Source organism: Coralloluteibacterium stylophorae, from assembly GCF_018122625.2.
GTDB classification, from domain to species: Bacteria; Pseudomonadota; Gammaproteobacteria; order Xanthomonadales; family Xanthomonadaceae; genus Coralloluteibacterium; species Coralloluteibacterium stylophorae.
In genome coordinates this window covers 57172-111987 of the sequence record NZ_JAGQFT020000006.1, presented here as the reverse complement: position 1 = coordinate 111987, position 54816 = coordinate 57172, and the positions used below count along the sequence as shown (strand labels likewise).

At 72.7% G+C, this 54816-nt stretch carries 54 protein-coding genes and 1 tRNA gene (2 of these 55 cut by a window edge); 20 read left to right on the top strand and 35 right to left on the bottom strand.

What is annotated here, in order from left to right; all coding sequences use genetic code 11:
- From KB893_RS10530 to KB893_RS10520, 3 genes are all read left to right on the top strand, one after another.
- On the top strand, positions 1-795 hold the 3' portion of the coding sequence (locus KB893_RS10530; protein WP_213173675.1) for a class III poly(R)-hydroxyalkanoic acid synthase subunit PhaC. The gene continues 309 nt to the left of window position 1, outside the view; only the last 795 of its 1104 coding nucleotides appear in the window; the start codon falls outside the window, past its left edge; it ends in the stop codon at positions 793-795.
- Entirely contained in the window at positions 792-1481 is a 690-nt protein-coding gene (locus KB893_RS10525; RefSeq protein ID WP_213173674.1) for an SGNH/GDSL hydrolase family protein, read from the top strand. The genes KB893_RS10530 and KB893_RS10525 overlap by 4 nt, the downstream gene beginning before the upstream one ends.
- Positions 1482-1570: 89 nt before the next feature.
- Complete coding sequence (locus KB893_RS10520; RefSeq protein ID WP_211927083.1) at positions 1571-1771, top strand: PspC domain-containing protein; 201 nt, start codon at positions 1571-1573, stop codon at positions 1769-1771.
- Positions 1772-1846: 75 nt separating this feature from the next.
- Here the strand turns inward: KB893_RS10520 and KB893_RS10515 are convergent, their stop codons facing one another.
- The 4 genes from KB893_RS10515 to KB893_RS10500 form a co-directional block, all read right to left on the bottom strand.
- Positions 1847-2338 carry a porin family protein gene (locus KB893_RS10515; RefSeq protein ID WP_213173673.1) on the bottom strand — a complete coding sequence of 164 codons (492 nt, stop codon included), beginning with the start codon at positions 2336-2338 and terminating at the stop codon, positions 1847-1849.
- A 57-nt stretch (positions 2339-2395) separates the two neighbouring features.
- A complete protein-coding gene (locus tag KB893_RS10510) occupies positions 2396-3922 on the bottom strand; it encodes an efflux transporter outer membrane subunit (RefSeq protein ID WP_211927085.1) in 1527 nt (508 codons plus the stop codon).
- 1 nt (position 3923) lies between these two features.
- A complete protein-coding gene (locus tag KB893_RS10505) occupies positions 3924-7223 on the bottom strand; it encodes an efflux RND transporter permease subunit (RefSeq protein ID WP_211927086.1) in 3300 nt (1099 codons plus the stop codon).
- A 73-nt stretch (positions 7224-7296) separates the two neighbouring features.
- Complete coding sequence (locus KB893_RS10500; protein WP_211927087.1) at positions 7297-8649, bottom strand: efflux RND transporter periplasmic adaptor subunit; 1353 nt, start codon at positions 8647-8649, stop codon at positions 7297-7299.
- 253 nt (positions 8650-8902) lie between these two features.
- Here KB893_RS10500 and KB893_RS18620 point away from each other — a divergent pair, with 253 nt between their 5' ends.
- Positions 8903-9580 (top strand): TetR family transcriptional regulator, encoded by a 678-nt coding sequence (locus KB893_RS18620; protein ID WP_211927088.1) that lies wholly within the window; start codon positions 8903-8905, stop codon positions 9578-9580.
- 49 nt (positions 9581-9629) lie between these two features.
- Positions 9630-9716: transfer RNA gene (locus tag KB893_RS10490), tRNA-Leu, on the top strand.
- A gap of 36 nt (positions 9717-9752) precedes the next feature.
- Here KB893_RS10490 and KB893_RS10485 read toward each other — a convergent pair.
- The 13 genes from KB893_RS10485 to KB893_RS10425 form a co-directional block, all read right to left on the bottom strand.
- Complete coding sequence (locus KB893_RS10485; protein WP_211927089.1) at positions 9753-10340, bottom strand: cysteine dioxygenase family protein; 588 nt, start codon at positions 10338-10340, stop codon at positions 9753-9755.
- 7 nt (positions 10341-10347) lie between these two features.
- Positions 10348-11496: a homoserine O-acetyltransferase MetX gene (gene metX / locus KB893_RS10480; RefSeq protein WP_211927090.1), complete on the bottom strand. Its 1149-nt coding sequence runs from the start codon at positions 11494-11496 to the stop codon at positions 10348-10350.
- Between the two features lie 137 nt (positions 11497-11633).
- On the bottom strand, positions 11634-12080 hold the full coding sequence (azu, locus tag KB893_RS10475; protein ID WP_211927091.1) for an azurin: 447 nt from the start codon (positions 12078-12080) through the stop codon (positions 11634-11636).
- A gap of 142 nt (positions 12081-12222) precedes the next feature.
- A complete protein-coding gene (locus KB893_RS10470) occupies positions 12223-13239 on the bottom strand; it encodes a tetratricopeptide repeat protein (RefSeq protein ID WP_211927092.1) in 1017 nt (338 codons plus the stop codon).
- Entirely contained in the window at positions 13239-13700 is a 462-nt protein-coding gene (locus KB893_RS10465) for a cytochrome c-type biogenesis protein (protein WP_213173672.1), read from the bottom strand. Before KB893_RS10465 ends, KB893_RS10470 begins: the two co-directional genes overlap by 1 nt.
- 2 nt (positions 13701-13702) lie before the next feature.
- Positions 13703-14251, bottom strand: coding sequence for a DsbE family thiol:disulfide interchange protein (locus KB893_RS10460; protein ID WP_213173671.1), 549 nt, complete (start codon positions 14249-14251; stop codon positions 13703-13705).
- Positions 14248-16254: a heme lyase CcmF/NrfE family subunit gene (locus tag KB893_RS10455; RefSeq protein WP_213173716.1), complete on the bottom strand. Its 2007-nt coding sequence runs from the start codon at positions 16252-16254 to the stop codon at positions 14248-14250. The genes KB893_RS10460 and KB893_RS10455 overlap by 4 nt, the downstream gene beginning before the upstream one ends.
- Before the next feature lies 1 nt (position 16255).
- Positions 16256-16708, bottom strand: a complete 453-nt coding sequence (gene ccmE / locus KB893_RS10450; RefSeq protein ID WP_211928162.1) for a cytochrome c maturation protein CcmE — start codon at positions 16706-16708, stop codon at positions 16256-16258.
- The gene (ccmD, locus tag KB893_RS10445) at positions 16705-16890 is read right to left on the bottom strand and encodes a heme exporter protein CcmD (protein ID WP_211928161.1); all 186 of its coding nucleotides are present in this window, start codon (positions 16888-16890) and stop codon (positions 16705-16707) included. Before ccmD ends, ccmE begins: the two co-directional genes overlap by 4 nt.
- On the bottom strand, positions 16887-17636 hold the full coding sequence (gene ccmC / locus KB893_RS10440) for a heme ABC transporter permease CcmC (RefSeq protein ID WP_213173670.1): 750 nt from the start codon (positions 17634-17636) through the stop codon (positions 16887-16889). The genes ccmD and ccmC overlap by 4 nt, the downstream gene beginning before the upstream one ends.
- 55 nt (positions 17637-17691) lie before the next feature.
- Positions 17692-18414: a heme exporter protein CcmB gene (gene ccmB, locus KB893_RS10435; RefSeq protein ID WP_246505582.1), complete on the bottom strand. Its 723-nt coding sequence runs from the start codon at positions 18412-18414 to the stop codon at positions 17692-17694.
- The gene (gene ccmA, locus KB893_RS10430; RefSeq protein WP_211926917.1) at positions 18407-19051 is read right to left on the bottom strand and encodes a heme ABC exporter ATP-binding protein CcmA; all 645 of its coding nucleotides are present in this window, start codon (positions 19049-19051) and stop codon (positions 18407-18409) included. The genes ccmB and ccmA overlap by 8 nt, the downstream gene beginning before the upstream one ends.
- A 79-nt stretch (positions 19052-19130) precedes the next feature.
- Positions 19131-19604: a DUF3293 domain-containing protein gene (locus KB893_RS10425; RefSeq protein ID WP_213173669.1), complete on the bottom strand. Its 474-nt coding sequence runs from the start codon at positions 19602-19604 to the stop codon at positions 19131-19133.
- Positions 19605-19712: 108 nt separating this feature from the next.
- On the opposite strand from KB893_RS10425, the gene KB893_RS10420 reads away from it, so the two are divergent.
- Both KB893_RS10420 and KB893_RS10415 read left to right on the top strand, forming a co-directional pair.
- Positions 19713-20873: a pyridoxal phosphate-dependent aminotransferase gene (locus KB893_RS10420; RefSeq protein WP_213173668.1), complete on the top strand. Its 1161-nt coding sequence runs from the start codon at positions 19713-19715 to the stop codon at positions 20871-20873.
- Positions 20874-21095: 222 nt separating this feature from the next.
- On the top strand, positions 21096-21899 hold the full coding sequence (locus KB893_RS10415; protein WP_211927668.1) for an amidohydrolase: 804 nt from the start codon (positions 21096-21098) through the stop codon (positions 21897-21899).
- Positions 21900-21922: 23 nt separating this feature from the next.
- Here the strand turns inward: KB893_RS10415 and KB893_RS10410 are convergent, their stop codons facing one another.
- Both KB893_RS10410 and KB893_RS10405 read right to left on the bottom strand, forming a co-directional pair.
- Positions 21923-22504, bottom strand: coding sequence for a cytochrome b (locus KB893_RS10410; protein WP_211927669.1), 582 nt, complete (start codon positions 22502-22504; stop codon positions 21923-21925).
- A gap of 116 nt (positions 22505-22620) precedes the next feature.
- A complete protein-coding gene (locus tag KB893_RS10405) occupies positions 22621-23004 on the bottom strand; it encodes a GNAT family N-acetyltransferase (RefSeq protein ID WP_211927670.1) in 384 nt (127 codons plus the stop codon).
- Between the two features lie 224 nt (positions 23005-23228).
- Here KB893_RS10405 and KB893_RS10400 point away from each other — a divergent pair, with 224 nt between their 5' ends.
- Both KB893_RS10400 and KB893_RS10395 read left to right on the top strand, forming a co-directional pair.
- Positions 23229-24164: a ketopantoate reductase family protein gene (locus KB893_RS10400; RefSeq protein ID WP_213173667.1), complete on the top strand. Its 936-nt coding sequence runs from the start codon at positions 23229-23231 to the stop codon at positions 24162-24164.
- Positions 24165-24237: 73 nt separating this feature from the next.
- The gene (locus KB893_RS10395; RefSeq protein ID WP_211927672.1) at positions 24238-25572 is read left to right on the top strand and encodes a sodium-dependent transporter; all 1335 of its coding nucleotides are present in this window, start codon (positions 24238-24240) and stop codon (positions 25570-25572) included.
- Positions 25573-25576: 4 nt separating this feature from the next.
- Here KB893_RS10395 and KB893_RS10390 read toward each other — a convergent pair whose 3' ends face one another.
- From KB893_RS10390 to KB893_RS10350, 9 genes are all read right to left on the bottom strand, one after another.
- Positions 25577-26311 carry an N-acetylmuramoyl-L-alanine amidase gene (locus KB893_RS10390; protein WP_211927673.1) on the bottom strand — a complete coding sequence of 245 codons (735 nt, stop codon included), beginning with the start codon at positions 26309-26311 and terminating at the stop codon, positions 25577-25579.
- Positions 26311-26487 carry a hypothetical protein gene (locus tag KB893_RS10385; RefSeq protein WP_211927674.1) on the bottom strand — a complete coding sequence of 59 codons (177 nt, stop codon included), beginning with the start codon at positions 26485-26487 and terminating at the stop codon, positions 26311-26313. Before KB893_RS10385 ends, KB893_RS10390 begins: the two co-directional genes overlap by 1 nt.
- 77 nt (positions 26488-26564) lie before the next feature.
- Positions 26565-27026, bottom strand: coding sequence for a metallophosphoesterase family protein (locus KB893_RS10380; protein ID WP_213173666.1), 462 nt, complete (start codon positions 27024-27026; stop codon positions 26565-26567).
- A gap of 8 nt (positions 27027-27034) precedes the next feature.
- Positions 27035-27643 carry a C40 family peptidase gene (locus tag KB893_RS10375; RefSeq protein ID WP_213173665.1) on the bottom strand — a complete coding sequence of 203 codons (609 nt, stop codon included), beginning with the start codon at positions 27641-27643 and terminating at the stop codon, positions 27035-27037.
- Positions 27644-27758: 115 nt separating this feature from the next.
- The gene (locus KB893_RS10370) at positions 27759-28631 is read right to left on the bottom strand and encodes a glycoside hydrolase family 16 protein (RefSeq protein WP_211926918.1); all 873 of its coding nucleotides are present in this window, start codon (positions 28629-28631) and stop codon (positions 27759-27761) included.
- Positions 28632-28970: 339 nt separating this feature from the next.
- Positions 28971-30515, bottom strand: coding sequence for a pseudouridine synthase (locus KB893_RS10365; RefSeq protein WP_211926919.1), 1545 nt, complete (start codon positions 30513-30515; stop codon positions 28971-28973).
- Positions 30512-31609: an SMC-Scp complex subunit ScpB gene (gene scpB, locus KB893_RS10360; RefSeq protein WP_211926920.1), complete on the bottom strand. Its 1098-nt coding sequence runs from the start codon at positions 31607-31609 to the stop codon at positions 30512-30514. Before scpB ends, KB893_RS10365 begins: the two co-directional genes overlap by 4 nt.
- A gap of 90 nt (positions 31610-31699) precedes the next feature.
- Positions 31700-32653: a segregation and condensation protein A gene (locus KB893_RS10355; protein WP_211926921.1), complete on the bottom strand. Its 954-nt coding sequence runs from the start codon at positions 32651-32653 to the stop codon at positions 31700-31702.
- A 78-nt stretch (positions 32654-32731) separates the two neighbouring features.
- The gene (locus KB893_RS10350) at positions 32732-33352 is read right to left on the bottom strand and encodes an L-threonylcarbamoyladenylate synthase (RefSeq protein ID WP_211926922.1); all 621 of its coding nucleotides are present in this window, start codon (positions 33350-33352) and stop codon (positions 32732-32734) included.
- A 243-nt stretch (positions 33353-33595) separates the two neighbouring features.
- Here KB893_RS10350 and KB893_RS10345 point away from each other — a divergent pair, with 243 nt between their 5' ends.
- From KB893_RS10345 to epmA, 6 genes are all read left to right on the top strand, one after another.
- Positions 33596-33895, top strand: coding sequence for a YciI family protein (locus KB893_RS10345; RefSeq protein ID WP_211926923.1), 300 nt, complete (start codon positions 33596-33598; stop codon positions 33893-33895).
- Positions 33892-34185, top strand: coding sequence for a BolA family protein (locus KB893_RS10340; protein WP_211926924.1), 294 nt, complete (start codon positions 33892-33894; stop codon positions 34183-34185). Before KB893_RS10345 ends, KB893_RS10340 begins: the two co-directional genes overlap by 4 nt.
- A 163-nt stretch (positions 34186-34348) precedes the next feature.
- Positions 34349-37849, top strand: coding sequence for a chromosome segregation protein SMC (smc, locus tag KB893_RS10335; protein ID WP_211926925.1), 3501 nt, complete (start codon positions 34349-34351; stop codon positions 37847-37849).
- A gap of 281 nt (positions 37850-38130) precedes the next feature.
- Positions 38131-38904, top strand: a complete 774-nt coding sequence (zipA, locus tag KB893_RS10330) for a cell division protein ZipA (protein WP_425491160.1) — start codon at positions 38131-38133, stop codon at positions 38902-38904.
- Positions 38905-39082: 178 nt separating this feature from the next.
- Positions 39083-41464 carry an NAD-dependent DNA ligase LigA gene (gene ligA, locus KB893_RS10325; RefSeq protein ID WP_213173664.1) on the top strand — a complete coding sequence of 794 codons (2382 nt, stop codon included), beginning with the start codon at positions 39083-39085 and terminating at the stop codon, positions 41462-41464.
- Positions 41461-42438 (top strand): EF-P lysine aminoacylase EpmA, encoded by a 978-nt coding sequence (gene epmA / locus KB893_RS10320; RefSeq protein WP_211927184.1) that lies wholly within the window; start codon positions 41461-41463, stop codon positions 42436-42438. The genes ligA and epmA overlap by 4 nt, the downstream gene beginning before the upstream one ends.
- Before the next feature lie 5 nt (positions 42439-42443).
- On the opposite strand, the gene KB893_RS10315 is transcribed toward epmA, so the two are convergent.
- Positions 42444-44156 (bottom strand): diguanylate cyclase, encoded by a 1713-nt coding sequence (locus tag KB893_RS10315; protein ID WP_211927183.1) that lies wholly within the window; start codon positions 44154-44156, stop codon positions 42444-42446.
- A 168-nt stretch (positions 44157-44324) separates the two neighbouring features.
- On the opposite strand from KB893_RS10315, the gene KB893_RS10310 reads away from it, so the two are divergent.
- From KB893_RS10310 to KB893_RS10300, 3 genes are all read left to right on the top strand, one after another.
- Complete coding sequence (locus KB893_RS10310; protein ID WP_211927182.1) at positions 44325-44852, top strand: DUF3011 domain-containing protein; 528 nt, start codon at positions 44325-44327, stop codon at positions 44850-44852.
- Between the two features lie 55 nt (positions 44853-44907).
- Positions 44908-45963: an S-methyl-5-thioribose-1-phosphate isomerase gene (gene mtnA, locus KB893_RS10305; protein ID WP_211927181.1), complete on the top strand. Its 1056-nt coding sequence runs from the start codon at positions 44908-44910 to the stop codon at positions 45961-45963.
- Between the two features lie 98 nt (positions 45964-46061).
- A complete protein-coding gene (locus KB893_RS10300; protein ID WP_211927180.1) occupies positions 46062-46994 on the top strand; it encodes an aspartyl/asparaginyl beta-hydroxylase domain-containing protein in 933 nt (310 codons plus the stop codon).
- Positions 46995-47251: 257 nt separating this feature from the next.
- On the opposite strand, the gene KB893_RS10295 is transcribed toward KB893_RS10300, so the two are convergent.
- From KB893_RS10295 to KB893_RS10270, 6 genes are all read right to left on the bottom strand, one after another.
- Positions 47252-48859, bottom strand: a complete 1608-nt coding sequence (locus KB893_RS10295; RefSeq protein ID WP_211927179.1) for a carboxyl transferase domain-containing protein — start codon at positions 48857-48859, stop codon at positions 47252-47254.
- Between the two features lie 81 nt (positions 48860-48940).
- Entirely contained in the window at positions 48941-49249 is a 309-nt protein-coding gene (locus KB893_RS10290) for a hypothetical protein (RefSeq protein WP_211927178.1), read from the bottom strand.
- 140 nt (positions 49250-49389) lie between these two features.
- Entirely contained in the window at positions 49390-49767 is a 378-nt protein-coding gene (locus KB893_RS10285) for a hypothetical protein (RefSeq protein WP_211927177.1), read from the bottom strand.
- Positions 49768-49870: 103 nt separating this feature from the next.
- Positions 49871-51043 (bottom strand): thiolase family protein, encoded by a 1173-nt coding sequence (locus KB893_RS10280; RefSeq protein ID WP_211927176.1) that lies wholly within the window; start codon positions 51041-51043, stop codon positions 49871-49873.
- A gap of 342 nt (positions 51044-51385) precedes the next feature.
- Positions 51386-52021: a response regulator gene (locus KB893_RS10275; RefSeq protein ID WP_211927175.1), complete on the bottom strand. Its 636-nt coding sequence runs from the start codon at positions 52019-52021 to the stop codon at positions 51386-51388.
- Positions 52018-52962, bottom strand: a complete 945-nt coding sequence (locus KB893_RS10270) for a sensor histidine kinase (RefSeq protein ID WP_213173663.1) — start codon at positions 52960-52962, stop codon at positions 52018-52020. The genes KB893_RS10275 and KB893_RS10270 overlap by 4 nt, the downstream gene beginning before the upstream one ends.
- Positions 52963-53418: 456 nt before the next feature.
- Here KB893_RS10270 and KB893_RS10265 point away from each other — a divergent pair, with 456 nt between their 5' ends.
- The gene (locus KB893_RS10265) at positions 53419-54156 is read left to right on the top strand and encodes a DUF2306 domain-containing protein (RefSeq protein ID WP_211928035.1); all 738 of its coding nucleotides are present in this window, start codon (positions 53419-53421) and stop codon (positions 54154-54156) included.
- A 92-nt stretch (positions 54157-54248) separates the two neighbouring features.
- Positions 54249-54816 carry the beginning of an autotransporter serine protease gene (locus KB893_RS10260; protein ID WP_246505581.1) on the top strand. It continues 2378 nt past the right edge of the window, so only the first 568 of its 2946 coding nucleotides appear in the window; the start codon lies at positions 54249-54251; the stop codon falls past the right edge of the window.

The following is a 54816-nucleotide window of genomic DNA, read 5'->3' as shown; positions in this document are numbered from 1 at the left end:
ATCGACTGGGGCTATCCCGACGGCAGCGACCGCTACCTCACCCTCGAGGACTACATCCAGGGCCACGTCGCCGACTGCGTCGAGCACCTGCGCCGCCGGCACGGCGTCGACGCGATCGACATGCTCGGGATCTGCCAGGGCGGCACCTTCGCGCTGTGCTACGCCGCGCTCAACCCCGGCCGGGTCCGCAACCTGGTCACGATGGTGACGCCGGTGGACTTCCACACCGAGGGCAACCTCCTCGCGCACTGGGCGCGCGGCATCGACATCGACCTCTTCGTCGACACCCTCGGCAACGTGCCCGCCGACCTGATGAACTGGACCTACCTGGCCCTCAAGCCGTGGCGGCTGATGGTGCACAAGTACGTGCAGATGACCGACATCCTCGACGACGTCACCGAGCTCGAGAACTTCCTGCGGATGGAGAAGTGGATCTTCGATTCGCCGGACCTCGCAGGCGAGGCGTTCCGCCAGTTCATCCGCGACTTCTACCAGCGCAACGGTCTGGTCGAGGCCAGTGTCGAGATCGGCGGCGAGGCGGTGGACCTCGCGCGCATCGACGTCCCGGTGCTCAACATCTATGCCGAGCACGATCACCTGGTCCCGCCGGCGTCCTCGCGCGCGCTCGGGCCGCTGCTCGGCACGCGCGACTACACGGAGTTCGCCTTCCGCAGCGGCCACATCGGCATCTACGTGTCCGGTCGCGCGCAGAAGGACGTGCCGCAGGCCATCCACGACTGGCTGCGCGCGCGCGATCCCGATTCCCGTTCCCCCCGAAAGGCCGCTTCCCGATGATACGACTGAGTTCCTGCCTGCTCCTGCTCGCCCCGTTCCTCGCCCACGCCCAGCAGCCCGTCGACCGCGGCCATGCGGAATGGGAGCCGGCGATCGCGGAGTTCGAGGCGGCGGACAGGCAGAATCCGCCGCCGCGCGACGCGGTGCTGTTCGTCGGCAGCTCGTCGATCGTGATGTGGAGGACGCTCGACAGCGACTTCCCCGGCGTCGCCACCATCAACCGCGGCTTCGGCGGCTCGGACCTCGACGACACGACCCACTTCGCCCGGCGCATCGTGCTGCCGTACCGGCCGCGCGCCATCGTCATGTACGCCGGCGACAACGACATCATGAACGGCGACAGCCCCGAGCAGCTGCGCGACGACTTCGTGGAGTTCGTGGAGACGGTGCGGTCGCGCTATCCGGACCTGCCGATCGCCTACATCGCGGTCAAGCCGAGCATCGCCCGGCGCGCGCTGATGGATGCGGGCGCCCGCGCCAATGCGCTGATCCATGACTGGGCCGCGGGACAGGACGACGTCGCCTTCCTCGACGTCTTCACGCCAATGCTCGACGCCCGGGGCGAGCCGCGGCCGGAACTGTTCCTCGACGACGGGCTGCACATGACGGCGCAGGGCTATGCGCTGTGGCGTCCCGTGGTGGACGCCTGGCTGCAGGGCGTCGGCGCGGACGCGCCGCAGGGCTGAAGTGCGGCTAAAGCGTCGGCGGCGCGCTTCACGCGCCGCCAGCGCGAGGCCCGCAACAGTGGCGGCCCGTCCTGCAGAGGGTGCACACGATGGCTTCCACCACGATCCACCGCGCGCGCAACGACCGCTGGATCGCCGGCGTGCTCGGCGGCATCGCGCACCGCTTCGGCTTCAGCTCCACTGCGTTGCGGATGATCTTCGTCCTGGTCTCGATCCTGTCGGCGGCGTTCCCGGGGATCCTGGTCTACCTGATCCTGTGGATGGTGCTCCCGGACGAGCCGGGCGCCTGATCCCGCGGTCCATGCATGTGAAAAGGCGGGCCTCAGCCCGCCTTTTCGTGTCGAACGAGGGCCTGGCGCGTCCGCTCAGAAGCGGAAGCCCGCCATCACCATGCTCTCGCCCTGGTTCGGGCTCTCGTAGCCGGCGTTGGATATGTGGCGCACGCTGAGCGTCAGCGCGCGCCAGCGCCAGCCCACCTGCGAGATGAACTGCGGGTCGCCTGACAGCGCATCGGTGTAGCCATGCTGCGCGGCGATGGCGAAGCCCAGGACCAGCCCGTTGTCGTGCTCGTAGCGCGCGCCGGCGCCGAACACGTCGACGTCCTCCTCGAGCTCCCAGTCGGTGTCGTCGACATCGCGGCCCTGCACGCGGTAATAGGCGATGTCGGCGCGCAGCGTGGCGTTGCCGATGCGGCGCAGCTCGGGCAGCCAGTGCGCGGAGAAGACCTCGGTGGTCTCGCCCTCGTGTTTCTTGGCGACGCCGCCGGCGATCTCGAACTGCTGTGCCTGCGCGGGCAGGGTGGCGGCCGACAGTCCAATCGCGAGGATGGCGGCGGCGAGGGAGCGGGGATGGGCCATGTCGTTGTCGGTTCTTCTTGCTGTGGTGGGACGCGGATCCTGCACGTCCGCGCCGGATCAGGGCGTGGACGGCTCGGGATCCGCCGCGGGTGCGGAGGCGACCTCGGCCGCCGTCGCCTCGTCGGCCGGCTGCCAGCCGCCGCCGAGGGCGCGGTACAGGTCGACCAGGCTGGTCAGGCGCAGCAGGCGGGTCTGCAGCTGCGCCTGCTGGGCGTTGTAGAGCGACCGCTGCGCATCGAGCAGCTGGATGCTGCTGTCGACGCCGGCCTCGTAGCGTAGCTGGCTGAGCTCGAAGCGTCGCTGCGACGCCTCGACCAGTGCGTTCTGCGCATCGAGTTCCTCGTCCAGGGTAGCGCGCGCGGCGAGGCCGTCGGCGACCTCTCGGAACGCGGTCTGGATGGTCTGCTCGTACTGGACCACGGCGATGTTCCGGCGCACCCAGGCCAGGTCGAGGCCGGCGAGGTTGCGGCCGGTGTCGAAGATCGGCAGCGTGATCTGGGGGGTGAAGCTCCAGCTCCGGGTGCCGCTGTCGAACAGGTTGTCGAGGTCGGTGCTGGTCGAGCCCAGGCTGCCGGTCAGGCTGATGGTGGGGAAGAACGCGGCGCGCGCGGCACCGATGCTCGCATTGGCCCCGCGCAGGGACTGTTCGGCGGCGAGGATGTCCGGGCGGCGCTCGATCAGGTCGGACGGCAGGCCGGCGGGAATGTCGGCCAGCAGTTCCTGCTCGCCGAGCGGCAGCGCCGGCGGCAGGTCTTCCTCGGGCAGCGGCTGGCCGACCAGGAGCACCAGCGTGTTGTGCGCCTGCGCGGCCTCGCGGCGTGCGGCGGCGAGGTCGGCGCGGGCGGTGGCGATCAGGGTCTGCGCCTCGCGCAGGTCGAGCTCGGAGCCGACGCCGGCGTCGAAGCGGAGCTGGGCCAGGCGGTAGCTCTCCTCCCAGGTCTCCTGCGAGGCCTCGACGATCGCCAGGCGCTCGTCGGCGGCGCGTTCGTTGAGGTAGGCGGTGGCGACCGAGGCGACCAGCGAGATCTGCGCGCTGCGGCGCGCCTCCACGGTCGACAGGTATTCGCGCAGCGCCGCATCGCGCAGGCTGCGCACGCGGCCGAACAGGTCGAGCTCGAACGCCGACAGGCCCAGGCCCACGGTGTACTGCTCGAACACGCCGCCGCCGGTCGCCGGCACGCCGGGGCTCACCGCGACGCCGCCCGGGATGCGCTGGCGCGTGCCCTGCGCGCTGAGGCCGAGGGTCGGGAACTGGTCGGCGCGCTGGATCTGGAACTGCGCGCGCGCGGCCTCGACGTTGAGCACCGCCAGCTGCAGGTCGCGGTTGTTGACCAGCGCCAGCTCGACCAGGCGCCCGAGCCGCGGGTCGCCCAGGAACTCGCGCCAGCCGATGTCGGGCGCCAGCCGGTCGGCGGCGCCGCCGACCGCGCCGGCGCCTTCCTCCAGCGTCTCGCCGGCGAAGGGGAAGGTGCCGGCGACCGGCGCGATCGGCCGCTCGTAGCGCGGCGCCATCGAGCAGGCGGCCAGCGCCAGGGCGATGGCCGTGCCGAGGGCGATGCGCGGCGTGGTTCTGGTCAGCGTCATGTCAGTGCTCCTGCGCCGGCGCGTCGTGGTCGCGCCCGGGTTCGAACGAGGTCGGATAGCGGTCGTGGTAGCGCGGCTTCGGCTTGAACAGGTTGCTGACGAAGACGAAGAACACCGGCACCAGGAACACCGCCAGCACGGTCGCGGCGACGATGCCGCCGAGCACGCCGACGCCGACCGCGCGCTGGCTGGCCGAGCTCGCGCCGGTGGCCAGTGCCAGCGGCACCACGCCGAAGCCGAACGCCAGCGAGGTCATCAGGATCGGGCGGAAGCGCAGCCGCGCAGCCTCCAGCGTCGATTCGAGCAGGTCCTTGCCCTCCGCGTGCAGGTCCTTGGCGAACTCGATGATGAGGATCGCGTTCTTCGCCGACAGGCCGATGATGGTGATCAGGCCGACCTTGAAGAACACGTCGTTGGGCATGCCCACCAGGGTCACCGCGAGCACCGCGCCGAGCACGCCCAGCGGCACCACCAGGATCACCGAAAGCGGGATCGACCAGCTCTCGTAGAGCGCGGCCAGCACCAGGAACACCACCAGGATCGACAGGCCCAGCAGCATCGGCGCCTGCGCGCCGGACTGCTGCTCCTGCAGCGACTGCCCGGTCCACTCGAAGCCGAAGCCGGGCGGCAGTTCGTCGGCCAGGCGCGCCATCTCCTCCATCGCCGCGCCGCTGCTCACCCCCGCGGCGCCCTCGCCGGAGATGTTCACCGACGGGTAGCCGTTGTAGCGCGAGACCATCACCGGGCCGTAGACCCAGTCGATGGTGGCGAAGGCCGACATCGGCACCATCTCGCCCTGGGCATTGCGCACGTAGAGCCTGAGGATGTCCTCGGGCGCCATGCGCCAGCCGGTGTCGGCCTGGATCATGACGCGCTGCATGCGGCCCTGGTTCGGGAAATCGTTGACGATGGTCGAGCCGATCGAGATCGACAGCGTCTGGTTGATGTCGGCGAACGACACGCCCAGCGCGCTGGCCTTCTGGCGGTCGATCTCGACCTGGATCTGGGCCGCGTCCGGCAGCGAGGCCACGCGCAGCGACTGCGGATCGATCATGCCGCCCTGGCGGGCCTTGTTCATGAGCTCCTGGCTCGCGGCCTGCAGCGCCGCGTGGCCGAGGCCGGCGCGGTCCTGCAGGCGGAACTCGAAGCCGCTGCTGGTGCCCAGGCCCTGGATCGCCGGCGGCACCACCGAGAACACGGTGCCGTCCTTGATCCCCGACATCGCGAACAGCTCGCCGATCGCGCGGTCGGCGATGGCCTGCGCCGACTGCTCGTCGTCGCGTTCGGCCCAGTCGCGCAGGATCACGAACGACAGGCCGGCGTTCGGGCCCGTGCCCGAGAAGCTGAAGCCGTTGATCATGACCATCTTCTCGACCGCCTGCTGGGTCGGGGTGAGACCCTCGGTCGCCTCGTCGATGCGGTCCTCGTCGCCGCTGGCGTAGGCCTCGGCCACCCGCTGGCGGGTCGCCGGATCGCCCATGTAGTAGTTCTCGATCTGGCGGCTGGCCTCGCGGGTGCGGTTGGCGGCGGCGTTCGGCGGCAGCTGGATGTCGACCAGCAGCGAGCCCTGGTCCTCGACCGGCAGGAACGAGCTCGGCAGGCGCAGGAACAGCACCGCCATCAGCGCCACGATCGCCAGGAACACCAGCATGTAGCGCTTGGGTCGGCCGATGACGTGCCTGACGCCACCCTCGTAGCGATGAGTCGAGCGGTCGAAGAAGCGGTTGAACCAGTTGAAGAAGCGGTCCATCCAGCCGAGCGGGCCGCGGCGCACCTCGCGCTGGTGCTCGCCGCCGTGCGAGATGGGCTTGAGCAGGGTCGCGCACAACGCCGGGGTCAGCGACAGCGCCAGGAAGCCCGAGAAGGCGATGGAGATTGCCATCGAGGCCGAGAACTGGCGGTAGATCACGCCCACCGAGCCGCTCATGAAGGCCAGCGGCAGGAACACCGCGATCAGCACCAGGGTGATGCCGACGATCGCCGCGGTGATCTGGCGCATCGCCTTGCGCACCGCCTCGCGCGGGGTCAGGCCCTCCTCGGCCATGATGCGCTCGGTGTTCTCGACCACGATGATCGCGTCGTCGACCAGGATGCCGATCGCCAGCACCATGCCGAACATGGTCAGCACGTTGACCGAGAAGCCCAGCGCGTAGAGGACGGCGAGCGTGCCGAGCAGGGCGATCGGCACCACGATGGTCGGGATCAGGGTGTAGCGGATGTTCTGCAGGAACAGGAACATCACCAGGAACACCAGCACGATCGCCTCGACCAGGGTGTGGATCACCTTCTCGATCGAGATCTCGATGAACGGCGCGGTGTCGTAGGGCACGTCGTAGCGCACGCCCTGCGGGAAGTACTCCGACAGCTCCTCGAGCTTGGCGCGCACGCCTTCCGAGGTGGCCAGCGCGTTGGCGCCCGGAGCCAGCTGCACGCCGAAGGCCGCGGCCTCGACACCGTTCTGGTAGGACATGAACTGGTAGGTCTGCGCGCCGACCTCGACCCGCGCCACGTCGCGCAGGCGCACGGTCGAACCATCGGGGTTCGCGCGCAGGATGATGTTGCCGAACTCCTCGGGCGTGCTCAGCTGGCCGCGCACGGTCACCGTGGCGGTGATCTGCTGGGTCGGCGTCGACGGGCGGTCGCCGATGGTGCCCGCCGAAACCTGCGCGTTCTGCGCGCTGATCGCGTTGAACACGTCGGACGGCAGCAGGTCCAGGCCGGTCAGCTTGGCCGGGTCGATCCACACGCGCAGCGCGCGCTCGGGGGCGAACAGCTGCGCCTGGCCGACGCCGGGCACGCGGCGGATCTCGTTGATGACGTTGCGCGTGGCGTAGTCGCCGAGCGCGATGCGGTCGATCTCCGGGTTGTCCGACAGCATCGAGCCGACCATGAGGAAGCCGGCATTCGCGCGCTCGACCTGCAGGCCCTGCTGCAGCACCTGCTGCGGCAGGCGCGATTCCACGCGACGGATGCGGTTCTGTACCTCGACCTGGGCGAGCTGCGGGTTGGTGCCCGGCTCGAAGGTCGCCGAAATCGTGGCGCGGCCCGAGGAGGAACTCGTCGAGGCGTAGTAGATCATCCCCTCGGCGCCGTTGAGCTCCTGCTCGACGAGGCTGGTGACGCTCTCGTCGAGCTGCTCGGCGGAGGCGCCGGGGTAGGTCGCGGTGACCTCGATGCTCGGCGGCGCGACCTCCGGGTACTGCGCGATCGGCAGGTTCGGCAGCGCCAGGACGCCGAACAGGATGATGAACAGCGCGACCACCCAGGCGAAGATCGGGCGGTCGATGAAGAAATTCGGCATGGTCGGTTCTCGGTTCGCTCACCGCGCATCGGCGCGGCGAAGCCGCCGCGCGCGAGGGCGCGGCGGTCCGGCATTACTGCTGCGGGGACGGCTGCGTCTGCTCCGCCTGGTCCGGCGCGTCGTTGGCCGGCGGCATCTCGTCCGGCGCACGTCCCGGCGGCTGGCCGGACACGGCGGGATTGGCCTGCTGCGACGTCGGGTCGGCCTGGTCGGCGTCCACGTTCGCCGGCGTCCACGGGCTGGCGACCACCGGCGTGCCCGGTGCGGCGCGCTGGTAGCCCTCGACGATCACCACGTCGCCGGCCTCGAGGCCGCTCTCCACGATCCAGCGGTCGCCGATGGTGCCGCCGAGCGTCACCGTACGCTGCTGCGCCACGGTGGCCGGCTGTTGCCCCTGGCCCTGCGCCGCCTGGCCTTCCTGGTCCTCCTGGCCCGCCGCGGGCGGGGCCTGCTCGACCACGCTGACGAAGGTCTGGCCGCCGCTGTTGCGCTGGATCGCCTGCTGCGGGACGGTGATGGCGTTGCGCGCGACCGCCTGCTCGATCCGCACGCGCACGTAGGCGCCGGGCAGCAGCATGCCGTCGGGATTGGGGAAGATGCCGCGCAGCAGCACCTGGCCCGTGGTCTCGTCGACGGTGATGTCGGAGAACAGCAGCTTGCCCGGGAGCGGGTACTCGGTGCCGTCCTCCAGCATCAGGGTCACCCGTGCGGTGCCCGGCTCGACCTCCTCGATGCGCCCGGCCTGCAGCGCGCGACGCAGCTGCAGCAGGTCGGTGGCGGACTGGGTGAAGTCGGCGTACATCGGATCGGTCTGCTGCACCGTGGCCAGCGGCGTCACGTCGCCCTGGCCCACCAGCGCGCCCTCGGTCACCAGGGCGCGGCCGATGCGGCCGGAGATCGGGGCGGTGACGGTGGTGTAGTCGAGGTTGATGTTCGCCGCCTCGAGCTGGGCGCGCGCGGCCTCGACCTGGGCCTCGGCCTGGCGCTGGGCCGCGACCGCCTGGTCGTACTCCTGCTTGCTGATCGCGTTCTCCTGGATCAGCGGCTCGTAGCGCCTGGCGAGCGCGCGTGCCTGGAAGGCGTCGGCCTCGGCCTGGGCGACCGAGGCCTCGGCGCTGGCCGCCTCGGCCCGCAGCGGCGCCGGATCGATCCGGAACAGCACGTCGCCTTCCTCGACCTCGCTGCCCTCGACGAAGGTGCGCTCGAGCACGATGCCGGGGACGCGGGCGCGGACCTCGGCGACGCGCGTGGGCGACAGGCGGCCGGGAAGCTCGTTGACGATCGCCGTCTCGCCCGGCTGCACGGTGACGGTGCCGACCTGCGCGGGCGGCATGCCCTGGGGCTGGCCCGAGCCACCGCAGGCAGCGAGGGCGACGGACAGCGCTGCCGCGAGGAGGAGGGGGCGAATGCGCGGGATGCGGGACATGGACTGTTCTTCTTGTGCGTGAGGAGGTTCGGACGCAGGGCGCTGCCGGACGTGGCGGCCGCGAACGCCGGGCGGGCGGACGCAGCCGGCGGCGACCGAAGCCAGCTAATTTACAAACATACGTGAATGTTTGTAAATCACTTGACCCTTGGCTACAGTTCTGTACCGCGCCGGCGGCGGCCACCGTCGGCCGTTGCGAACGCTACGGCCGCGCGGCCTTCCCAGCAAACCGCCAGGAGTCACCGTTCCCGCGATGGCAAGACGAACGAAGGAGGAGGCCGGCCAGACGCGCGAGGCCATCCTCGACGCCGCCGAGCAGGTCTTCCACGAGAAGGGCGTGTCCCGCAGCAGCCTCGAGGAGATCGCCCGCCGCGCGGGCTGCACGCGCGGTGCCGTGTACTGGCACTTCGCGCACAAGCGCGACGTGCTGCAGGCGCTCGGCCGGCGCATCGACACGATCATGGCCGAGCGTCGCGAGCGCATGCGCCAGGCTGCGCAGGACGATCCGATGGCGGCGATGCGCGAATTCCTGCACTACATCGCCGACGAACTGCTCGAGGATCCGCACGGCCGCACGATCCTCGACATCCTCTTCCACCGCTGCGAGTACGTCGACGAGATGCGCGAACTCGGCGAGATCGTCGACGACGAACACGACTCCAAGCACCGCGAGTTCGTGGCCATGTTCGCGCGTGCGCAGGAGTTGGGGCAGGTGCGGAGCGACGTTCCCGCCGAGGTCTGCGCGATCATGATCCGGACCCTGCTGGAGGGGATCATGCGCACCTCGCTCCTCGACTTTGGCGCCTGCCGGCGCAGCTCGGGCGTCAGCAACGCGCAGATGGTCGACTTCTTCCTGGGCAGCCTCGGCTACCGCTGCGGCGGGGCGCCGTGGGGCGTCGCCGAGCACGGCCCGGCGGCGGATCCGCGCTAGGCCGCGACGCCGTCGCGTGCGGACCTTGGGGCTATACTGCGCGCCCGCTGCCGACGTGGCGGAATCGGTAGACGCAGCGGACTCAAAATCCGCCGGCCTTAAAACCGTGTGGGTTCGAGTCCCACCGTCGGCACCACGTCCGGGGGCGGGCGCTGCGCGGGCCCTTCGCGTATCAGCAGGCGTCGCGGGCGAGGGCGACGGCCTGGCGCACGAAGCCGCCGCCGGCCTGCTCGCGGAACACCGCGCACTGCTTCATCTCCGACTGGTAGACGTGCAGCGACACCGCCACGTCGCGGTCCGACGGATTGCGGATGGTGTGGTACTCGTGCGGCGGGATCAGGCTGCCGGCGCTGCCGATGCCGGCGAGCATGCCGCCGTGCATGCGGAAGCGGGCATGGTCGCCGTCGCGGTCGAGCAGCTCGTACTGGGTGATCTCGAGCTGCCCGTGCCAGACGCCCTCGACGCACCACAGCCCGCAGTGGTCGTGCAGCGGCGTGCCCTGGCCGGGGCCCCAGGTCATCGCCACCACGCTGTAGCCGTAGTCGGCGCTGCGATAGATCTCGCGCCGCGCGTAGTGGTCGTCGATCGGCGCGAACACCGCCTCGGGCAGGTGCACGTCGCGGTCGCGGATCAGGCCGCAGAGCGCGCCGCGCAGCGCGGCGGTGACCGCCTGGTCGTCGCCCAGCGCGACGGCCTCGTCCAGGCGGGCCACCAGCCGCTCGCGGCCGGGGAAGGAGGCGAAGGTCGGGGCGGCGTTCATCGGCGCATCATACGCCCGCGGCCGGCCCGGTCCCGCCGAGGAAGGCGCCGATCGCCGCGCCGAAACGCGCGATGTCGACCAGGAAGGCGTCGTGTCCCTGCGGCGACGGCTGCGGCGAAAACGTCACCGCGGCGCCGCCGGCGGCCAGTCCCTCGGCGATCTCCTCCTGCTGCTGCAGCGGGAACAGGATGTCGGTCTCCACGCCCAGGACCAGGGCCCGCTCCAGCCGGATCGAGGCCAGCGCCGCGGCGACCCGCTCGGCCGCGTCGGCGGGGGCGTATTCGATGACGTCGAACCAGTCCATCGAGCGGCTGAGGTAGAGGTAGCAGTTCGGGTCGAACTGGCGCACGAAGCGCCGGGCGTGGCCCTCGAGGTAGCTCTCGACCTCGAACTCGAGCCCGAAGGGTTCGTCGTCGTGGCGCCGGTCCGGGTCCAGGCGCACCCGTCCGAAGCGGCCCGACCATTCCAGCGCCGAGCGGTAGGTCACCACGCCGAGCTTGCGCGCCATGCGCATGCCGTTCTCGGGATAGTGCTCGGCGTCGTAGCGGCCTTCGCGCCACTCCGGGTCGAGCCGGATCGCCTCGCGCTGCAGCGAGCGGATCGCGATCGAGAACGGCAGCGCGCGCGCGCTGCCGCAGACGTTGACGTGGGTCCGCGCCGATCCCGGATGCCGGAGCAGGTAGGCCAATGCGGTCATGCCGCCCATCGAACAGCCGACGAGGCAGGCGAGGCGCTCGATGCCGAGCGAGGCCACCAGCGCGTGCGCGGCGTCGGCGCCGTCCTCGATCGCCAGCTCGGGGAAGTCGAGCCGGTAGGCCTCGCCGCTGGCCGGGTCCGGCGACGCCGGACCGGTCGAGCCCTTGCAGCTGCCGAGCGAGTTCACGCAGATCACGAACCAGCGGTCGGTGTCGATCGCGCGGCCGGGGCCGATCATCGGCTCCCACCAGCCGGGCGAGGCATCCCCGGCGTGTGCCGCGGCATGCGCGCTGGGCGACAGCCCGGTGAGGATCAGCACGGCGTTGCCGGCATCGGGCGCGAGCCGGCCCCAGGTCTCGTAGGCCAGGCGCGCGCCGTGCAGCACGCCGCCGCGCTTCATGCGGAAGGGCGTGGGCAGGGCGAAGAAGCGGCTGCCGGGCGGAATCCGTTCGAAGCTCATTCCGGGCACCGGGTGCGGCGGCGGAGCGTGGGGAGCGGGAGGGAATCGGGATGCGGCATCGTGCACCGGGGACGACGGTCGGGCGCGAGTCTACCCGCGCCGCGACCGCATCCCCAGGCGCACGTGCCGCCCTGGCCTCAGCCGCCGGCGACCAGCTTGCCGCGCATGACCGCGGAGTGGCCCGGGAAGCTGCAGAAGAAGCTGTAGTCGCCGCCGTCTTCCAGCTTGGAGGTGTCGAAGGTGAGCGAGGTCGACTCGCCGCCGCCGATGACCTTGGTGTGGGCGACGACGCGTGCATCGCCGGGCTTGACGTGATCCGGCTGCACGGCGAGGCCGTCGCTGGCAACGGCGTCGACGTCGGCGGTCCTGGCGATGACCACGTTGTGGCCCATCACGTTGGCCGCGAGCTTGCCGACGTGCTGGAAGTCGATGGTGAACTCGTCGCAGCTGGCCGGCACCTCGATCTGCGCGAGGCTGAACTTGAGCGCATCGTCGCCGGTGAGCTGCACGCTGCAGCCGTCCGCGGCGTAGGCCGCCGGCGCCGCCGCGGCGGCCAGGAGAGTGAACAGGATCTTGCGGATCATTGCATTGGATCTCCGGGAGGAAAGGACGGTCCTGCACCGCGCGGCGGCCACCATGGGCCAGGCCGCCCGACGCGCAACCGGAGCGGATTGTCGCACTGCAGCGTGCGGCGTCGCGGATGCAGATGGGACAGGGCGGTGCGGATCAGGGGCGACGGCGGTCGATCTCGATCTCGACCGGGACCGGCTCGTCGCCCAGGCGTACGCGCCGCGGGGTGGACTCTAGATCGCCGCTGGCCGCCGCGACGTCGCCGCTGCGGGAAATGCGCGCGACGACCTCGGCCTCGTCGAGATCGGACAGGCGCAGGGTCGGCATCGGGCTGTCGGCGTCGCCCAGGCTCACCTCGACCGGCCAGGTCGCGACCGCGAGGCGCGTGGCCGCCACCGGCATCGGCGCACCGTCGGGCTGGCGGGCGAAGACGTACAGCGTGTCGCCGTCGTCGACGGCGCCGGCGAACTCCGGTGCGAGCGCCACGCGCACGCGCAGGGCCGCGGCGGCCGGGGGCGCATCCTCGGCCGGCGGCATCCCCGCCTCGGCGCGCGCACGCGCGATCTGCTCGCGCAGCGCCGTCGCGGTGGCGGCGTCGACGGTCGGCAGGATCGCTTCCCACAGCGCGACCGCACGCGCCGGTTCGCCTGCCTGGATCGCCTGCACGCCGAGGAACCAGCTGGCGCGCTGGTGTCGCGGGTGCAGTGCCAGCGCACGCTCCAGGAGGGCGACCGCTTCCGGCCCGATCACCCGCGACGGACCCGCCAGCGTCATCGTCTCGGCGAGGTCGACCAGGATGTCCGGATCGTCGGGCGCGAGCCGGCTGGCCTGTTCGAGCGCCCGCTCCGCATCGTCGTAGCGCTGCTGTGCCTTGCGACTGCGTGCGAGCAGCAGCCAGCCCTCGATGTTGCCGGGGTTGCGCTCCATCTCGGCGGCCAGCTGCTCGACCGCGGCGGCCATGTCCGCGGGCGTGGCCGGGGTCGAGCGCGGCGTGCGCGCCGCCGGATCCAGCGCAGCGGGCGTGCCGAGCGCCATGTAGGCGGCGCCGGTGGCCAGCGGCAGGCCCAGGGCGAGCGCCGTCGCCGCCACCGGCGCGCTGCGCAGCAGGGGGCGGACCAGGACCGCCAGCGCCACCAGCACCAGTCCCAGCGCGCATGCCACGAATACCGTCATCACCACTCCTGCTCGTCGCCGGCCGGCGCTTCGGCGGACGGCGCATTGCGTGCGCGCCGGCGCACGATCGCGGCGACCACCAGCGCGCCCGCCAGCACCAGCAGGGCGGGGCCGAACCACAGCAGCCAGGTGCCGGCCTGCAGCGGCGGCTTGTACAGCACGAAGTCGCTGTAGCGCTCGACCAGGTAGTCCTTGATCTCGGCGTCGCTGCGACCCTCGTGCATCAGGCGCAGGACCTCCAGGCGCAGGTCGTGGGCGATCGGCGCGCTGGAATCGGCCAGCGACTGGTTCTGGCACATCACGCAGCGCAGCTCCGCGGCCAGCGCACGGAAGCGCGCCTCCTCGGCCTCGCTGCGAAAGGCCAGCGGTTCCATCGCCGCGGCGATGCCCGTCAGCAGGACCAGCGCCAGCGCCAGCAGCGGCGCGATCGCGGTCTTCCGGCTGGAGCGCAGGCTGTCCATTCCTAGTCCCGGTTCCCGCTTCCCGCCCCGCCCAGCAGCGGCAGGATCTCGCGTTCGATGATGGCCGGGGTCAGCGCGCCGATGTGCTTCCAGCGCACGGTGCCGTCGGCATCGACGAGGAAGGTCTCCGGCGCGCCGTAGATGCCCCAGTCGAGGGCGGCGCGCCCGTCGAGGTCGGCGACGATGCGGTCGTAGGGATCGCCGAACTGGCCGAGCCAGCGCAGGGCGTCGTCGCGCTCGTCCTTGTAGTTGTAGCCGATCACCCGCACCCGGCCGGAGCGGGCGAGGTCGGCGATCACCGGGTGCTCGATGCGGCACTCCGGGCACCAGCTGCCCCACACGTTGAGGAGGTAGGGGGCGCCACGCAGGTCCGCGCCGCGCACCACGAGCTCCGGCGCGTGCAGGTCGGGCAGGGCGAAGGCCGGCGCCGGCCTGCCGATCAGGGGCGACTGGATGGCGTCGCGATCGGGATCGCGGCTCAGCAGGATGCCGGCGAACAGCACCACGCACAGCGCGAGGAAGATGCCCAGCGGCAGCAGGCGGCGGATCATGCGGCGGCCTCCGTGGCGGCGGGGCGCGGCGCGCGGGTCGCCGCCGGCTGCACGGCGGCGCGCGCGCGGAAGCGGCGGTCGCCGGCGACCACGAAGCCGCCCAGCGCCATCAGCGCCGCACCCAGCCAGATCAGGCGGACGAAGGGCTTGACGTAGATGCGCAGCGCCCAGCTGCCGGTGCGGGCGTCGCCGTCGAGCGGCTCGCCCAGCGCAACGTAGAGGTCGCGACCGAGGCCGGCGGCGATCGCCGCATCGGTCATGACGTTGCCGCCGCTGGCGTAGGCGCGCTTCTCCGGGTGCAGGACCGCGACCTCGCGGCCGTCGCGCAGGACCGTCACCGTGCCGGTGTCGGAGAGGTAGTTCGGCCCCTGGCGCTCGACCACGCCGTCGAAGCGGAACGCGTAGCCACGCACCTCGTGGCTCTGGCCGGGCCGGGCGGCGACGTCGGTCTCGATGCCGGTGCTCTCCACCAGCAGCACGCCGAACACGAACACGCCGATGCCGGCATGGGCGAGCGTCATGCCGACAATCTCGGCGGTGAAGCGGCGCGCGCCGGCAGGCGCCGCGCGCAGGCGCTGCCACACGAAGCGCAGGGTGCCGCCCAGCACCCAGGCCGCGGCGAACAGGCCGAGCGCGGTCTTGAGGGTTCCCGCGGGCCAGGCGAAGAAGGCGACCACGCCGAGCACCGCCGCCAGCGCCAGCCACGGGGCCAGCATGCGCAGCGGGCGGCGCGCCTCCTCGCGCTGCCAGCGCGTGAGCGGGCCGAACGGCACCAGCAGCACCACCGGCGCCATCAGCAGGGTGAACATCAGGCCGAAGTAGGGCGGGCCGACCGAGATCTTGCCCAGGCCCAGCGCATCGGCCAGCAGCGGGTACATCGTGCCGAGCAGGACCATGCCGCAGGCCGCGGTCAGCATCAGGTTGTTGACCAGCAGCAGGGTCTCGCGCGAGCTGCCGGCGAAGGCTTGGCGCCGCGCCTCGGCGCCGTCCTCGGGATCGCCCGGCGCGCGCAGCGCGTACAGCGCGAGCGAGCCGCCGACCACCAGCAGCAGGAAGGCCAGGATGAACAGGCCGCGCGCCGGATCCGCCGCGAACGAGTGCACCGAGGTGACCACGCCGGAGCGCACCAGGAAGGTGCCGAGCAGGGAAAGCGAGAACGCCGCGATCGCCAGCAGCAGGGTCCAGCCGCGGAAGCTGCCGCGCTTCTCGGTCACCGCCTGCGAATGGATCAGCGCCGCGCCGACCAGCCAGGGCATGAAGCTGGCGTTCTCGACCGGGTCCCAGAACCACCAGCCGCCCCAGCCCAGCTCGTAGTAGGCCCACCACGAGCCCAGGGCGATGCCGACGGTGAGGAAGGCCCAGGCGACATTGGTCCACGGTCGCGACCAGCGCACCCAGCGCGCATCGACCCGGCCATCGAGCAGTGCGGCGATGGCGAAGGCGAAGGCCACCGCGAAGCCGACGTAGCCCATGTAGAGCATCGGCGGGTGGATGACCATGCCCGGGTCCTGCAGCAGCGGATTGAGGTCGCGCCCCTCCTGCGCGGCGGGCAGCAGGCGCTCGAACGGGTTCGAGGTGAGCAGGGTGAACAGCAGGAAGCCGACCGCGACGATGCCCATCACGCCGATCACCCGCGCCACCACCGGCAAGGGAAGCGAGCGCGAGAACAGCGCCACCGCCGCGGTCCACCCGCTGAGCATCAGCACCCACAGCAGCAGCGAGCCCTCATGCGCGCCCCACACCGCGGTGAAGCGGTAGACCATCGGCAGCAGCGAGTTGGAATTCTCGGCCACGTAGAGCACCGAGAAGTCCTGGGTCATGAACGCATGCGCGAGCAGTCCGAAGGCGCAGGCGCACAGGGCGAACACCGCCCACGCGGCCGGCCGCGCCACCCGCATCCACGCCTCGCTGCCGCGCTGCGCGCCGGCCAGCGGCAGCACCGCCTGCACCGTCGCGACCAGGGCCGCGAGGATCAGTGCGACCTGTCCGAGCTCCGGCAGCACCTCAGTCGCGCCCGGCGTCGACGCCGCTGCGGGCATGGTTGATGCCCATCTTGTCGGCGACTTCCTTGGGCATGTAGGCCTCGTCGTGCTTGGCCAGCACCTCGCTGGCGACGAAGCGGCCACCGGCCATCGAGCCGGTGGCGATCACCGCCTGATTCTCGCGGAATAGGTCGGGGAGGATGCCTTCGTAGTCCACCGGCAGCTCGCCGTCGGCGTCGAGCACGGTGAAGCGCACCTTCAGCGTCTCCGGCTCGCGCGCGAGCGAACCCTCCTTGACCATGCCGCCGAGGCGGAACACCGCCTGCTCGCTGGTCTGTCCGGCGAGCACCTCGCTCGGGGTGTACAGGTAGGTGAGGTTGCGCTGCAGGGCCAGCACGACGAAGGTCGCGGCCAGGCCCGCCGCGGCCACCAGGGCGGCGACGAACAGCAGGCGGCGCTTGCGGGTCGGGTTCATGCGGTGGTGTCGCGGGTCGATGGGGAGGTCGTGCCGGCGCTCCTGCGCGCGGCGTCGCGGCGCGCGCGCGCCGCGATGCGCTGGCGCGTGCGCGCCAGCCGGATCCGGGGTGACAGCCCGTCCCACAGCAGGACCAGGGCGAACACCGCGTAGGAGGCGAGGACGTAGCCGGCGTAGCTCATTGCGGCACGCCCGCCGCGGCACGCGCCCAGGCCTTGCCGGACTCCGCCTCGAGGTTGGCCGCCCGCGCGCGCTGCAGCAGCGAGCCGGCGAACCAGAACTTGGTGGCCACCAGCATCACCCACAGCGGGCCGAGCATGCTCGGGTCGATCCTGGACTCGCCGAAGACGCTGACCGACGAGCCCTGGTGCAGCGAGTTCCACCACACCACGGAATAGCGGATCACAGGCAGCAGGACCACACCGACGATGGCCAGGAAGCCCGCGGCGCGCGCGGCGCGGCGGCGGTCCTCGATGGCCGCGTTCAGGCCCATCACGCCGATGTACATGAACAGCAGGATCAGCTCCGAGGTCAGGCGCGGGTCCCAGGTCCACCAGGTGCCCCACATCGGCTTGCCCCAGATCGCGCCCGTGGCCAGGGTGATGACGGTGAAAGCGGCGCCGATCGGCGCGCAGGCCATCGCCAGCACTTCGCACAGCTTGATCCGCCACACCAGCGCGATCGCCGCGTACGCCGCCATCAGGCCATAGACCAGCAGGCTCATCCAGGCGCTGGGCACGTGGATGTAGAGGATGCGCGCGCTGTCGCCCTGCTGGTAGTCGGCCGGCACCTGGAACAGCGCGCCGTACACGCCCCAGGCGGTGAGCAGCAGTGCGATGCCGAAGCACCACGGCGCCCAGCGCGCGGCGAAACGGTCGAAATAGGGCGGCGAGCCCAGCTTGTGGAACCACAGCACCACGGGGTTCATGCGGAGCGGTCTCCGCGGGCGGTGGCGAGAGGGCGTGTGCTCACGAGGTCTCGATTCAACTCAGCGCGATCCGGATCGCGGTGGCGGCGGCCAGCGGGGCCAGCAGCAGCCCCAGCACCAGTCCCGCCGCCAGCAGCAGCAGGCCTCCGGTCCAGTCCAGACCCTGCGCCGCGGCTATCACCGAACCGGCTCCGAACACCAGGATCGGCACGTACAGGGGCAGCGCCAGCAGGGCGAGGATCATACCAGAGCGCCGCATCCCGACGGTCAGCGCGGCGACCACCGAACCGACCAGGCTGAGCAGCGGCGTACCCAGTGCCAGCGAGACCATGAGCGGACCCAGGAGGTTCCCGGGCAGCTGCATCATCTGCGCCAGCAGCGGCATCGCCAGCAGCAGCGGCACCGCCGTCGTGAGCCAGTGCGCGAACACGCGCACCGCGACCAGCCAGGCCAGCGGCACCGGCGCGAGCATGAGCTGCTCGAGGCTGCCGTCGTCGGCGTCGCCGCGGTAGAGCGCATCCAGCGACGACAGTCCCGCGAGCAGGGCGGCGACCCACAGCACCGCCGGGGCGATCGGCACAAGCTGCGCCGGATCGGCGCCGACCGCGAGCGGGAACAGCGCGATCACCAGCACCGCGAACAGCAGCGGCTGCAGGGCGTCGCCGCGGCGGCGCCAGACCAGGCGCAGGTCGCGGCGGAGCAGGGCGCCGCCGGCGCGCAGCAGGCCCGGCCGCGCCGCGGGCGGTCGCGGGATGTCGGCGCGCATCGGCTCAGGCATCGGCGGGTTCCAGCGGCGCTTCGAGCACCAGCGTACGGGTGCGCACCGGTGGCGCGGCGTAGGCGCCGTGGGTGGTCAGCAGCACCGCGCCGGCATCGGCCAGGTGGCGCGCGACCAGGTCGTTGACCAGGGCGATGCCGTCGAGGTCGAGGTTGGCGTAGGGCTCGTCCAGCAGCCACAGGCGCGCCGGCGAGAGCGTCAGCCGGGCCAGCGCGAGGCGCTTCTTCTGCCCGGCCGAGAGCCGGCGCGCGGCGGTGTCCTCATGGCCGGCCAGGCCGACCGCGGCGAGCGCGGCCTCGAGGTCGGCGTCGGCGGCGCCCATGAGCCCGGCCGCGAAGGCCAGGTTCTCCAGTGCGCCGAGGTCGTCCTTGTGCCCGTGCTGGTGGCCGAGGTAGGCGATCCCGCGCGCCAGGTGCTCGCGGTCGACGCGCCGGCCCGCGAAGGCGACCTCGCCGGCCGAGGCCTCCAGCAGCCCGGCCAGGACCCGCAGCAGGGTGGTCTTGCCGGCGCCGTTGCCGCCCAGCACCAGCAGCGCCTCGCCGGCCTCGACGGCGAAGCCGACGTCCTCGAACACGGGCTCGTCGTTGCGCGCGAAGCACAGGCCGTGGGCGGAGAGCAGGGGCGGCGTCGCGCTCATGCGGCGGACGGGGACTCCTCGGGGAAGCGCGGCGGAGCGCGGGGACGGGCGGCGGCGCCGGCCCGAACCGGCGCGCATGCTACCGACAGCGCGGCACCGCGTCGACGCAGGCCGGCGGCAGCCCGGCCGGCGCCCGCGCATGGATGCGCAGGCGCACGCGCCCGCCGCGCCGCCAGGCGAGCACGCCGAGCTGGCCGAAGCGCAGGGCCAGCGCATCGAGCCGCGCGAACGCATCGTGGGCGTCGGTGGCGGCGACCAGCCAGCCGGCCTCGTTCCAGCGTCCGGCGACGTCGCCGGCGATCGCGCGGTGCAGGTCGAACCCCGCCGCGCGCAGCGCCGCCGCCAGCGCCGCGTCGTCGCGCACGTTCGACGCGCGGCCGCGGCGGCGGCCGTCCGGGTTGCAGGCGGTGATGAAGCCGAAGGCCTGCGCGTCGGCGGCCAGGGCCTCCACGGCCGGCGCGCGCCGGCCGACGTGGATGCGCGGCCGCCCCGCTGCGCAGACGCGGTAGCGGGCGACGCGGAAGGCGCGCAGCAGGTCGGGGTCGAGCGACATGCGGCGATTGTGGCCCGGCACGACCCGCAGCGTCCCGGTACCTCGCTTGTGGCCCCGGGGGCGGCCGTTACACTCGCCGGCCCCCTGCCGCGAACGGGCCGCCCGCGCATGACCTCCGTCCCCGTCAACACCAGGCTGCCGCGCGTCGGCACCACCATCTTCACGGTGATGAGCCAGCTCGCGCTCGACCACGACGCGGTCAACCTGGGCCAGGGCTTCCCCGACTTCGAGGTGCCGGACTTCCTCGTCGAAGCCTGCGACCGCGCCATGCGCGAGGGCCGCAACCAGTACGCGCCGATGACCGGCATGCCGGCGCTGCGGCAGGCGATCGCCGCCAAGTCCGAAGCGATGTACGGCCGTCGGGTCAACCCCGACACCGAGGTCACCGTCACCAGCGGCGCCAGCGAGGCGATCTTCGACACGGTGCTCGCGCTGGTGCATCCGGGCGACGAGGTGATCGTGCTGGACCCGGCCTACGACAGCTACGAACCGGCCATCGCGCTGGCCGGCGCGCGCGCGGTGCATGTGCCGCTGGATCCGACCAGCTTCGCCGTCGACTGGCAGCGACTGGCCGATGCGATCGGCCCGAAGACGCGGATGCTGATGGTCAACACGCCGCACAACCCGTCCGGCGCCATGCTCGCCGCAGCCGACCTCGACCGCCTCGCCGGGCTGCTGCGCGACACGCCCATCGTGCTGCTGTCCGACGAGGTCTACGAGCACATCGTGTTCGACGACAACCGCCACGAGAGCGCGCTGCGGCATCCGGAGCTGGCCGACCGCGCGGTGGTGGTGTCGAGCTTCGGCAAGACCTACCACTGCACCGGCTGGAAGGTCGGCTATGCGATCGCGCCGCCGCCGCTGTCTGCGGAGCTGCGCAAGGTGCACCAGTACAACACCTTCTGCACGCCGGCCCCGACCCAGCTCGCCTTCGCCGAGGCGATCACGCAGCACCCGCAGCACCACCTCGGCCTCGGCGCCTTCTACCAGGACAAGCGCGACGCCTTCCGCGCCCAGCTCGCGCGCACGAAGTTCCGGCCGCTGCCGGTGCCGGGCGGCTATTTCCAGCTCTGCGACTACTCGGCGATCAGCGATCTGCCCGACGCCGAGTTCTGCCGCTGGCTCACCGTCGAGCACGGCGTCACCGGCATTCCGCTCTCCCCGTTCTACGAGGAACCGCCCGCCGGCCAGCGCCTGATCCGCTTCTGCTTCGCCAAGGCTCCGGCGACGCTGGAGCGGGCGGTGGAGCGGCTGGCTCTGATCGGGTGAAGCGGGAGCAGGGAACGGGGAACAGGGAACAGGGAACAGGGGTCGGCTCACCGTCCCGGTGCGACCAAGGCCGCGGCCCCTACTGAAGCCATTCCCTCCACCGAGTACGAACTACAGTTCCCGATTCCCGATTCCCGATTCCCGATTCCCGATTCCCCGTTCCCGGTTCCCCGTTCCCCACAGCCACACACCACACCCGCCTTACCGCCCCAGGCCCAACCCATGCCCGACCTCCGCGTCAGCCTCGTCCAGGGTGCCACCCGCTGGCACGATCCCGCCGGAAACCGTGAGTACTACGGCGGCCTGATCGCGCCGTTGGCCGGCGCGACCGACCTCGTGGTGCTGCCCGAGACCTTCACCAGCGGCTTCTCCAACGATGCGATCGACCGCGCCGAGGACATGGACGGGCCGACGGTCGCCTGGATCCGCGACCAGGCGCGGCGGCTGGACGCGGCGGTCACCGGCAGCGTGCAGCTGCGCGTGGGCGGCGAGGTGTTCAACCGCATGCTGTTCGCGACGCCGGACGGGGCGCTTTCGACCTACGACAAGCGCCACCTGTTCCGCTACGCCAACGAGCACAGGCGCTACGCCGCCGGGCGCGCGCGGCTGACGCTGGACTGGCGCGGCTGGCGGATCTGCCCGCTGGTCTGCTACGACCTGCGCTTCCCGGTGTTCGCACGTAACCGCTACGACGTCGAACGCCCGGGCCAGCTCGACTACGACCTGCTGCTGTTCGTCGCCAACTGGCCGGTGGCGCGCCGCGTGCCGTGGCAGACGCTGCTGCGCGCGCGCGCGATCGAGAACCTCGCCTGCGTCGCCGGCGTCAACCGCGTCGGGCGCGACGGCAACGGCCTGGAATACGCCGGCGACAGCGCGGTGATCGACGGCAAGGGCATGGCCCAGGTGGAGCTCGGGCGCCAGGAACAGGTGGTGACGACCACACTGTCGCGCGCCGGGCTCGATGCATTCCGCGCCGAATTCCCGGCGCAGCTCGACCAGGACCGCTTCGTCCTCGACCCGGCCTGACCGCGCGCGGGCGCGGCGGCCGCTCAGCGCGGCGACGCGCCGCCCGCCCCAGGGGTGCCCACCATCCGGCGCACCACGTCCTCGTTCCAGAGCACGTTGTGCGAGACGGCGACGAGCGCATGCGCCACCACCAGCGCCAGCAGGCTCCAGCCGAGGAGGCCGTGGAACCCGTTGCCGGCCTCCACCAGGGCGCCGACCTCGGGACCGCTGGTGCCCTGGAAGATCGGGATGCCGAAGGCCGAGAACTCGCGTCCCGCGCCCCACTGCCGGACGAGCCCGAGCGTGGGAATCGCGATCATCAGCAGGTAGAGCACCAGGTGGCCCAGCGGTGCCAGCCGGCCGAAGCGCACGTTGCCCGCCGGCGGTCGGCGACGCAGGTTGGCCAGCGCCCACGCGCCGCGCACCAGCACCAGCACCAGGATCGCGAAGCCGACGGAGGTGTGGGTGCCCCAGAAGAAGTCGCGGACCGGGTGCGTCCGCTCGAGGAGGAAATGACAGGCGGCGCTGACGAACTGCAGCAGCACGATCGCGGCCATCGTCCAGTGCAGCAGCCGGCTGACCGACCCGTAGCGGACGGGGGAGTCGAAGGTCTGCCAATGCGCCATGCCGTCACCGTGCTCCGTGGAGGAACGCCGTACTTTGATCGCCGCGTCGCAAACAGGCGAGGGGCGGCAGGCCGGACAGCGCGGTACGGTGCGTTCCGCGGCGGCCCGGGGCGCGCTCAGGCATCGCCGAAGCGCCCGCTGTAGAGATGGAGCGCGCCGGCTCCCTCGTCGGCGGTGAGAGGGCGCTCGAACTCCAGGCCCAGCTTGTGCAGCACGTTGATCGAGCCGGCGTTCGCCGGGTCGACCACCGCCACGATGCGGGTCGCGCCGTGGCGCATCACGTGGTCGTCGATCACCGCGCGGGCGCTCTCGGTCGCGTAGCCCTTGCCCCAGCATTCGGGCACGAAGCGATAGCCGATATCGATCGCGCCGAGTTCCTCGCTGAATTTCAGCCCGCAGAAGCCGATCAGGTGGCCGCTGTCGAGGTCGATGCAGGCCAGACGCCCGAAGCCGTGCACGGCGTAGTCGCGGATCGGCCGCGCCAGCAGCAGTTCGCGCACGTCCTCGACGCGCTCGATCGGCGCCTCCCGGGTGTGACGCGGGGGTCCGCGACGAGGCGGCGATAGCTGCGCGCGTCGGCGACCGTGAAGCGGCGCAACAGCAGGCGTCGGGTGCGGAGGATGTCCATGCCGTGCTCGCGGGCGACGCCGCGAAGCGTAGCTCGTCCGTGCTCGTATGGACCGTCCGCGGCGGGTATCGTCGCGACCGGCGGAGGAGGAGTGCGATGCGGATCCTGGTGGTGGGCGCGGGCGCGCTCGGTGGCTATTTCGGTGCGCGGATGCTCGAGGCCGGCATCGACACGACCTTCCTGGTGCGGCCGCGGCGTGCGGCGCAGCTGGCCGGAGAAGGCCTGGTGGTGCATAGCCCGCACGGCGACCTGCGCATCGACGCGCCGCCGAGCGTGCAGGCGGATGCGCTGCGATCGGCAGACCCGTTCGACGCCGTCCTGCTCGGCTGCAAGGCCTACGATCTCGACGCCACCCTGGACGACGTCGCGCCCGCGGTCGGCACCGGCACGGCCATCGTGCCGATGCTCAACGGCATGGCCCACCTGCGGGCGATCGAGGCGCGCTTCGGCCCCGGGCCGGTGCTCGGCGGGCAGTGCTTCATCTCGGCGACCCTGGACGATGCCGGCCATGTCCGCCATCTCAACGCGACCCACGCGCTGTCCTTCGGCGAGCCCGACGGCGCGCGGTCGCCGCGGGTCGAGGCGCTGGCGCAGGCGCTGGCCCCGGCGCGCTTCGACGTGCGCGCCAGCGGCTCGATCCTGCAGGAGATGTGGGAGAAGTGGGTGTTCATCGCCACCGCCGCCGGCATCAACTGCCTGCTGCGCGGTTCGATCGGCGAGCTGGTGGCGGCCGGTGCCGGCGACGCGGCGCTGGCGCTGCACGCCGAGTGCGCGGCGGTCGCGGCCCGGCACGGGCATGCGCCGCGCGAGGCATCGCTCGAGCGCGACCGTCGCCTGCTGGCCGCCGCCGATTCGTCGCTCGAGGCCTCCATGCTCAAGGACCTCGAGCGCGGCGCGCGCACCGAGCATGCGCACATCCTCGACGACCTGCTCGCGCGCGCGGAGGGCCTCGACACGCCGCTGCTGCGTCTGGCGGCGGCACACCTGCGCGTCTACGAGCAGCGGCGCGCGGCGCGCGGCGGTCCGCGCTGACACGGTCCGCGCGGACGCCTCGCGCTCCGGCGCCGGGTGCTCTACCTTCTGCGCCCTGACGCAGGGGAGTGGCATGAGCAATTCGCAGTGGGCCTCGCGGCTCGGGTTCATCCTGGCCGCGGCCGGGTCGGCGGTCGGCCTCGGCGCGATCTGGAAATTCCCCTACGTGGCCGGGCAGAACGGCGGCGGCGCCTTCCTGCTGCTGACCTTCGCCCTGATCTTCAGCCTCGGCCTGTGCCTGCTGCTGGTGGAAATGGCGATCGGACGCGCCGCGCAGCGCGGCGCGCTGCGCGCCTTCGCCGCGCTCGGTCCGCGCGGCTGGTCGCTGCTGGGCTGGTGGGGCGTGGTCGGCGGCTTCGTGCTGTTCTCGTTCTACAGCGTGGTCGGCGGATGGACCCTGGCCTACGTGCTCAAGGCCTTCGACGGCAGCATCGTGACCACCGACGGCGAACGTCTGGGCGCGATCTTCGGAGCGTTCACCGCCGATCCCGTGCACAGCGTGGCGGCGCTGGCGGCCTTCGTCGGCCTGACCCTGGCAGTGGTGCTGGGCGGCGTGCAGAAGGGCATCGAGGCGGCGAGCAAGGTGCTGATGCCGCTGCTGTTCCTGCTGATGCTGGTGCTGATCGTGCGCGGCCTGACCCTGCCGGGCGCGGCGCAGGGGCTGCGCAGCTTCCTGGCGCCGGACTTCGGCGCGCTGCATGCCGCGGTGGTGATCGACGCCCTGGGCCTGGCGCTGTTCTCGCTGTCCACCGGCATCGGCGCCATGCTCGTCTACGGCTCCTACGTGGGCCCGGAGATCGACCTGCCGCGCTCGGCGGCATGGGTGGTGGCGCTGACCACGCTGGCCTCGGTCCTGGGCGGGCTGATGGTGCTGCCGCCGGTGTTCGCGCTCGGCATGAGCCCGGCGCAGGGACCAGGGCTGTCGTACATGGTGATGCCGGCGGTATTCGCCTTCCTGCCCGCCGGGCAGGTGTTCGCGGTGCTGTTCTTCGTGCTGCTGGCGGTGGCCGCGCTGACCTCGTCGATCTCGATGCTGGAGCTGGTCGCGGCCTCCCTCGGCGATCGCTTCGGCTGGCGCCGCGGTCCGGTGAGCATCGCCGTGGCCGTGCTGGTGCTGCTGGCCGGCACGCCCGCGGCACTCTCGTTCGGCATCTGGAACGGCTGGCGGATCGGCGGGCGCACCCTCTTCGAGGCGATGGACTACCTCGTCTCCAACATCATGCTGCCGCTGGGCGGCGCCGGGATCGCGCTGTTCGCGTGCTGGGTCGCGTGGCCGCAGGTGCGGCGCGCGCTCGGCGCGGCGGAGGGCGCGGCCGACGGCGCGGGGCTGCGTGCGGTGCGGATCGTCGCCGGCATCGTCGCCCCGGCGATCATCCTTGCGCTGTGGGTGGCGAACCTGCGCGGCTGAGGCCTCAGCGCACGCGGGTCAGCGCGTGCAGGATGCGCAGGTCGGTCTCGTCCAGGGCGGCGCCCTCGCTGCCGCGGAAGTGGCGATGGAAGGCGCGCACCGTCGCCTCGCGGTCGTCCAGGCCGTAGCCGATCCGGTGCAGCGCCCGCCACGGGTCGAAATCCGCCGGCACCGCGACGTCCAGGGTATCGGGCCACAGCCCGAAGCCCGCCTGCGCGAGACGGTGCCAGGGAAACAACGCGCTGGGATCGACCTTGCGGCCCGGCGCCATGTCGCCGTGGCCGATCACCCGCTCGGGACGGATCCTCCAGCGCGTGGTGAGGTCGGCCAGCAGGCGCAGCAGGCTGTCGACCTGGGCGTCGGAGAAGGGTTCGCGGCCATCGTTGTCGAGTTCGATGCCGATCGAGGCCGAGTTGACGTCGGTGATGTCGCCCCAGCTGCCGCCGCCGGCATGCCAGGCGCGGCGGTCGTCGGCCACGAGCTGCCAGATGTGGCCGTCGTCGCCGATCAGGTAGTGCGCGCTGACCGGCCCGCCGGCGTTGCGGGTGCGCAGGGTGTCGAGGCTCTCGCGCACCGAGTCCTGCTCGGTGTGGTGGATCACGATCAGGCTCGGCCGCCGCGGCCCGTGGTTGGGCGAGGGCACCCAGGTCGCGAGGGGGTTGCGCAGCTCGGTCGGCGCGCAGGCCGCGAGCGACGCGACGCAGGCGAGCGTCGCGCAGGCATGGACGAGGCGTCGCATCAGTCCTGCTTGGTCACGCTGGCGATGTCGCGCACGGGGATGCTGACCGCGCCCAGGTGCAGGTCCTCGAGGACCAGCAAATGCTCGCTCAGCGAGGAGATCACCCCGAGCCTGCGGCTGCCGTTGGTGTAGACCACGACCACCGCGTCGCCTTCGCCGCATCCGTTGAGTCGCATGGCTGCCTCCGTCGTTGCCGGGCGGAGCGTCATTGGGCGTCGGCGCGCGTGCATCGGACGCGAACGGAGGCGCCGGCTCAGCCGACCGCGAGCTCCTGCAGCCTCACCTCGACCGTACCCTCGGCGATGCGCAGCTCGCCGACCGAGACCGGCAGGCGGAAGCGCCGCGGCCCGGCGCTGCCGGGGTTCACGAACAGCACGCCGTCGCGCTCGTGGCAGCCCGGCTTGTGCGAATGCCCGGCCACCACCACGCGCACGCCGCGCGCGCCCGGGTCGCAGGCCAGGGTCTTGAGGTCGTGGAGCATGTGCACCGCGACGCCGGCGAAGTCGAGCTCCACCGTCTCGGGGATCGATGCCGCCCAAGCGGCGGTGTCGTTGTTGCCGCGGACCACCGTCAGCGGCGCGAGCGCGGTCAGCCGCTCGAGGATCGACGCATCGCCGATGTCGCCGGCGTGGAGGATGGCGTCGCTGCCCTGCAGGAACTCCAGCGCCTGCGGGCGCAGCAGGCCGTGGGTGTCGGCGATCAGGCCGATGCGCATGCGCGGGTTCAGCCGCGCGCCGGCTTCACCCGCAGCGCCTCGACGTAGCGCTTGCGCCAGTAGGCCTCGCCCATGGAGCTGATGCGGACCGCCTTGCCGCGGCTGGGCGCGTGCACGAAGCGGCCGTCGCCGACGTAGATGCCGACGTGGTCGACCCGGCCGCTGCGGCCGAAGAACACCAGGTCGCCGACCGCAAGCTCGCTGCGGTCGCCGATGCGCTCGGCGCCGCGCATCCGTGCCATGTCGCGCGAGCGGCGCGGCAGCTCGGCGGCCAGGCTGTCGCCGAGCACGTAGCGCACCAGGCCGCTGCAGTCGAAGCCCTGCTCCGGGCTGCTGCCGCCCCAGCGGTACGGCGTGCCGAGCAGCGCCATCGAGCGGGCCATCACCGTGTCGACCCATGCCGGCGCGACGTCCGCCTTCGGCTGCGCTGCGGCGGCGTCCGCCGGTCGCGGGCGCACCGTGGCGCCCATGCGGTCGGCCGTGAGCCCGCCCAGGGAGCCGCCGGCCGCCAGCAGCGATGCCGGGGCGGGGGGAACGTCGAGCGGCGCGGCGGACAAGGCAGGCGCGACGAACAGCAGGGCAGTGGCGGCGAAGCCGGCGAGGCGCTTCGGGGTCATGCGATGGTCCGTTCAGGGCGTCACGCCGCCGGATGATGGCGTGAAGGGGGCATCAAAATGCTTGTTTTCCGTTAAGGCCGTGCGAAGCCGCGCAGGCGGCGGCCGACCCGCACCCTCAACGCCGGGGCGGGGCGATGCGGCTGAAGAACGACGCGCGGCGGGCTGGCGTCTTGGTCGCGGCAGGCGCTTCCGAATAGGCGCGTACGTAGTCCACGTAGAGGTAGGACGGGTTCGGCGTCTCGTCGATCGGCCAGCCGCCGCCCAGGGCGAGGTTGACCAGGGGGAACATCGGCACCCGGTACTGCGGCGGGGTCGGGAAGCGCCAGATCTCCCTGCGGTCGAAGTAGTAGACCGTGTCCGTCTCGCCGATCAGCACGCCGTAGGTGTGGAAGTTGGCGGTGAGCGAATTCGCGACCTCGTGCCGGTTGTGGCGGTGGCTCTCCTGCACCGTGCTGCCGGCCCGCGGCCAGATGTGTGCGGCGCTGCGGAACTCGCCGGGGGCGCGGCCGTAGTACTCGACGACGTCGATCTCCGCCGTGTGGTCGCTGGCGCCGGAGACGCGGTCGCGACCGATGAGCCAGAACGACGGCCACACCCCCTTGCCCGGCGGGAACTTCATCCGTGCCTCGAAGTAGCCGTACTTCTGGGCGAAGCCGTTGCCCGCGGTGTCCACGCTCGACAGCAGGCCCGAGCGCCACACGTCGTCGCTGCCCTTGCGGGCCTCGATGCGCAGCACCCCGGCGCGGGTGGTGAAGGGGAAACCGTTGCCGGGGTCGGTGAAGCGGGCATCGCCGAAGTCGCCGTACCACGGGGTGTGCGCGATCCAGCGCGCGGGCGGCGTGCCCCAGGCGGAGACGTCGAGGGTGTCGAAGCGCTCCTCCCAGGTCAGGCGGAACTGGTCGATGTCGAGGCGGTCGCCGGTCGCGGCATGGGCGACGCAGGCCGCCGTGCCGGCGAGCAGCACGATGAGCAGGCGTAGGACGTTCATGGCGCCCTCCAGGGGCGTCGAGGTGGATCGAGGGGGGCAGGCCGGTGCACGCGGAGGTCGTCCGGCACTGAAAAGGCTAACGGCCCGGGCGCTGGGTCCTGAAGCGCGGGCGGGGCATCCGTCGAACCCCGTCACTGTTTCACGGCGCGTGAATCCGCGATCCGTGATGCGGCTCGCGGTGCCGTCGGGGAGCGGGGGAGGCGCGGTGGGCAGCGGATAGCGGGCGGGGAGCGCAGGACGGAGGCCGCAGGGCGGGAAGCGCGGGCGGCAGCGGTAGGCCCGGAATGCGAAAAGAAAAGGCGGGCCTGGGCCCGCCTTCCGGTTCACTGTCCGTCGCGCTCAGCCGCCGCGGTTGCCGCCGCCGGATCCACGCGGACCGCCGCCACCGCCGCCGCCACGACGCGGGCCGCCGCCGCGGTTGCCGCCGGGCTTGGGCCCGCCGCCACCGGGCCGGCCGCCGCGCGGGCCGCCGGGTCCTCGCGCCTGGCCGCCCGGCTTGCCGTAGGGCGTGCCCTGGCCGCCCGCGCCGCGCGGCTTGCCACCGCCGGGGCCGCCGGGGCCGCGCTTGGGCCCGCGTGCGCCGGGATTGCGGTGACCGGACGGACCGGTGTCCACGCCTTCGGGTACGTACCAGGTGCGGAAGGCCGCCGGGTTGGAGGCGCCGGGGCCGCCGACGTTGCCGTTGGCCTCGCCCCCGCCCTGGCGCCGCGGCTTGCCGCGCCGCACCGGGCCGCCGCGCGCGGCGGCGTCGCCGCTGACGGTCAGCGCGGTGTAGGGCGAGGGGCCCTGGTTGCCGCCGCGCAGGGTGTTTCCGCGGTTGTCGTCGCCGCCCTTGCCGCCGCGGCCCCCGCCGCCGCGCTTGCCGCCGGGCCGGCCGCGCCGGCCCGAGGTGTCCTCGCGGAGGTTGTCGAAGCGGCGGAATTCGCGCGCCTCGTCGTCGACGTGGCCGTTGAGGTAGGAATTCTGCTTCTCGCGGCCACCGGTCTGGATCTCGACCCGCGCGCGGCGCTGGCCGATCACCGGCTGCAGGGTCAGCGCCGGGGTGGTGTCCTCGAGCCCGAGCGACTGGCGCAGCGCCTTGATCTCGGCCTCCGGCAGCTCCTCGCTGCGCCCGCGCAGCAGCGGGCGGGGCAGGGTGACGGTGCCGTAGCGCACGCGCTTGAGGCGGCTGACCTGGTAGCCCTGGCTCTCCCACAGCCGGCGCACCTCGCGGTTGCGGCCCTCGGCCACGACCACGCGCAGCCAGGCGTGCGATTCGCTGGTGCCGATCGGCTCCACGACCTCGAACTTCGCCGGGCCGTCCTCGAGCTCGACACCCTGGGTCAGGCGCCGGATCACCTCCGGCGGCACCACCGCGTCGTCGACGCCTTCGGGGCTGCGCACGCGGCAGACGTACTCGCGTTCGACCTCGTGCGAGGGATGCATCAGTGCGTTGGCGAGCTCGCCGTCGGTGGTGAGCAGGAGCAGGCCGGTGGTGTTGATGTCGAGGCGGCCGACCGCGATCCAGCGCGCGCCCTTGATCGGCGGCAGGGCGTCGAACACGGTGGGGCGGCCCTCGGGATCGTCGCGCGTGGTCACCTCGCCTTCCGGCTTGTTGTAGACCAGCACGCGCGGCGCGTCGGTGAGCGCGGTGGCGACGAAGGTGCGGCCGTCGATCTCGATGCGGTCGCCGCCGCGGACCGACTGCCCGATCTGCGCGGTCTCGCCGTTGACCTTGACCAGGCCGTCGCCGATGCGCTGCTCGAGCGCGCGGCGCGAGCCGAGGCCGGCCTGGGCGAGCACCTTGTGCAGGCGTTCCTCGAGGCGTTCCGCACCTGCGGATGTGGACTCGCGGTTGAGCGAGAGGACGCGACGGCTGGCGTCGCTGGATGACTTCTGGGTCATGCGGAGTGCTCCGGCCGATCGCCTTGCGCGTCGGCCTCTTCGGTGGGGACGGTCGTCGTCGCGACGGCGTCCGGGGTGCGGCCGGCACGTCCGCCCTGGGGCGTCGGGTCCGGCTCGGAATCGGTATCGGTGGCCGCGTCGGCGGGGTCGGCGAGCGGCCCGCCGGGCAGCGCCTCGGCGCCCTCGGTGGGATCGTGGGTGTTGCCGTCCTCGAGGTCGTGCGGATCGCTGTCCGGCACGTCCTCGGGGTCGGGTTCGGCGCGCGGCAGCGCATCGCCGTCGTCCCCGTCGGCGTCCTCCTCCAGCGCCTCGTCCTCGTCCGGCAAATCGGACAGGCGTACGCGCGCGGCGGCCGGGACCTCGGTGTCGAACGGCAGCTGCGGGTCGAGCTCGTTGAGGTCGCGCAGTTCCGACAGCGGCGGCAGCGCGTCCAGGCTCTTGAGCCCGAAATAGTCGAGGAAGCCCCTGGTGGTGCCGAACAGGGCGGGGCGCCCGGGCACGTCGCGGTGGCCGATGACCCGGATCCACTCGCGCTCCTCGAGCGACTTGATGATGTTGCTGCTCACCGCCACGCCGCGGATCTGCTCGATCTCGCCGCGGGTGATCGGCTGCCGGTAGGCGATCAGCGCGAGCGTCTCCAGGGTGGCGCGGGTGTAGCGGGTCGGCCGCTCCGCCCACAGCCCGGTGATCCAGGGATGCACGTCGGCGGCGACCTGGAAGCGGAAGCCGGAGGCGACCTCGACCAGCTCGACGCCGCGTTCGGCGCAGTCGGCGCGCAGGTCCTCCAGCGCATGCTCGATGCTGCCCGGCGCCGGACGGCGCTCCTCGGAGAACAGCGCGTAGAGGTTGGCCAGGGTCTGCGGCTGCGGAGCGGCGAGCAGCGCGGCCTCGACCACCCGGCGCACGAGCGCCGCGGGAGGCGCGGCCGCACCCGCCGGGGCATCGCCGCGCGCGTCCGCGGCCTCGTCCGCCCCGGTGCCTGCGCTCGCGGGCGTCTGCGCACCATCGGCCGTTTCGTCCCGCTGCGCGGGAGCGGACGCGGCCCGGTCGGGCGCGGGAGCGGCGATGTCGGACGTGGGCTCGTCGGCGTGCATGCGTGAATCCGAAGGTCGTGGACGTTCAGGCGCCGCGCGGACGCGGCAGGAGGCCCGGCCGTGCCGGGGCCGGTGCGGGGGCGTCGGCCATCAGCGCGCGGATCCGGACGGCGGCGGCTCGACCGGCTCGACCGCGTCGCCGTCGTCGCCCGCGGCGGCATCGGCGTCCGCATCCAGCCCGGCGTCGCCGTCCTCGTCCGCCGGCGCCGCCAGCGAACGCAGGTAGATCGGCGTGAGCGGTTCCTCCTGCACGATCTCGACCAGGCGCTCCTTGGCCAGTTCGAGCATCGCCAGGAAGGTCACCACCACGCCCAGCCGGCCCTCGCCCTCGACGAACAGCGATTCGAAGGCGTGGAAGGCGCCGTCGCCCAGCCGCGACAGCACATCACCCATCCGCTGGCGCACCGACAGCGCCTCGCGGCGCACGTTGTGGTGCCCGGACAGGTCGGCGCGATGCAGCACGTCCTTGAGCGCCAGCAGCATCTCGCGCAGGTCGACCTGCGGCGGCGCGCGCACCACGGTGCGGTCGGCGACGAAGGCGGCCACCGGCGCGGTGTCGCGCTCCATGCGCGGCAGGGCGTCGATGTCCTCGGCGGCCTGCTTGAAGCGTTCGTACTCCTGCAGGCGACGGACCAGGTCGGCGCGGGGGTCGATCTCCTCGCCGTCCTCGGCCACCGGTTTCGGCAGCAGCATCCGCGACTTGATCTCGGCCAGGATCGCGGCCATCACCAGGTATTCGGCGGCGAGCTCGAAGCGCAGGCCCTGCATCGCCTCGATGTAGGCCACGTACTGGCGGGTGATCTCGGCGATCGGGATGTCGAGGATCTCGAGGTTCTGGCGCCGGATCAGGTAGAGCAGCAGGTCGAGCGGGCCCTCGAACGCGTCCAGGATGACCTCGAGCGCGTCCGGCGGGATGTACAGGTCCTGCGGGATCTGCAGCACCGGCTCGCCGCGGACCACGGCCAGCGGCATTTCCTGCTGGCGCCCCGCATGCGCGGCGGTTTCGGTCTGCTCGGGCGCTGGCTGCGCTTGGGGTTCGGTCATCGAACTGGCGGCGGTCGGCGGCGTCGGCGCCGCGGTTCAGGGCGTGCCGGTTCGCGGCACCGTTTCGCTTCTTCAGGTCTAGAACGGCAGCGGCTGGAAGCCCTGGCGCACGACCTGCGGTTCGTCCTTCCCGCTCGCGTCGATGATGCTGGTCGGACCGGGCGGACAGTCCCCGGCGTCGAGCATCACGTCGACGTGGCGCAGCCAGCGCTCGGCCATGGCTTCGGCGTCGTGGCTGGGAACGTCCTCGTCGTCCGGCAGTGCGGCGGTGGTCGAGAGCAGCGGCTCGCGGACCGCAGCGATCAGCGCCTGCGTCACCGGGTGGTCCGGAATGCGGATCCCGATGGTGCGGCGCTTGGACTGCTTGAGGCGGCGGGGCAGTTCGGGCGAGGCCGGCAGGATGAACGTGCAGGGCCCCGGCGTCAGCGACCGGAACAGCTGGAAGGTCCGGTTATCGAGCCGGGCCAGACGTCCGGCCTCACTCATGGCGGCGCAGAGTAAGGTGAAGGGATGCTTGGTGTCCAGCGCGCGCAGGCGCTGCACGCGCTCCTCGGCATCGCGCGAGGCCTGGCTCCAGACCAGGGTGTAGCCCGCATCGGTCGGGCACAGCACCAGCGCGCCCTCGACCAGGCGCTCCGCGGCCGCCTCGATCAGGCGGCCCTGCGGATTCACGGGATGGACCTCGACTCTGTCGCTCATTGCGGATGCCCGGTGCGTGCGCGGCCGACGGCGTCGGCCCGCGCAAAAACGATGGCGATGACGTGCCGAACTCACCGCCGGTGCGGCGGTGTGGCCGGCGCGGACGGTGGCGCGCGGCGCAGGCGGCCGACGCGGGCCTGGAGGACGTTCCATGCGGTGGACGGCCCCGGACCGTCCCCTGGACGGTCCCGCCACCGCGATCGCGGCCTAGAATGGCCGGCCCAGTGTAGAGGAAACGTCCCGATGTGGTACCTGATCCTCGGCTACGACAAGGAAGGTGCGCTCGACGCCCGCAAGGCCGCGCGGCCCGAGCACCTGGCGCGGCTGGAGGCGCTGCGCGCCGCCGGGCGGCTGCTGGTGGCGGGGCCGTGCCCGGCGATCGATGCCGAGGACCCCGGCCCGGCCGGGTTCAGCGGCAGCTGCGTGATCGCCGAGTTCGACTCGCTGGCCGCCGCCCGCGCCTGGGCCGATGCCGATCCCTACGTGGCCGCCGGCGTCTATGCGCGCACCGACGTGCGCCCGTTCCGGCGGGTGCTGCCATGACCGTGCCCGACAACAGCGGCCGGATCGCGGCCATCCGCGCGGCGCTGGAGCAGGCGCTCGCGCCGCTGGACCTCGCGGTGGTCGACGACAGCCACAAGCATGTCGGCCACGCCGGCGCCCGCGACGGACGCGGCCACTTCACCGTGCACATCGTCAGCGCGGCCTTCGAGGGGATGAACCCGCTGGCCCGCCACCGCGCGGTCTACGAGGCCCTCGGCGGATTGATGCAGACCGACATCCACGCACTGTCGATGACCGCGCGCACGCCCGCCGAGGCCGGCCGCGGCTGAGCCTGTCGCGGCGCCGACCGGGCGTCGGCGCCGCGCGGGCCTATACTCGCAAGCTTCGTGGCCGCGCGACGGCCGGCGCCCAGGGCGCCGGAGCGTTCCGCGGCACCCCTTCCGACCCTTCCAGCGGCGGCACCGCCAGCGGCGCCGCCCGGCCCGACGTTCGATGCGCCTGTCCACCGTCAAACTCGCCGGCTTCAAGTCCTTCGTCGACCCGACGACCCTGCACCTGCCCACCAACATGACCGGCATCGTCGGTCCGAACGGCTGCGGCAAGTCGAACATCATCGACGCGGTGCGCTGGGTCATGGGCGAAAGCTCCGCCTCGCGCCTGCGCGGCGACAGCCTGACCGACGTGATCTTTTCCGGGTCCTCCGGGCGCAAGCCGGTGAGCCAGGCCACCGTCGAGCTGATCTTCGACAACTCCGACGGCACCGTGGTGGGCGAGTACGCCAGCTACAACGAGATCTCGGTCAAGCGCCTGGTCAGCCGCGACGGCACCAGCAGCTACTACCTCAACGGCTCGCGCTGCCGGCGTCGCGACATCACCGACCTGTTCCTCGGCACCGGCCTGGGGCCGCGCAGCTACTCGATCATCGAGCAGGGGATGATCTCGCAGGTCATCGACGCCAAGCCCGAGGAGCTGCGCGTGCACCTCGAGGAGGCGGCCGGCATCTCCAAGTACAAGGAGCGGCGCCGCGAGACCGAGACGCGCATCCGCCACACGCGCGAGAACATGGAGCGCCTCAACGACCTGCGCGAGGAGGTCGGCAAGCAGATCGAGCACCTGCGCCGGCAGGCCCGCGCGGCCGAGCAGTACCAGGCCCTGCAGGCGGAGCGGAAGGCCCGCGACGTGCAGCTCAAGGCGCTGGAGTTCCGCAGCATCGACGCCGAACTCGCCGCGCAGCGCGAGGCGCTCGGCGGCGAGGAGACGCGGCTGGAGAAGTTCGTCAGCGAACAGCGCCATGCCGAGGCGCAGATCGAGGCCTGCCGCGAGCAGCTCGCCGAGGCCAACGAGCGCCTGCAGGGCGCGCAGAGCGAGAACTATCGCGTCGGCGCCGAGATCGCGCGGATCGAGCAGCAGATCACCCACCAGCGCGAGCTGACCGAGCGCCTGCGCGGCAACCGTGCCGAGGCCGAGGCGGCGCTGGTCGAGCTCGACCGCCACATCGAGGACGACACCCGCGAGCGCGACGCGCTGCAGGCCGCGCTCGACGCCGACACCCCGCGCCTGGAGGCGCTGCGCGAGGAGGACGAGGCGCGCCAGGACGCGCTGCGCGAGACCGAATCCGCGCTCGGCGCCTGGCAGGCGCGCTGGGACGCCTACGCCACCGCGCATTCCGAGGCCGCGCGCGCGGCCGAGGTCGAGCGCACCCGCATCGAGTATCTCGAGCGCCAGGGCCTCGACGCCCAGCGCCGGCGCGAGACGCTGGCCGCCGAACGCGGCGGCCTCGACGTCGCCACGCTCGACGACGACCTCGTGCGCCTGACCGAGGAGCACGAGCACCAGCGCGCCTCGCTCGACGGGCTCGCCGCGCAGCTCGACGAACGCCGCGCCGCGCTCGACGAGCTCCAGGTCCAGCAGCGCCAGAAGCAGGGCGAGCTCGCCGAGGCGCGCAAGCGGACCCAGTCCGCCCGTGGCCGCCTCGCCTCGCTCGAGGCCCTGCAGCATGCCGCGCTCGGGCAGGAGAAGGGCGCGGCGCAGCGCTGGCTCGCGGAGCGCGGCCTCGACGCGGCGCCGCGCCTGGGCGAGCGCCTGCGCGTGGCCAGCGGCTGGGAAACGGCGGTGGAGACCGTGCTCGGCAGCCTGATCGAGGCGGTCGGCGTGGACGCGCCGGACACGCACCTGGACGCCCTGGCCGGGGTGCGCGACGCGCGCATCGCCCTGTTCGACCCGGAGGAAGGGCAGCTCGAGGTGCCGGCGGAGTCGCTCGCCGCGCAGGTCGAGGGCCCGCGCGGGATCCGCGCGATGCTGGCGCGGGTGATGGTCGCCGAGGACGCCGCCGCGGCGCGCGCGCGCCTGGCCTCCCTGGGCGCGGGCGAGGCGGTGGTCACGCGCGGCGGCGAGTGGCTGGGCGGCGGCTGGGCGCGCGTGCTGCGCGCCGATGCCGGGCAGGGCGGGGCGCTGGTGCGCGAACGCGAGATCCAGGCGCTGCGCGAGGAGATCGAGGGCCTCGGCGAGAGCGAGGTCCGGCTGGACGCGGAGATCAGCGCGCTGCGCGAGCGCATGCTCGAGGCCGAGCAGCAGCGCGAGGACGCGCAGCGCACCGTGTACACGGCCCAGCGCAGCGGGTCCGAGCTGGCCGGGCGCCTGCAGTCGCTGCGCGGCAAGCTCGAATCCGCGCAGGGCCGCGCGCAGCGCATCGAGGCCGAGCTGGACCAGCTCGGCCAGGCCGCCGAGCAGGGCCAGGCGCAGGTCCGCGAGGCGCGCCAGCGCGCCGAGACGGCACTGTCGCGCATGGGCGACCTCGAGGCCGAGCGCCAGCAGCTCGACGCCCAGCGACGCGAACTCAACGATCGCCGCGAGTCCGCACGCGGCATCGCCCGCGAGGCGCGCGAGACCGCGCACCGCCTCGCCCTGCAGATCGAATCGCAGCGCGCCAAGCTCGGCACCGTGGAACAGGCGCTGGCGCGCGCCCACGCCCAGCGCGAGCAGGCCGCGCGCCGGCGCGACGAACTCGACGCCCAGCTCGCCGGGGGCGACGCGCCGGTCGAACGCCTGCAGCAGGAGCGCCAGGTCGTGCTCGACCAGCGCGTGATCGCGGAGAAGGACCTGTCCGCCGCGCGTGGCGCGGTCGACGCGGTGCAGGGCGAGCTGCGCCAGTATGAAGCGGTGCGGCAGCAGCGCGACGCGCAGAGCCTGGGCGTGCGCGAGGCGCTGGCGAAGCGCCGGCTCGAGGAGCAGGCCCTGGTCCTGCGCGCCGAGCAGCTGCGCGCCGACGTGCGCGAGCTCGAGGTGGACCTCGACTCAGCCATCGCCGGCCTGCCGGAGGACGCCGACGCCGAGCGCTGGCGCCGCGAGGTCGGCGATCTCGAGCAGCGCATGCGCCGGCTGGAGCCGGTCAACCTCGCCGCGATCTCGGAGTACGGCGAGCAGTCGCAGCGCAAGGACTACCTCGACGCCCAGCACGTCGATCTCGCCAGCGCGCTGGAGACGCTGGAGGGCGCCATCCGCAAGATCGACCGCGAGACCCGCGGCCGCTTCAAGGAGACCTTCGACCGCGTCAACGCCGGCGTCCAGGACCTGTTCCCGCGCCTGTTCGGTGGCGGCCACGCCTATCTGGAGCTGACCGGCGACGACCTGCTCGACGCCGGCGTCGCGATCATCGCGCGCCCGCCGGGCAAGCGCCCCTCGCACCTGAGCCTGCTGTCGGGCGGCGAGAAGGCGCTGACCGCGGCCTCGCTGGTGTTCGCCATCTTCCAGCTCAACCCGGCGCCGTTCTGCCTGCTCGACGAGGTCGATGCGCCGCTGGACGAGGCCAACGTCGGCCGCTTCTGCGCGATGGTCGGCGAGATGAGCGAGAAGGTGCAGTTCATGATCGTCACCCACAACAAGGCGACGATGGAGTCGACCCGGCAGCTCGCCGGCGTGACCATGCGCGAACCCGGCGTATCGCGCCTGGTCTCGGTCGACCTGGCCGAAGCCACGCGCATGGTCGGCGGCTGAGCCAGGCAACGCCGCGGCCGTAGGAGCGGGCTTCAGCCGCGATGCTCGTGTGGGAGGGGCTTCAGCCCCGACAGGTTCCTGCAGGCATTCCCTCAGGCCGTGGGCCGCGAGCGAAGCCGCTCCTGCCTGCCGCGCGTCGCGTCCGCGGTGTCGTGACGCTCGCCACACCTTTGCGCACGCTCTAAGCTTGCCGCCGCCCGTCCGCGGGTTCACGGGCCGCACGCCGCGCCCGCACGAGAATTCCGCCGGCGACCGCGCGGCCGCCGCGCCGGGCGCCCGGCATGACTGGAGGACAGATGGACCAGACCACCCTGCGCATCATTCTCGCCGTCGCCGGCGCGATCCTGCTGTTCGCCATCTGGTGGTTCGGCCGCGCGCGGAAGCCCGAGCAGGGCCGGCGCGTCGACGCGCGCCGCGGCGAGGCGCGCGTCGAGCGCGAGCACGGGCGGATCGAGCCGACGCTGGGCGAGGTGCTTGAGGCGGACATGGCGCAGGACGCGTCCGACGGCGACCTCGGCGCGCAGTCCGAGCTCGACCTCATCGACAGCGTCGCCGCCGCGCCGGAACCGGCACCGACGCCCGCCAGCCAGCTCGGCGCGCGCAGCGAGGAGAAGTTCGACCGCATCGTCACCCTGTTCGTCGCCGCGCGCGAGGGCGAGGTGCTGCGCGGGCCGGACCTGGTGGTCGCCGCCGAGAAGGCCGGCCTGACCTACGGCCACATGGGCATCTATCACCGCCTGGTCGACGGCCGCCCCGAGCAGGACCCGATCTTCAGCGTCGCCAGCATGGTGCAGCCGGGCAACTTCGACATGACCACGGTGCAGTCGATGGAGACGCCCGGCATCACCTTCTTCATGACCCTGCCGACCCCGGTGCCGGCGCTGGACGCCTGGGAGACCCTGCTGCCCACGGCGCAGCGCATGGCCGAGCTCCTCGACGGCGTGGTCCTCGACGAGGACCGCAACGCGCTGGGCCGCCAGCGCATCGCCCACATCCGCGACGAACTGCGCGGCTACGACCGCGAGCGCGAGAAGCAGGAGGCGCGGAGGTGGTGAGGGTTGCGGATCAGGCGGGACCCGGGAATCGGGACTAGGGACCCGAAGCGCGTCGTCCATCGCGTCGCCGTCCGTTGTCCAGGGCGCCTCGCGCGCACGCCGTGATCCCAGGCGCGCCGCACGTCCGCCCGACCGGCCCAGGTCCCCATTCCCGCTTCCCGCTGCTCCCAACCCACCCATGCCTCCCGCCGCCCGCATCGCCGACCTCCGCCAGCAGCTGATCGAGGCGAACCACCGCTACTACGTGCTCGACGATCCGGCGATCCCGGATGCCGAGTACGACCGCCTGCTGCGCGAACTCGAGGCGCTGGAGGCCGAGCATCCGGAGCTTGCGACGCCGGATTCGCCCAGCCGTACCGTCGGCGCGCGTCCGGACGCGGGCTTCGCCGAGGTGCGCCACGCGATCCCGATGCTGTCGCTGGCCAATGCCTTCGAGGACGTGGAGGCCGATGCCGACGACCTGCGCGCGCGCTATCGCGAGGTCGCCGAGTTCGAGCGTCGCATCCGCGAGCGGCTCGAGGTCGAGGCGCCGGAGTTCTCGGTCGAGCCCAAGCTCGACGGGCTGGCGATCAGCCTGCGCTACGAGAACGGTGCCTTCGTGCTCGGCGCGACCCGCGGCGACGGCGCCACCGGCGAGGACGTGACCGCCAACCTGAGGCAGGTGCGCGCGATCCCGCTGCGCCTGCGCTCCGTGCGCCCTCCGGCGGTGCTGGAGGTGCGCGGCGAGGTCTACATGCCGAAGGCGCAGTTCGAGCGCTACAACGTCGCCGCGCTGGAGCGGGGCGAGAAGCCGCTGGCGAATCCGCGCAATGGCGCTGCCGGGTCGCTGCGCCAGCTCGATCCCGCGGTCACCCGTCGTCGTCCGCTGGCGTTCTTCGCCTACGGTGTGGGCGAGGTGCGCGGCATCGACCTGCCCGAATCGCACTCCGAGATCCTGCGCCTGCTGCGCGAGCTGGGATTCCCGGTCGCGCCCGAGGCGACGACGGCCACCGGCTTCGACGGGCTCATCGCCTACTTCCGGCGCATCGGCGAGGCGCGCCAGGCGCTGCCGTACGAAATCGACGGCGTCGTCTACAAGCTCGACGACATCGCCGGACAGCGCGAGATGGGTTTCGTCTCGCGTTCGCCGCGCTGGGCGCTGGCGCACAAGTTCCCGGCGCTGGAGGAGTCGACCCTGCTGCGCGCGATCGAAATCCAGATCGGGCGCACCGGCGCCGCCACCCCGGTGGCGCGGCTGGAGCCGGTGCAGGTCGCCGGCGTGGTGGTGACCAACGCGACGCTGCACAACGCCGACCAGGTCGCGCGGCTGGATGCGCGCGAGGGCGACAGCGTGATCGTGCGCCGCGCCGGCGATGTCATCCCCGAGATCGTGCGGGTGATCGAGGACCGCCGTCCCGCCGGCACCGTGCCCTGGCGGATGCCGGCGCAGTGCCCGGTGTGCGGCTCCGACCTGGTCCGCGAGGAGGGCGAGGCGGTGTACCGCTGCAGCGGCGGCCTGACCTGCGGCGCCCAGCGCAAGCAGGCGGTGCGGCATTTCGCCTCGCGCCGGGCGATGGACATCGAGGGCCTGGGCGAGCGCCTGGTCGAGGCGCTGTGCGACTTCGGCTACGTGGAGACGGTGGCGGATCTGTACCGGCTCGACGTGGACGCCTTCGTCGAGATGAAGCGCCGGGCCGACGAGCGCGACGGCACCGTGCCGGAGACGACGAAGGCCGGCAAGATCGCCACGCGCTGGGCCGAGAACCTGGTCGCCGCGCTGGACGCGAGCCGGCGCACCACGCTGCCGCGCTTCCTGTTCGCGCTCGGCATCGCGCACCTGGGCGAGACGACCGCGAAGACGCTGGCCGGCTGGCTGGGCCGGCTCGAGTTCATCCGCAGCACGCCCGCGCCGGTGCTGCGCGCGCTGCCCGACATCGGCGGCGAGGTCGCCGAATCGATCGCCAGCTTCTTCGAGCAGGACGGCAACCAGGCTGTGGTCGACGCGCTGCTGGCCGCCGGCATCGTGTTCGCCGACGAGGCCGCACCCTCGGCCGCGCTGCGCGAGCGGCTCGACCTCGCGCACCTGCTCTCGGCCCTGCCGGTGCGCAACCTCGGCGGCAAGAGCGCCGAGCGCCTGGCCGCGACCTACGGCAGCCTCGACGCGCTGCTGAAGGCGAACGCCAGCGGCTGGACCGGGGCCGGCCTGTCCAGCGCCGGCGCCGACAACCTCGGCGCGCATCTCGCCGATCCGGCGCACCGCGCGGCGCTTATGGCGAGCGAGGCGGCGATGCGGCGCCTGCTCGATGCCGCGCCCGCCGCCGCGACGACGGCGGCCGGACCGCTCGACGGCCGCACCGTGGTGCTGACCGGCACGCTCGCGGCGATGACCCGCGACGAGGCCGGCGCGCGCCTGGAGGCGCTGGGCGCCAAAGTGTCGGGCAGCGTGTCGAAGAAGACCCACCTGCTGGTGGCGGGCGAGGCCGCGGGCTCCAAGCTCGCCAGGGCGCAGGAGCTCGGCGTGGAGGTGTGGGACGAGGCGCGCCTGCTGGACTTCCTCGCCGGACACGGCGCCGCGCCGTGAGTGCCGACGACTGGCGGCCCACCGCCGACCTCGCGGCCCTGCGCCTGCGCGCCCGGCTCTACGCCACCATCCGCAGCTTCTTCGCCGAGCGCGGCGTGCTCGAGGTGGAGACGCCGATCCTGTCGGAAGCCGGCAACACCGATCCCAACATCGCCAGCTTCCACCTCGACTTCGACGGCCCGCGCGCGGCCGGCGCGGTGCGGCGCTGGCTGCGCACCTCGCCGGAATTCCCGCTCAAGCGCCTGCTCGCCGCCGGCGTCGGCGACTGCTACGAGCTCGGCCGCGTGTTCCGCAACGGCGAGGCGGGGCGCCGCCACAACCCCGAGTTCACCATGCTCGAGTGGTATCGCGTCGGCTTCGACCATCGCCGGTTGATGGCCGAGACCGCCGCACTGGTGGGTCAGGCGCTGGCCCTGGTGGGGCGCGAGGCGGCGGTGCGCACGGTCGCCTACGGCAGCCTCTACCGCGAGGTGCTGGACCTGGATCCCTTCGCGGCCGACGAGGCCGCGCTGCGCGCGGCGCTGGGCGACGTCGTCCTCGATCCCGAGGGGCTAGGGCGCGACGACTGGCTCGACCTCTTGATGACCCACCGCATCCAGCCGACGTTCGCGGACGACGCGATCACCGTCGTCCACGACTACCCGGCCACGCAGTGCGCGCTGGCGCGGATCCGCCGGGACGACCCGCCGGTCGCCGAGCGCTTCGAGCTCTACCTCGGGCCGCTGGAGCTCGCCAACGGCTACCACGAGCTCGCCGACGGCGCCGAGCAGCGGGCGCGCTTCGAGCGCGACGGCGCGGTGCGGCGCGCGCGCGCTGCGGTCGTGCCGGCGATGGATGCGCGCCTGCTCGCGGCGCTGGACGCGGGCCTTCCCGACTGCGCGGGCGTCGCCCTCGGCATCGAGCGCCTGCTGATGGCGATGCAGGGCGGTGTCGCGATCGACGCGGTGCTGGCCTTTCCCTTCGCCCGCGCCTGAGGGCCTCAGGCGCCGAGCGCGTCGCGCCGGCGCGCCATGCCGCGCTGCGCAGGCACGACCCGGTCCCGGCCCTCGGCCTTGGCCTGGTAGAGCGCCGCGTCGGCGGCCTCGAGCAGCCCGGTGCCGGTCTCGGCGACCGCGGGGAACATCGCCAGCCCGATCGAGACGCTCACCGCCGGCAGCGGCCTGCCGCCGGCGACCACGCGCAACTCGCGCGTCGCCGCACGGATCGCCTCGGCGCGCGCGAGCGCGGTGTCCGCGTCGGCCTCCGGCAGGATCAGGGTGAACTCCTCGCCGCCGTAGCGGCAGGCGACGTCCTCGCCGCGGACCTGGCTCTGCAGCAGGCGCCCGAATTCGGCGAGCAGGGCGTCGCCCCCGGCATGGCCGTGGGTGTCGTTGAAGGCCTTGAAGCGGTCGAGGTCGAGCATCAGCACCGCCAGCGGCATCGTCCGGCGCGCACAGCGGGCGAGGTCGCGCAGCAGCGATTCCTCGAGGTAGCGGCGGTTGTAGAGACCGGTGAGCGGGTCGCGGATCGACTGCTGGCGCAGGCGTTCGCGCAGGCGCAGGTTGCTCAGGGCGAGCGAGAGCTGCTCCGCGGCGGCGGCGGCGATCTCGACCCGCAGGGTGCCGTCGGTGCCGGCGGCGGCCAGGTGCAGGACGCCGAAGCCCTCGCCCTGGGCGAACAGCGGCAGGCACAGCGTGTTGACGGCCGCCTGCGCGGGCGCGTGGACGTGGCCGCACAGGAGCTCCTGGCGCGAATCGTGGACCAGGTAGGACTGCGAGCGGCGCAGGGCCCAGCACTCGTCGGGCAGGAAGGCGGTTTCCGCCTCGGTCGGCGCCGCGCCCCAGGCGCACATGCGTTCCAGGTGGTCGCGCGAGGCGCGCATCAGGTAGACGCAGCCGGCGTGGCCGGGGAACAGGGCGGTGAGGCTGACGCGGGTGACCTCGACCGCCTCCTCGACGTTCTGGCAACTCTGCAGCATGCCCGCGTAGCGGCCGAGGGTGTGCAGGTCCTCGCCGCTGCGCCGCAGCTCCCCGTTGCCCGCCTCCAGCCGGGCCAGCGCCTCGGCGGACGCGGCTTCGGCGCGCGCGCGCTGCCGCATCTCGCGGCGGAGCATCACGTAGACCGCGGCGACGATGGCCAGCCCGGCGAGGATGCCGAGCGTCGACAGCGCGAGCAGCAGCCGCGAGCTGGCGGCGCTGGATGCGCTGCGCCGCGCCAGCAGGCCCTTCTCCACCGCGACCATGTCGCGGCCGAGTTCGCCGATGGCATGCGAGACGTCGAGCGAATGGGCGTCGATGGCGCGCTGCGCGGCGCCGAGCCCGCCCGTGCGGAACCGGTCGAGGGTGGCGCCGAGCTGCTGCAGGCGGGTCTGGACCAGCCCGCGCAGGCGTCCGGCGCGCGCCTGCTGCGCCGGATTGTCGGCGACGACGGCCTCGAGTCCGTCGAGCGCGCGCGGCAGGTCGCCGATCGCGTTGCGGTAGTCGGCCAGCGCCTCGATGCTGCCGGTAAGCAGGTAGCCGCGCTGCGTGGATTCGGCCTCGCGCAGCAGCGCCTGGATCTCGTCGATGCGGCCGATCACCGCGTTGGTGTGGGAGACCCAGCGCGCATCGCTGATCGAACGCTGCGCGCCGAGGTAGACCCCGATGCCGATCAGCGTGAACAACAGCGCGGCGACGAGCAGGCCCCATTGGATGCGGTGAGGCGACGAGCGCATGCGGGAGGGGCCTGCCGGGAAAAGGGACAGTCTAGCCGGTCGCCGGCCACCGCCTCTGGCACGCGGCGGCGCGGGTATTCCGTCGCATGCGCAGGCTGCGGCGCTCCCGGCCGGTTCATCGCCGGCTTCCCAGACTGCGCCGCACCGCCGTCGACAGGATGATCCCCAATGCGTGCGACCCCGTCCTCCCTGGCCTGCGTCACCGTTCTCGCGTGCGTGGCGATGTCGCTGTCCGCCGCTGACGCCCATGCCGCACGAGGGGATCGCGACGGGAGCAGGCGCTGCAAGTCCGACGATTTCGACTACCGCCACTGCGACCTCGACACGCGCGGCGGCGTGGAGCTCGTGCACCAGCACTCGAAGACGCGCTGCGTGCGCGGCCGCAACTGGGGCTGGGACCGCGACGGCGTGTGGGTCGACGACGGCTGCGATGCCGAGTTCCGCAGCGGCGCGCGTGGCGGCTGGGAACACGGCGGGCGCGGCGACGGCGCCCGGACCTTCCGCTGCAAGTCCTACGACTTCGACTACAACCACTGCGATGCGGACGTGCGCGGCGCGCGCGTGGAGCTGGTGCGCCAGCGTTCGAAGACCGACTGCCGGCAGGGGCGCAACTGGGGTGTCGACCGCGGCGGGATATGGGTGGACGAGGGCTGCGACGCCGAGTTCCGGGTCGCTGGCGGCCGCCGCGGGCGTTGAGCCGGCCGGCAGCGGATCCGGTACGCTGCGCGGCGCCCCTCCGCACGCCGATCCCATGCTCGATTTCGACCGCTACGACCGCATCCGCCCGATCCGCCGGGAAGGCGACACCCTCGAACTGCTCGACCAGCGCCGCCTGCCCGGCGAGGTCGACTACGTGGTCTGCGAGACGGCCGACGATGTCGCCGGCGCCATCGCCGACCTGGTCGTGCGCGGGGCGCCGGCGATCGGCATCGCCGCGGCCTGGGGCGTGGTGCTGGCCGCGCGCGACCTGGAGGACGCGGCCGACGGGCAGGCGGCCTCCGCCCGGCTCGACCCGGTGTTCCGGCGCCTGCACGCGGCGCGGCCGACCGCGGTCAACCTGGCCTGGGCGCTGGCGCGCATGCGCCGGGTGCTGGAGGCGGCGGGCGAGGACTGGCGCTACGTGCTGGAGCGCGAGGCGGCGGCGATCGCGGCCGAGGACCTGGTCGCGAACCGGCGCATGGGCGAGCTCGGCGCCGCGCTCATCGCGCCGGGCAGCGGCGTGCTCACCCACTGCAACACCGGTTCGCTGGCGACCTCCGGCTTCGGCACCGCGCTGGGCGTGATCCGTGCCGGCGTGGCCTCGGGCCACATCGAGCGCGTGTTCGCCGGCGAGACGCGGCCCTGGCTGCAGGGCGCGCGGCTGACCGTGTGGGAACTGCAGCAGGACGGCATCCCCGCCACGCTCATCGCAGACTCCGCCGGTGCGCACCTGATGAAGGCCGGCGGGGTGCAGTGGGTGGTCATCGGCGCCGACCGCATCTGCGCCAATGGCGACACCGCCAACAAGATCGGCAGCTACCAGCTCGCGATCGCGGCGCGCCACCTCGGGGTGAAGTTCATGGTGGTGGCGCCGTCGTCGACCGTCGACATGGGCACGCCCGACGGCGCCGGCATCGAGATCGAGCTGCGCGACAGCAACGAGCTCCTCGGCTACGGCGGCGCACGCCTGGTGGCCGAGGGCGTGGAGGCCTGGAACCCGGTGTTCGACGTCACGCCCGCCGAGCTGATCGACGTGATCGTGACCGAGCTGGGCGTGGTCGAGAACCCGACGCCCGCGAAGATGGCGGCCATGTTCGGACACCTGTAGGTCCCGTACCGGAGCGTTGCGCCGCCGCTGGATGCCCGCGCCGGGCTCGCGCGCGATACTGCGCCCCGGCGGCGCGGGTGCCGCCCGGAGCTCCTGTCATGCAGATCAATCTCCTGGGGCCGGTGGCCCTGGTCATCTACGCCTTCCTCGCCTGCGTGCTGCTGGTGCACTTCACCCACGGCCGCGTGCGCCTGCCGCTGCGCCGGCAGCTGGTGAACCACTCCGCGTTCTTCGCGCCGTACAACCTGCTGGCCTACGGCTTCTCCTCGGTGCCGGTGAAGCCCTACCTGGATCTCGGTCGCTTCCCCGAACTCGCGCTCCTGCGCGACAACTGGGAGACGATCCGCGACGAGGCGGCGCGCCTGTTCGACGCGGGCTACATCCGCGCCGCCGAGGCCAACAACGACGCCAGCTTCAATTCCTTCTTCAAGGAAGGCTGGAAGCGCTTCTATCTGAAGTGGTACGGCGAGGCGCTGCCCTCGGCGCAGGCGCTGTGCCCGGAGACGGTGAGGCTGGTCAACGCGCTGCCCAACTGCAAGGCGGCGATGTTCGCCCTGCTGCCGCCGGGCGCGAAGCTCAGCCCGCACCGCGACCCGTTCGCCGGCTCGCTGCGCTACCACCTCGGCCTGATCACGCCGAATTCCGACGACTGCCGCATCGTCGTCGACGGCGAGAGCTACTCGTGGCGCGACGGCCGGGACGTCATGTTCGACGAGACCTACGTGCACTGGGCCGAGAACCGCAGCGACCGCACGCGGGTGATCCTGTTCTGCGACATCGAGCGTCCGCTGCACACGCCGCTGCTGCGCGGCTTCAACCGCCTCGTCAGCACCGTCATGGGCCGCGCCACCTCGACCGGCAACGCCGGCCAGCAGGGCGAGCGCGTCGGCCTCATCAACCGCCTCTACGGCCTGGCCCACCACGTTGGCGTGTGGCGCAAGGGCTTCAAGAAGCGCAATCCCAGGCTCTACCGCTACGGCCGCGTGGTGCTGGTGCTGGCGGTGGTGGCGGCGGTGTTCGTGCGGGTCTAGGTGGGGCGGGAAGAGGGACCTGGGGTGGGGTGGGGCGGGAAGAGGGAATCGGGATTGGGGACCTGGGGTGTGGCGCGGGATGCTGGGTGAGCGCTGGTTGGACACGGAACAGGTGACGGGAACAGGGAACAGGGAACAGGAGCTCCTCCTGGCTCGGAGTGAGAGCGCCGTCATTCTCCTCTACCGCCAGGTCCCGATTCCCGAGTCCCGGTTCCCGCGTCCAAAGCAGTAGACCCCGTTCCGTTCCCGCCACCACCTCACATCCGAAACACCCCGAACCGCTCCCGCTCAATCGGGGCGTTGAGCGCGGCGGAGAGGCCGAGGCCGAGGACTCGACGGGTGTCGGCGGGGTCGATGATGCCGTCGTCCCACAGGCGGGCGGTGGCGTACCAGGGGCTGCCCTGGTCCTCGTACTGCTGGCGGATGGGCGCCTTGAACGCGTCTTCCTCCTCCGCGCTCCAGCTGCCGCCCCTGGCCTCGATGCCGTCGCGGCGCACGGTGGCGAGCACGCTTGCAGCCTGCTCGCCGCCCATCACCGAGATGCGCGCGTTCGGCCACATCCACAGGAAGCGGGCGCCATAGGCGCGGCCGCACATCGCGTAGTTGCCGGCGCCGAAGCTGCCGCCGACCACCACGGTGAGCTTGGGCACGTGCGAGCAGGCCACGGCGGTGACCATCTTGGCACCGTCCTTGGCGATCCCGGCGTTCTCGTACTTCCTGCCGACCATGAAGCCGGTGATGTTCTGCAGGAACACCAGCGGCACGTTGCGCTGGTTGCACAGCTCGATGAAATGCGCGCCCTTGAGCGCCGACTCGGCGAACAGGATGCCGTCGTTGGCGATCACGCCCACCGGCATGCCGTGGATGTGGGCGAAGCCGGTGACCAGGGTGCTGCCGAAGCGCGGCTTGAACTCCTGGAACTCCGAGGCGTCTACGGTGCGCGCGATCACCTCGCGGATCGGGAACGGCTTGCGCGTGTCGGCCGGGATCAGGCCGTACATCTCCTCGACCGGGTAGGCCGGCTCGCGCGCCGGTTCCAGCGCGAGCTGCGCCGGCCTGCGCCGGTTGAAGTGCCTGACCACGTCGCGCGCGATCGCCAGCGCATGGGTGTCGTCCTCAGCGAAATGGTCGGCCACGCCTGACACGCGGGTGTGCACGTCGGCGCCGCCGAGCGTCTCGGCGTCGACCACCTCGCCGGTCGCCGCCTTCACCAGCGGCGGCCCGCCGAGGAAGATCGTGCCCTGCTCGCGCACGATGATCGATTCGTCGCACATCGCCGGCACGTAGGCACCGCCGGCGGTGCACGAGCCCATCACCACCGCGACCTGCGGAATGTTCTTCGCGCTCATCCGCGCCTGGTTGTAGAAGATGCGGCCGAAGTGCTCGCGGTCGGGGAAGACCTCGTCCTGCATCGGCAGGAAGGCGCCGCCGGAGTCGACCAGGTAGACGCAGGGCAGATGGTTCTCCTCGGCGACGGCCTGCGCGCGCAGATGCTTCTTGACCGTCAGCGGGAAGTAGGTGCCGCCCTTGACCGTGGCGTCGTTGGCGACGACCACCACCTCCATGCCGTGGATGCGGCCGATGCCGGCGACCACCCCTGCGGCCGGCGCCTGGCCGTCGTACATGTCCTCGGCGGCGAGCGGCGCGATCTCCAGGAACGGCGAACCCGGATCGAGGAGGGCGTCGATGCGCTCGCGCGGCAGCAGCTTGCCGCGCGCGACGTGCCTGTCGCGCGCGGCCTCGCCGCCGCCGTCGGCGGCGCGGGCGAGGCGGCGTTCGAGTTCGTCGAGCAGGGCCCGCGCCTGCCCGGCATTGCTCAGGAACTCGGCGGAACGGGGATCGACGCGGGACTGGATGACGGGCATGGATGCGGCGGGAGCGGGCGGAACGCCGCAGTGTACGGACCGCCCGCGGCACGACCTAGCCGCGCCGCATCACATCGGCGGTCAATCGCCGCGCGGCGGTTCGGCGTCGGCCGGCGGCACCTCGTCGTCGTCGTGCGCCGCCGCGTGCTCGAGGTCCTGGCCGGCCTCCTGCATGGCGGCACCGGTGCGCTCGGCGGCGGTGCGGGTGCTGTCCCCGATCGCCTCACCGGTGGCCGAGGCGGCCTGGCGCACCTCGGCACCCGCCTCTTCCCACGACCGTTCGGCCTGCGCCTCGCGCGCCTCGCCCTCGGGCGTGTCGGCGTGGCAGGCGGCGAGCTGGGTGGCGGCAAGAGCCAGTGCGGAGGCGAACAGGATGTGCGGAGTCTTCATGGCTGTCCTCGGGTGGAGGGATGAGGATCCACTCTAGGAGCCGGGCGCATCCAACCGCCGTGAACGCGGCGCCGTCCAGGCGCCAAAAAGAAACCGCCGCACCGAAGTGCGGCGGTTTCCGGGTGCTGCCGGACGTCGGCTCAGTGGCCTTCGTGCACCGGCTCCTCGACGTCGCCGTCGGCGGCGTCCTCGGCCGTGTCGGCGGCATCCTCGGCGGCGTCGGCCGCTTCCTGCGCGGCGTCGGCGGCGGTGTCCTCGACGGCACCGTCGGTGGTGCGCTCGGCCTGCTCGGCTTCGGCGGCGGCCTGCTCGGCGGCGGCCTCGGCCTGGTCGGCGGCGGTCGCGGCGGCGTCGGCGGCGACGGCGCCCTCGGAGGCGGCGGCCTCGGTGGCGGCCTGCTGCGCCTCAGCGGCGGACTCGGCGGCGTCTTCCGCCGCGTTCTGGGCCTGCTGCTCGTTGCTGCAGGCAGCCAGGGCGAAGCCCATGGCCAGGGCGAGCAGGGTCTTGTTGATCGACATGGGACATCCTTTGAATGGGTGGATGAAGCGCGTGAAGGCGCCCGCACATCATGGGCGGCCTTCACGCCGTGTCAAGGGAGTGTCAAGCGTCGAAGGTCATGCCTCAGATCGCCTCGATGGCGATCGCCGTTGCCTCGCCGCCGCCGATGCACAGCGTGGCGATGCCGCGCCGCGCGCCGCGCAGCTTCATCGCGTAGGCCAGCGTCACCACCAGGCGCGCACCGGAGGCACCGATCGGGTGCCCGAGCGCGCAGGCGCCGCCATGCACGTTGAGCTTCTCGTGCGGGATGCCGAGCTCCTTCATCGGCGTCATCGCGACCACCGCGAAGGCCTCGTTGATCTCGAACAGGTCGACGTCGTCGATCGTCCAGCCGGCCTTGTCCAGCACCTTGCCGATCGCGCCCACCGGCGCGGTGGTGAACCACTCCGGCTCCTGCGAATGGGTGGCGTGCGCGACGATGCGCGCCAGCGGCTCGATGCCGCGCGCCTTCGCGTCCTCCTCGGCCATCAGGACGGTCGCCGCGGCGCCGTCGGAAATGCTCGAGGAACTGGCCGCGGTGATGGTGCCGTCCTTGCGGAAGGCCGCGCGCAGGGTCGGGATCTTCTCGACGCTGGAGCGTCCGGGCTGTTCGTCGCTGGCGAACTCGGCCTCGCCCTTGCGGGTGCTGACGGTGACCGGGACGATCTCGTCGTCGAAGGCGCCGGACTGCTGCGCCGCCAGCGCGCGCTGCACCGAGGCGATGGCATAGGCGTCCTGCTGCTCGCGGGTGAAGCAGTACTTGTCGGCGCAGGCCTCGCCGTAGACGCCCATGGCCTCGCCCTTGTAGGCGTCGGTCAGGCCGTCGAAGGCCATGTGGTCGACCAGCTTGCCGTCGCCGTAGCGGACGCCGGCGCGGGCGTTGAGCATGTGCGGCGCGTTGGTCATCGACTCCATGCCGCCGGCCACCACGATCTCGGCCGAACCGGCGCGGATCAGGTCGACGCCGAGCATGATCGCCTTCATCCCGGAGCCGCAGACCTTGTTCAGGGTGGAGGCGCCGGTGGAGACGGGCAGGCCGGCGCCGATCGCCGCCTGGCGCGCCGGCGCCTGCCCGAGGTTGGCCGGCAGCACGCAACCCATGATCACCTCGTTGACCTCGGCGGCCGGGACGCCGGACTGCGCCAGCGCCGCGCGGATGGCGGTGGCGCCGAGGACGGGCGAGGGCACGCCGGTGAACTGGCCCTGGAAGGATCCGATGGCGGTGCGCTTGGCGCCGGCGATGACGACGTTGTTCATGCGGAACTCCGTGCTGGTCCGCGGCGCGTCACCCGCGCCGGCGGTGTGAGGGAATCGGGCCATTATGCCGGGCCGGCGCAGCCGGCCGCGAGGGACCAAGGGGCGATTGCGGGTGGGGCGCGTCCGGGGCCGGGCCTCGGCAATGGGAATCGGGAATCGGGAACCGGGACCCCGTGGTCTGGAGACGTCGCGGCTCGCTCGCTCCGCATGAGCCTGTCGCCCGTGGACCATCCGCGTGATCGACCCGGCGCCGCTGCGCCGCCCAGGCCCGGACCACTCTCCAGGTCCCGATTCCCGATTCCCGATTCCCGATTCCCGGCTTCCGGCTCCGGCTCCCGCCGCTCAGATCAACCGCTGCGTGATCGCCTTCAGCACCGCGTGGGTGCGGTCGCGGCAGTCGAGCTTGAGCAGCAGCTCCGAGATGTAGTTCTTCACCGTGCCCTCGGCGAGGTGCAGGCTGCGGCCGATCTCCTTGTTGGAGTAGCCGCCGGCGACCAGGCGCAGGATGCCGATCTCGCGCTCGCTCAGGCGCACCGCGCCGAGCGCCGGCGCTGCCGCCGTCTGCCACGCGCGCACCGGTCCCAGGCTCACCGGCTGCAGCAGGGTCTCGCCGCGGGCGACGCGTGCGATCGCATCGGCGAGATCCTCCGGCGATGCGTCCTTCAGCAGGAAGCCCTGCGCGCCGGCCTCGACCGCGGCGAGCATCAGGCTGCTGTCGTCGAAGGTGGTGAGCAGGATCACCGGGGTGGCGTCGCCGCGCTCGCGCAGTGCCCGGATCAGGGCGATCCCGTCCGTGCCGGGCATGCGCACGTCGCTCAGCACCACGTCGACCGGACGCCGCGCCAGCGCCCCCGGAACCAGTGCGGCGTCGGCGCTCTCCAGCGCGACCTCGATCCCCATGTCCGCCAGCAGCGCGGCCAGCCCGCGCAGGACCAGCGCCTGGTCGTCGACCAGGGCGACCCGCACGCGCCCGCTCATGCCGACGCTCCCGGCGTGCGCGCCGGCACCACGGCGCGCACCCGCACGCCGCGTGGTTGGCGTGGCGTCACCTCGAGCCGTCCGTCGAGCGCCTCGACGCGCTCGCGCATGCCGCGCAGGCCATTGCCTGGACGGATCGACGGCGCGCCCGCACCGTCGTCCACGACCTCCAGTTCGATGGCGCCAGCGGTCCGCGTGCAGCGGATCTCGATCGTGCCGGCGCCGCCGTGCCGCAGCGCGTTGGTGATGGCTTCCTGTGCCGTGCGCAGCAGCGCCTCGGCGGCGCCGACGCCGTCCGCACGGAGCTCGTCGTCCATGGCGATGCGGACGGTCACGCCCGGCGTCTGCCGCGCCAGGGCCTCGAGCGCGCCGCGCAGGCCGATGCCGTCGTGGCGGCGCAGCTGGCCGACCACCGCGCGGATGTCGTCGAGGAGCTCGTCGGCCAGCCGCGTGCCCAGCGCCACGGCCTCGTGTCCGGCGCAGGCCGGGTCGCGCGCCAGCCGCCGCAGGTTGAGCTTGAGCGCGGTCAGCGTGTGGCCGGCGACGTCGTGCAGTTCGCGCGACAGGCGCAGGCGCTCCTCGCCGCGCGCGCTCTCCTCGAGCAGGGCCCGCGTCGCCAGCAGTTCGGCATTGATGCGGTCCGCGGCGTCGCGGCTGCGCTCGGCGCTGCTGGCGTAGTAGGCGGTCATCGCGGCGAAGGTCTGGAAGCCGACCAGCGGCAGCATTTCCAGCAGCAGCCGCATCGTCCCGCCGGTGTGCGGCTGCATCGCCAGCGCCACGGCGACGTTGAAGGCGAGCATCCACGCGATCGCCGCGCGTACCGGCACGAGCACGAACAGCTGCGCCGCGACCACGATCAGCAGCGCCACCGCGATGAAGCCCTGCGGCAGCAGGATCGTCGCCAGCGTCACCGCACCCTGCAGCAGCACCACGACGACCATCGGGCGGCCGCGCGGGGGGGGCGCGGCCTTCGAGCACGATGCGGGCGAGGAACAGCGCCAGCCATGCGCCCAGGCAGGCGATGCCGGCGATCAGCGCATCCGGCGCGCGCGCGTGCAGGGCGAGCAGCATGCGCGCGGCGATCGCCGCCCAGGTGACGTAGCCGGCGACGTTGAGCGGGGCGCGCAGCCGTGTCCGCAGGTCCACGCGATCCCGGCGCGTCCAGGGTGCGAGACGCTCCGGCACCGACGGCTGCGGCGGGATGGCGGGAGTCGACGGCATGGGCTGCTCCGGTTCGGCTGCCGCGAGTCTAGGCGGCGCCATCGCTCCCTGCGGGAGCGGCGGGGCAGGTGGTGACTTTCGGCACCCGCTGCCGGTGACGATCCGCTCCTGCCCGGCAGCGGCCACCGGCGCAGCCTCTGCGCCGGGGCGACGATACCTTCGCCGGGAGAGCGCTGATGCAATCGATCGACCTGTACCGGATCGTGGTGCTGCTGCACGTCGCGGCGGGAACCGCCGCGCTGGCGACCTACTGGGGCGCGGGCCTGGCGCGCAAGGGCGGCCGGCTGCACCGCTGGAGCGGACGCGCCTACCTCGGCGCGATGGCGGTCATCACCCTCACCGCGGTGCCGATGACCCTCAAGTTCCTGCTCGACGGCCGGACGGTCACCGCGACCTTCTTCGCCTACCTGGTGCTCCTGGTCGCCACCGGCTGCTGGAACGCGTGGCGCGCCGTACGCCTCAAGCGCGAGGTCGCCGCCTACACCGGCCGTGCCCATGCGACCGTCGGCGCCCTCAACGTGGCCGGCGCGCTGGTGGTGCTGGCGGTCGGCTGGGAGGTCGGCAGTGCCGTGCTCATGGCCTTCTCCAGCGTCGGATTGACCGGCGGCGGACTGATGCTGCGGCAGAGCCGACGCGCGCCTTCCGACGCACGCTGGTGGCTGCGCGAGCACCTCGGCGCGATGGTGGGCAACGGCATCGCCACCCATATCGCGTTCTTCGGCATCGGCCTGGCGCGCCTGCTGCCGGAACTCGACCAGGCCCGGTTCGAGTGGCTGATGTGGCTGCTGCCGCTCGCGGTGGGGCTGGCGGCCCGGGTGGCACTGACCCGACGCCATGCGCCCCGTTCACGCAGAGGCGACGCCGCAGCCCGCGGACGCCTCCCGGGCACCGCCGCGGGCGGCGCGGCATCCTGAACGGGTGGTTTACGGCTTCACGCGAGGCGCGGTACAACCGCCTGAATGCCGGCGCAACGCGCCGGCGGCACCTGACTCGCGGGGACATGGACATGTACGTGGAAGCGATGGCGACCCGGCGCACCGCGCTGGCGGCGGCGGTGGCACTGGTACTGAGCCTGGGCCTTGGCGCCTGTGGGGGTGGCGGTTCGAACACGCGCGACGAGGATCCGCCGCCGGTGGAGGAGCCGCCCACCATCCCACCGGAGCCGGAGCCCGATCCGGAACCCAATCCGGACCCCGGCGCGGACGAGCCGCCGGTGGACGTGCACCTCGACGCCACCCGGGCCGACGTGGCGCAGGCGGCGGGCTTCACCGGCGCCGGCGTGGTCACCGGCGTCATCGATACCGGCGTCAACCGCAACCACGTGGCCCTGGACGGGCGCGTGGTCGAGCATTACGTCTACGTCGACCCGTCCAGCAACGATCTCTCCGTCGACGACGCCGACGGGCACGGCACCTGGGTCTCGCAGATCATGGCCGGTGCCGACGTGGCGGGCGGCTGGCCCGGCGGCGTCGCGCCCGGCGCCGAGATCGTGTCCGCGCGCGTGATCAACGACGAGCCGCCGGAGGACGACGGCAGCGGCGAGGGCAACGAGGTGCCCGAGAACGACGGCACGC

Excerpts from the sequence above, each read along its gene's own strand:
- KB893_RS10285 (WP_211927177.1), bottom strand. The coding sequence starts at position 49,767 with ATGTCGATCAACAAGACCCTGCTCGCCCTGGCCATGGGCTTCGCCCTG.
- KB893_RS10520 (WP_211927083.1), top strand. The coding sequence starts at position 1,571 with ATGGCTTCCACCACGATCCACCGCGCGCGCAACGACCGCTGGATCGCC.
- zipA (WP_425491160.1), top strand. The coding sequence starts at position 38,131 with ATGACTGGAGGACAGATGGACCAGACCACCCTGCGCATCATTCTCGCC.
- KB893_RS10425 (WP_213173669.1), bottom strand. The coding sequence starts at position 19,604 with ATGTCGCTCGACCCCGACCTGCTGCGCGCCTTCCGCGTCGCCCGCTAC.
- ligA (WP_213173664.1), top strand. The coding sequence starts at position 39,083 with ATGCCTCCCGCCGCCCGCATCGCCGACCTCCGCCAGCAGCTGATCGAG.
- KB893_RS10465 (WP_213173672.1), bottom strand. The coding sequence starts at position 13,700 with ATGGACAGCCTGCGCTCCAGCCGGAAGACCGCGATCGCGCCGCTGCTG.
- KB893_RS10375 (WP_213173665.1), bottom strand. The coding sequence starts at position 27,643 with ATGACCCCGAAGCGCCTCGCCGGCTTCGCCGCCACTGCCCTGCTGTTC.
- KB893_RS10415 (WP_211927668.1), top strand. The coding sequence starts at position 21,096 with ATGCCCGACCTCCGCGTCAGCCTCGTCCAGGGTGCCACCCGCTGGCAC.
- KB893_RS10500 (WP_211927087.1), bottom strand. The coding sequence starts at position 8,649 with ATGTCCCGCATCCCGCGCATTCGCCCCCTCCTCCTCGCGGCAGCGCTG.
- KB893_RS10340 (WP_211926924.1), top strand. The coding sequence starts at position 33,892 with ATGACCGTGCCCGACAACAGCGGCCGGATCGCGGCCATCCGCGCGGCG.
- ccmC (WP_213173670.1), bottom strand. The coding sequence starts at position 17,636 with ATGAACCCCGTGGTGCTGTGGTTCCACAAGCTGGGCTCGCCGCCCTAT.
- KB893_RS10510 (WP_211927085.1), bottom strand. The coding sequence starts at position 3,922 with ATGACGCTGACCAGAACCACGCCGCGCATCGCCCTCGGCACGGCCATC.
- KB893_RS10295 (WP_211927179.1), bottom strand. The coding sequence starts at position 48,859 with ATGCCCGTCATCCAGTCCCGCGTCGATCCCCGTTCCGCCGAGTTCCTG.
- KB893_RS10460 (WP_213173671.1), bottom strand. The coding sequence starts at position 14,251 with ATGATCCGCCGCCTGCTGCCGCTGGGCATCTTCCTCGCGCTGTGCGTG.
- KB893_RS10420 (WP_213173668.1), top strand. The coding sequence starts at position 19,713 with ATGACCTCCGTCCCCGTCAACACCAGGCTGCCGCGCGTCGGCACCACC.
- KB893_RS10470 (WP_211927092.1), bottom strand. The coding sequence starts at position 13,239 with ATGACGGTATTCGTGGCATGCGCGCTGGGACTGGTGCTGGTGGCGCTG.
- ccmB (WP_246505582.1), bottom strand. The coding sequence starts at position 18,414 with ATGCCTGAGCCGATGCGCGCCGACATCCCGCGACCGCCCGCGGCGCGG.
- KB893_RS10380 (WP_213173666.1), bottom strand. The coding sequence starts at position 27,026 with ATGCGCATCGGCCTGATCGCCGACACCCACGGCCTGCTGCGCCCGCAG.
- KB893_RS10350 (WP_211926922.1), bottom strand. The coding sequence starts at position 33,352 with ATGAGCGACAGAGTCGAGGTCCATCCCGTGAATCCGCAGGGCCGCCTG.
- KB893_RS10410 (WP_211927669.1), bottom strand. The coding sequence starts at position 22,504 with ATGGCGCATTGGCAGACCTTCGACTCCCCCGTCCGCTACGGGTCGGTC.
- KB893_RS10525 (WP_213173674.1), top strand. The coding sequence starts at position 792 with ATGATACGACTGAGTTCCTGCCTGCTCCTGCTCGCCCCGTTCCTCGCC.
- KB893_RS18620 (WP_211927088.1), top strand. The coding sequence starts at position 8,903 with ATGGCAAGACGAACGAAGGAGGAGGCCGGCCAGACGCGCGAGGCCATC.
- KB893_RS10270 (WP_213173663.1), bottom strand. The coding sequence starts at position 52,962 with ATGGTCGTCGTGGTGCTGCTGCAGGGTGCGGTGACGCTGGCGACGATC.
- KB893_RS10390 (WP_211927673.1), bottom strand. The coding sequence starts at position 26,311 with ATGCGACGCCTCGTCCATGCCTGCGCGACGCTCGCCTGCGTCGCGTCG.
- KB893_RS10265 (WP_211928035.1), top strand. The coding sequence starts at position 53,419 with ATGCAATCGATCGACCTGTACCGGATCGTGGTGCTGCTGCACGTCGCG.
- KB893_RS10345 (WP_211926923.1), top strand. The coding sequence starts at position 33,596 with ATGTGGTACCTGATCCTCGGCTACGACAAGGAAGGTGCGCTCGACGCC.
- KB893_RS10515 (WP_213173673.1), bottom strand. The coding sequence starts at position 2,338 with ATGGCCCATCCCCGCTCCCTCGCCGCCGCCATCCTCGCGATTGGACTG.
- KB893_RS10300 (WP_211927180.1), top strand. The coding sequence starts at position 46,062 with ATGCAGATCAATCTCCTGGGGCCGGTGGCCCTGGTCATCTACGCCTTC.
- KB893_RS10275 (WP_211927175.1), bottom strand. The coding sequence starts at position 52,021 with ATGAGCGGGCGCGTGCGGGTCGCCCTGGTCGACGACCAGGCGCTGGTC.
- KB893_RS10395 (WP_211927672.1), top strand. The coding sequence starts at position 24,238 with ATGAGCAATTCGCAGTGGGCCTCGCGGCTCGGGTTCATCCTGGCCGCG.
- KB893_RS10400 (WP_213173667.1), top strand. The coding sequence starts at position 23,229 with ATGCGGATCCTGGTGGTGGGCGCGGGCGCGCTCGGTGGCTATTTCGGT.
- KB893_RS10355 (WP_211926921.1), bottom strand. The coding sequence starts at position 32,653 with ATGACCGAACCCCAAGCGCAGCCAGCGCCCGAGCAGACCGAAACCGCC.
- metX (WP_211927090.1), bottom strand. The coding sequence starts at position 11,496 with ATGAGCTTCGAACGGATTCCGCCCGGCAGCCGCTTCTTCGCCCTGCCC.
- ccmA (WP_211926917.1), bottom strand. The coding sequence starts at position 19,051 with ATGAGCGCGACGCCGCCCCTGCTCTCCGCCCACGGCCTGTGCTTCGCG.
- KB893_RS10280 (WP_211927176.1), bottom strand. The coding sequence starts at position 51,043 with ATGAACAACGTCGTCATCGCCGGCGCCAAGCGCACCGCCATCGGATCC.
- azu (WP_211927091.1), bottom strand. The coding sequence starts at position 12,080 with ATGATCCGCAAGATCCTGTTCACTCTCCTGGCCGCCGCGGCGGCGCCG.
- KB893_RS10315 (WP_211927183.1), bottom strand. The coding sequence starts at position 44,156 with ATGCGCTCGTCGCCTCACCGCATCCAATGGGGCCTGCTCGTCGCCGCG.
- KB893_RS10290 (WP_211927178.1), bottom strand. The coding sequence starts at position 49,249 with ATGAAGACTCCGCACATCCTGTTCGCCTCCGCACTGGCTCTTGCCGCC.
- smc (WP_211926925.1), top strand. The coding sequence starts at position 34,349 with ATGCGCCTGTCCACCGTCAAACTCGCCGGCTTCAAGTCCTTCGTCGAC.
- scpB (WP_211926920.1), bottom strand. The coding sequence starts at position 31,609 with ATGCACGCCGACGAGCCCACGTCCGACATCGCCGCTCCCGCGCCCGAC.
- KB893_RS10370 (WP_211926918.1), bottom strand. The coding sequence starts at position 28,631 with ATGAACGTCCTACGCCTGCTCATCGTGCTGCTCGCCGGCACGGCGGCC.
- KB893_RS10385 (WP_211927674.1), bottom strand. The coding sequence starts at position 26,487 with ATGCGACTCAACGGATGCGGCGAAGGCGACGCGGTGGTCGTGGTCTAC.
- mtnA (WP_211927181.1), top strand. The coding sequence starts at position 44,908 with ATGCTCGATTTCGACCGCTACGACCGCATCCGCCCGATCCGCCGGGAA.
- KB893_RS10505 (WP_211927086.1), bottom strand. The coding sequence starts at position 7,223 with ATGCCGAATTTCTTCATCGACCGCCCGATCTTCGCCTGGGTGGTCGCG.
- KB893_RS10485 (WP_211927089.1), bottom strand. The coding sequence starts at position 10,340 with ATGAACGCCGCCCCGACCTTCGCCTCCTTCCCCGGCCGCGAGCGGCTG.
- KB893_RS10365 (WP_211926919.1), bottom strand. The coding sequence starts at position 30,515 with ATGACCCAGAAGTCATCCAGCGACGCCAGCCGTCGCGTCCTCTCGCTC.
- KB893_RS10310 (WP_211927182.1), top strand. The coding sequence starts at position 44,325 with ATGCGTGCGACCCCGTCCTCCCTGGCCTGCGTCACCGTTCTCGCGTGC.
- ccmE (WP_211928162.1), bottom strand. The coding sequence starts at position 16,708 with ATGAACCCGACCCGCAAGCGCCGCCTGCTGTTCGTCGCCGCCCTGGTG.
- ccmD (WP_211928161.1), bottom strand. The coding sequence starts at position 16,890 with ATGAGCTACGCCGGCTACGTCCTCGCCTCCTACGCGGTGTTCGCCCTG.